This is a genomic window from Bartonella queenslandensis (assembly GCF_018155095.1).
Classification (GTDB): Bacteria; Pseudomonadota; Alphaproteobacteria; order Rhizobiales; family Rhizobiaceae; genus Bartonella; species Bartonella queenslandensis_B.
Window position 1 is genome coordinate 1 of the sequence record NZ_NAAI01000006.1, and the last position, 56740, is coordinate 56740.

General features: G+C 39.3%; 66 protein-coding genes, 1 tRNA gene and 4 pseudogenes (1 of these 71 cut by a window edge). 31 read left to right on the top strand and 40 right to left on the bottom strand.

All coding sequences use genetic code 11. The features are described from left to right. The 5 genes and pseudogenes from B5V81_RS05075 to B5V81_RS05090 form a co-directional block, all read left to right on the top strand. Positions 1–403 (top strand): hypothetical protein (locus tag B5V81_RS05075; RefSeq protein ID WP_212112405.1); only part of this gene is annotated, 403 nt, incomplete at its 5' end. A gap of 185 nt (positions 404–588) precedes the next feature. Beyond that, positions 589–912, top strand: coding sequence for a hypothetical protein (locus tag B5V81_RS05080; RefSeq protein WP_212112406.1), 324 nt, complete (start codon positions 589–591; stop codon positions 910–912). A gap of 251 nt (positions 913–1163) precedes the next feature. Then, entirely contained in the window at positions 1164–1256 is a 93-nt protein-coding gene (locus B5V81_RS08820; RefSeq protein ID WP_244979386.1) for an NAD(P)H-dependent oxidoreductase, read from the top strand. Between the two features lie 15 nt (positions 1257–1271). Beyond that, positions 1272–1727 (top strand): annotated as a pseudogene (locus tag B5V81_RS05085) (NADPH-dependent FMN reductase); the annotation flags it as partial. Positions 1728–1745: 18 nt separating this feature from the next. Further along, a complete protein-coding gene (locus tag B5V81_RS05090) occupies positions 1746–2261 on the top strand; it encodes a Rossmann-fold NAD(P)-binding domain-containing protein (RefSeq protein WP_212112407.1) in 516 nt (171 codons plus the stop codon). Between the two features lie 48 nt (positions 2262–2309). Here B5V81_RS05090 and B5V81_RS05095 read toward each other — a convergent pair whose 3' ends face one another. The 10 genes from B5V81_RS05095 to B5V81_RS05140 form a co-directional block, all read right to left on the bottom strand. After that, a complete protein-coding gene (locus B5V81_RS05095; protein ID WP_212112408.1) occupies positions 2310–2465 on the bottom strand; it encodes a hypothetical protein in 156 nt (51 codons plus the stop codon). Between the two features lie 655 nt (positions 2466–3120). Next, positions 3121–3690: a hypothetical protein gene (locus B5V81_RS05100; protein ID WP_212112409.1), complete on the bottom strand. Its 570-nt coding sequence runs from the start codon at positions 3688–3690 to the stop codon at positions 3121–3123. Positions 3691–3714: 24 nt separating this feature from the next. After that, positions 3715–4074, bottom strand: a complete 360-nt coding sequence (locus tag B5V81_RS05105) for a hypothetical protein (protein WP_212112410.1) — start codon at positions 4072–4074, stop codon at positions 3715–3717. Positions 4075–4160: 86 nt separating this feature from the next. Continuing rightward, positions 4161–5306 carry a DUF6990 domain-containing protein gene (locus B5V81_RS05110; RefSeq protein ID WP_212112411.1) on the bottom strand — a complete coding sequence of 382 codons (1146 nt, stop codon included), beginning with the start codon at positions 5304–5306 and terminating at the stop codon, positions 4161–4163. Positions 5307–5319: 13 nt separating this feature from the next. Beyond that, on the bottom strand, positions 5320–5682 hold the full coding sequence (locus B5V81_RS05115) for a hypothetical protein (RefSeq protein ID WP_212112412.1): 363 nt from the start codon (positions 5680–5682) through the stop codon (positions 5320–5322). Between the two features lie 240 nt (positions 5683–5922). Then, complete coding sequence (locus tag B5V81_RS05120; protein ID WP_212112413.1) at positions 5923–6264, bottom strand: hypothetical protein; 342 nt, start codon at positions 6262–6264, stop codon at positions 5923–5925. Between the two features lie 373 nt (positions 6265–6637). Beyond that, positions 6638–6955 carry a hypothetical protein gene (locus B5V81_RS05125; protein WP_212112414.1) on the bottom strand — a complete coding sequence of 106 codons (318 nt, stop codon included), beginning with the start codon at positions 6953–6955 and terminating at the stop codon, positions 6638–6640. 198 nt (positions 6956–7153) lie between these two features. Then, the gene (locus tag B5V81_RS05130) at positions 7154–7723 is read right to left on the bottom strand and encodes a hypothetical protein (RefSeq protein ID WP_212112415.1); all 570 of its coding nucleotides are present in this window, start codon (positions 7721–7723) and stop codon (positions 7154–7156) included. A 57-nt stretch (positions 7724–7780) separates the two neighbouring features. Further along, on the bottom strand, positions 7781–8170 hold the full coding sequence (locus B5V81_RS05135; RefSeq protein WP_244979389.1) for a hypothetical protein: 390 nt from the start codon (positions 8168–8170) through the stop codon (positions 7781–7783). Between the two features lie 170 nt (positions 8171–8340). Further along, positions 8341–8850 (bottom strand): hypothetical protein, encoded by a 510-nt coding sequence (locus B5V81_RS05140; RefSeq protein WP_212112417.1) that lies wholly within the window; start codon positions 8848–8850, stop codon positions 8341–8343. A gap of 1367 nt (positions 8851–10217) precedes the next feature. Here B5V81_RS05140 and B5V81_RS05145 point away from each other — a divergent pair. Next, positions 10218–10787: a hypothetical protein gene (locus B5V81_RS05145; protein WP_212112418.1), complete on the top strand. Its 570-nt coding sequence runs from the start codon at positions 10218–10220 to the stop codon at positions 10785–10787. A gap of 553 nt (positions 10788–11340) precedes the next feature. On the opposite strand, the gene B5V81_RS05150 is transcribed toward B5V81_RS05145, so the two are convergent. After that, positions 11341–11514: a hypothetical protein gene (locus B5V81_RS05150; RefSeq protein WP_212112419.1), complete on the bottom strand. Its 174-nt coding sequence runs from the start codon at positions 11512–11514 to the stop codon at positions 11341–11343. Between the two features lie 1381 nt (positions 11515–12895). On the opposite strand from B5V81_RS05150, the gene B5V81_RS05155 reads away from it, so the two are divergent. From B5V81_RS05155 to B5V81_RS05185, 8 genes are all read left to right on the top strand, one after another. After that, entirely contained in the window at positions 12896–13876 is a 981-nt protein-coding gene (locus B5V81_RS05155; RefSeq protein ID WP_212112420.1) for a YopJ/AvrA family T3SS effector serine/threonine acetyltransferase, read from the top strand. A 369-nt stretch (positions 13877–14245) separates the two neighbouring features. Beyond that, positions 14246–15178 carry a YopJ/AvrA family T3SS effector serine/threonine acetyltransferase gene (locus tag B5V81_RS05160; RefSeq protein ID WP_212112421.1) on the top strand — a complete coding sequence of 311 codons (933 nt, stop codon included), beginning with the start codon at positions 14246–14248 and terminating at the stop codon, positions 15176–15178. A gap of 289 nt (positions 15179–15467) precedes the next feature. After that, a complete protein-coding gene (locus tag B5V81_RS05165; RefSeq protein WP_212112422.1) occupies positions 15468–15653 on the top strand; it encodes a hypothetical protein in 186 nt (61 codons plus the stop codon). A 49-nt stretch (positions 15654–15702) separates the two neighbouring features. Next, entirely contained in the window at positions 15703–16116 is a 414-nt protein-coding gene (locus tag B5V81_RS05170) for a hypothetical protein (protein WP_212112423.1), read from the top strand. Positions 16117–16191: 75 nt separating this feature from the next. Beyond that, complete coding sequence (bgtA, locus tag B5V81_RS05175) at positions 16192–16854, top strand: gene transfer agent endolysin BgtA (RefSeq protein ID WP_212112424.1); 663 nt, start codon at positions 16192–16194, stop codon at positions 16852–16854. Further along, positions 16851–17087 (top strand): hypothetical protein, encoded by a 237-nt coding sequence (locus B5V81_RS05180; RefSeq protein WP_212112425.1) that lies wholly within the window; start codon positions 16851–16853, stop codon positions 17085–17087. The genes bgtA and B5V81_RS05180 overlap by 4 nt, the downstream gene beginning before the upstream one ends. After that, positions 17011–17223, top strand: a complete 213-nt coding sequence (locus B5V81_RS08825; protein ID WP_244979390.1) for a hypothetical protein — start codon at positions 17011–17013, stop codon at positions 17221–17223. The genes B5V81_RS05180 and B5V81_RS08825 overlap by 77 nt, the downstream gene beginning before the upstream one ends. After that, complete coding sequence (locus B5V81_RS05185; RefSeq protein ID WP_212112426.1) at positions 17216–17428, top strand: hypothetical protein; 213 nt, start codon at positions 17216–17218, stop codon at positions 17426–17428. Before B5V81_RS08825 ends, B5V81_RS05185 begins: the two co-directional genes overlap by 8 nt. A 393-nt stretch (positions 17429–17821) precedes the next feature. Here B5V81_RS05185 and B5V81_RS09040 read toward each other — a convergent pair whose 3' ends face one another. Then, the gene (locus B5V81_RS09040) at positions 17822–17950 is read right to left on the bottom strand and encodes a hypothetical protein (protein WP_280528002.1); all 129 of its coding nucleotides are present in this window, start codon (positions 17948–17950) and stop codon (positions 17822–17824) included. A gap of 403 nt (positions 17951–18353) precedes the next feature. On the opposite strand from B5V81_RS09040, the gene B5V81_RS05190 reads away from it, so the two are divergent. Beyond that, the gene (locus tag B5V81_RS05190) at positions 18354–18494 is read left to right on the top strand and encodes a hypothetical protein (protein ID WP_212112427.1); all 141 of its coding nucleotides are present in this window, start codon (positions 18354–18356) and stop codon (positions 18492–18494) included. Here the strand turns inward: B5V81_RS05190 and B5V81_RS05195 are convergent. From B5V81_RS05195 to groES, 4 genes are all read right to left on the bottom strand, one after another. Continuing rightward, entirely contained in the window at positions 18484–18654 is a 171-nt protein-coding gene (locus B5V81_RS05195; RefSeq protein ID WP_212112428.1) for a hypothetical protein, read from the bottom strand. The two genes, B5V81_RS05190 and B5V81_RS05195, sit on opposite strands and share 11 nt — an antisense overlap. Further along, entirely contained in the window at positions 18654–18824 is a 171-nt protein-coding gene (locus B5V81_RS05200; protein WP_212112429.1) for a hypothetical protein, read from the bottom strand. The genes B5V81_RS05195 and B5V81_RS05200 overlap by 1 nt, the downstream gene beginning before the upstream one ends. A 388-nt stretch (positions 18825–19212) precedes the next feature. Beyond that, positions 19213–20856: a chaperonin GroEL gene (gene groL, locus B5V81_RS05205; protein ID WP_039758355.1), complete on the bottom strand. Its 1644-nt coding sequence runs from the start codon at positions 20854–20856 to the stop codon at positions 19213–19215. Between the two features lie 60 nt (positions 20857–20916). After that, a complete protein-coding gene (gene groES, locus B5V81_RS05210) occupies positions 20917–21213 on the bottom strand; it encodes a co-chaperone GroES (protein ID WP_005774667.1) in 297 nt (98 codons plus the stop codon). Positions 21214–21443: 230 nt separating this feature from the next. Here groES and fumC point away from each other — a divergent pair, with 230 nt between their 5' ends. The 5 genes and pseudogenes from fumC to B5V81_RS05235 all read left to right on the top strand — a co-directional run. After that, on the top strand, positions 21444–22832 hold the full coding sequence (gene fumC, locus B5V81_RS05215; protein ID WP_212112430.1) for a class II fumarate hydratase: 1389 nt from the start codon (positions 21444–21446) through the stop codon (positions 22830–22832). Positions 22833–22986: 154 nt separating this feature from the next. Beyond that, positions 22987–23115, top strand: a pseudogene (locus B5V81_RS05220) (hypothetical protein); the annotation flags it as partial. A gap of 141 nt (positions 23116–23256) precedes the next feature. Further along, positions 23257–23397, top strand: a pseudogene (locus B5V81_RS05225) (hypothetical protein); the annotation flags it as partial. Positions 23398–24631: 1234 nt separating this feature from the next. After that, positions 24632–25522, top strand: a complete 891-nt coding sequence (locus B5V81_RS05230; RefSeq protein WP_212112431.1) for an outer membrane protein — start codon at positions 24632–24634, stop codon at positions 25520–25522. A gap of 1360 nt (positions 25523–26882) precedes the next feature. Then, positions 26883–27159 (top strand): annotated as a pseudogene (locus tag B5V81_RS05235) (Arm DNA-binding domain-containing protein); the annotation flags it as partial. A gap of 332 nt (positions 27160–27491) precedes the next feature. Here B5V81_RS05235 and B5V81_RS05240 read toward each other — a convergent pair. Beyond that, positions 27492–27576: transfer RNA gene (locus B5V81_RS05240), tRNA-Leu, on the bottom strand. 194 nt (positions 27577–27770) lie between these two features. On the opposite strand from B5V81_RS05240, the gene B5V81_RS05245 reads away from it, so the two are divergent. From B5V81_RS05245 to dut, 6 genes are all read left to right on the top strand, one after another. Next, positions 27771–28376, top strand: a complete 606-nt coding sequence (locus tag B5V81_RS05245; protein WP_212112432.1) for a YqaA family protein — start codon at positions 27771–27773, stop codon at positions 28374–28376. A gap of 12 nt (positions 28377–28388) precedes the next feature. Further along, positions 28389–28958 (top strand): disulfide bond formation protein B, encoded by a 570-nt coding sequence (locus tag B5V81_RS05250; RefSeq protein WP_212112433.1) that lies wholly within the window; start codon positions 28389–28391, stop codon positions 28956–28958. A gap of 292 nt (positions 28959–29250) precedes the next feature. Continuing rightward, positions 29251–29394 (top strand): DUF4102 domain-containing protein, encoded by a 144-nt coding sequence (locus tag B5V81_RS05255; protein ID WP_212112602.1) that lies wholly within the window; start codon positions 29251–29253, stop codon positions 29392–29394. 375 nt (positions 29395–29769) lie between these two features. Beyond that, complete coding sequence (locus B5V81_RS05260) at positions 29770–30288, top strand: type II toxin-antitoxin system PemK/MazF family toxin (RefSeq protein ID WP_212112584.1); 519 nt, start codon at positions 29770–29772, stop codon at positions 30286–30288. Between the two features lie 1014 nt (positions 30289–31302). Continuing rightward, complete coding sequence (locus B5V81_RS05265; protein WP_212112434.1) at positions 31303–32112, top strand: VIT1/CCC1 transporter family protein; 810 nt, start codon at positions 31303–31305, stop codon at positions 32110–32112. A 372-nt stretch (positions 32113–32484) separates the two neighbouring features. After that, positions 32485–33024 (top strand): dUTP diphosphatase, encoded by a 540-nt coding sequence (dut, locus tag B5V81_RS05270; RefSeq protein ID WP_212112435.1) that lies wholly within the window; start codon positions 32485–32487, stop codon positions 33022–33024. A gap of 1008 nt (positions 33025–34032) precedes the next feature. Here the strand turns inward: dut and B5V81_RS05275 are convergent. Together B5V81_RS05275 and B5V81_RS05280 are read right to left on the bottom strand one after the other, a co-directional pair. Continuing rightward, positions 34033–34638: a biopolymer transporter ExbD gene (locus tag B5V81_RS05275; RefSeq protein ID WP_212112436.1), complete on the bottom strand. Its 606-nt coding sequence runs from the start codon at positions 34636–34638 to the stop codon at positions 34033–34035. Beyond that, entirely contained in the window at positions 34635–35510 is an 876-nt protein-coding gene (locus B5V81_RS05280) for a MotA/TolQ/ExbB proton channel family protein (protein WP_212112437.1), read from the bottom strand. Before B5V81_RS05280 ends, B5V81_RS05275 begins: the two co-directional genes overlap by 4 nt. A gap of 1003 nt (positions 35511–36513) precedes the next feature. Between B5V81_RS05280 and B5V81_RS05285 the strand changes: the two genes are divergently transcribed. Beyond that, positions 36514–36852 (top strand): ElaB/YgaM/YqjD family protein, encoded by a 339-nt coding sequence (locus B5V81_RS05285; RefSeq protein ID WP_212112438.1) that lies wholly within the window; start codon positions 36514–36516, stop codon positions 36850–36852. Positions 36853–36855: 3 nt separating this feature from the next. Continuing rightward, the gene (locus B5V81_RS05290) at positions 36856–37308 is read left to right on the top strand and encodes a hypothetical protein (protein ID WP_212112439.1); all 453 of its coding nucleotides are present in this window, start codon (positions 36856–36858) and stop codon (positions 37306–37308) included. A gap of 85 nt (positions 37309–37393) precedes the next feature. Here the strand turns inward: B5V81_RS05290 and B5V81_RS08830 are convergent, their stop codons facing one another. The 3 genes from B5V81_RS08830 to B5V81_RS08840 form a co-directional block, all read right to left on the bottom strand. Then, a complete protein-coding gene (locus B5V81_RS08830) occupies positions 37394–37804 on the bottom strand; it encodes a hypothetical protein (RefSeq protein WP_244979391.1) in 411 nt (136 codons plus the stop codon). Next, complete coding sequence (locus B5V81_RS08835; protein WP_244979392.1) at positions 37780–38421, bottom strand: helix-turn-helix domain-containing protein; 642 nt, start codon at positions 38419–38421, stop codon at positions 37780–37782. The genes B5V81_RS08830 and B5V81_RS08835 overlap by 25 nt, the downstream gene beginning before the upstream one ends. A 551-nt stretch (positions 38422–38972) precedes the next feature. Continuing rightward, on the bottom strand, positions 38973–39146 hold the full coding sequence (locus tag B5V81_RS08840; RefSeq protein ID WP_244979393.1) for a hypothetical protein: 174 nt from the start codon (positions 39144–39146) through the stop codon (positions 38973–38975). A 1142-nt stretch (positions 39147–40288) separates the two neighbouring features. Here B5V81_RS08840 and B5V81_RS05305 point away from each other — a divergent pair. Then, positions 40289–40453: a hypothetical protein gene (locus B5V81_RS05305; RefSeq protein ID WP_212112440.1), complete on the top strand. Its 165-nt coding sequence runs from the start codon at positions 40289–40291 to the stop codon at positions 40451–40453. A gap of 87 nt (positions 40454–40540) precedes the next feature. On the opposite strand, the gene B5V81_RS05310 is transcribed toward B5V81_RS05305, so the two are convergent. The 4 genes from B5V81_RS05310 to B5V81_RS05325 all read right to left on the bottom strand — a co-directional run bounded on the left by B5V81_RS05310 (position 40541) and on the right by B5V81_RS05325 (position 42248). Then, the gene (locus B5V81_RS05310) at positions 40541–41008 is read right to left on the bottom strand and encodes a hypothetical protein (protein ID WP_212112441.1); all 468 of its coding nucleotides are present in this window, start codon (positions 41006–41008) and stop codon (positions 40541–40543) included. A gap of 74 nt (positions 41009–41082) precedes the next feature. Then, a complete protein-coding gene (locus B5V81_RS05315) occupies positions 41083–41586 on the bottom strand; it encodes a hypothetical protein (RefSeq protein WP_342356085.1) in 504 nt (167 codons plus the stop codon). 37 nt (positions 41587–41623) lie between these two features. Continuing rightward, positions 41624–41929 carry a hypothetical protein gene (locus B5V81_RS05320; protein WP_212112443.1) on the bottom strand — a complete coding sequence of 102 codons (306 nt, stop codon included), beginning with the start codon at positions 41927–41929 and terminating at the stop codon, positions 41624–41626. 136 nt (positions 41930–42065) lie between these two features. Continuing rightward, positions 42066–42248, bottom strand: coding sequence for a recombinase family protein (locus tag B5V81_RS05325; RefSeq protein ID WP_439330051.1), 183 nt, complete (start codon positions 42246–42248; stop codon positions 42066–42068). A 136-nt stretch (positions 42249–42384) separates the two neighbouring features. Between B5V81_RS05325 and relB the strand changes: the two genes are divergently transcribed. Continuing rightward, positions 42385–42576: a type II toxin-antitoxin system RelB family antitoxin gene (relB, locus tag B5V81_RS05330; protein ID WP_212112444.1), complete on the top strand. Its 192-nt coding sequence runs from the start codon at positions 42385–42387 to the stop codon at positions 42574–42576. Continuing rightward, a complete protein-coding gene (locus B5V81_RS05335) occupies positions 42576–42863 on the top strand; it encodes a type II toxin-antitoxin system RelE/ParE family toxin (protein ID WP_212112445.1) in 288 nt (95 codons plus the stop codon). The genes relB and B5V81_RS05335 overlap by 1 nt, the downstream gene beginning before the upstream one ends. 641 nt (positions 42864–43504) lie before the next feature. On the opposite strand, the gene B5V81_RS09105 is transcribed toward B5V81_RS05335, so the two are convergent. From B5V81_RS09105 to B5V81_RS05405, 14 genes are all read right to left on the bottom strand, one after another. Beyond that, positions 43505–44479, bottom strand: a complete 975-nt coding sequence (locus B5V81_RS09105; RefSeq protein WP_212112446.1) for a 3-oxoacyl-[acyl-carrier-protein] synthase III C-terminal domain-containing protein — start codon at positions 44477–44479, stop codon at positions 43505–43507. Positions 44480–44529: 50 nt separating this feature from the next. After that, positions 44530–44769 (bottom strand): phosphopantetheine-binding protein, encoded by a 240-nt coding sequence (locus B5V81_RS05345; RefSeq protein ID WP_212112447.1) that lies wholly within the window; start codon positions 44767–44769, stop codon positions 44530–44532. Next, entirely contained in the window at positions 44759–46243 is a 1485-nt protein-coding gene (locus tag B5V81_RS05350; RefSeq protein ID WP_212112448.1) for an AMP-binding protein, read from the bottom strand. The genes B5V81_RS05345 and B5V81_RS05350 overlap by 11 nt, the downstream gene beginning before the upstream one ends. 70 nt (positions 46244–46313) lie before the next feature. Then, positions 46314–47315, bottom strand: coding sequence for an acyl-CoA dehydrogenase family protein (locus tag B5V81_RS05355; protein ID WP_212112449.1), 1002 nt, complete (start codon positions 47313–47315; stop codon positions 46314–46316). Positions 47316–47463: 148 nt separating this feature from the next. Then, positions 47464–48255, bottom strand: a complete 792-nt coding sequence (locus tag B5V81_RS05360; protein ID WP_212112450.1) for an SDR family NAD(P)-dependent oxidoreductase — start codon at positions 48253–48255, stop codon at positions 47464–47466. Positions 48256–48279: 24 nt separating this feature from the next. Further along, positions 48280–49680, bottom strand: coding sequence for an MFS transporter (locus B5V81_RS05365; protein ID WP_212112451.1), 1401 nt, complete (start codon positions 49678–49680; stop codon positions 48280–48282). A 15-nt stretch (positions 49681–49695) separates the two neighbouring features. Beyond that, a complete protein-coding gene (locus B5V81_RS05370; RefSeq protein ID WP_212112452.1) occupies positions 49696–50385 on the bottom strand; it encodes a class I SAM-dependent methyltransferase in 690 nt (229 codons plus the stop codon). Between the two features lie 57 nt (positions 50386–50442). Further along, on the bottom strand, positions 50443–51864 hold the full coding sequence (locus tag B5V81_RS05375; protein ID WP_212112453.1) for an aldehyde dehydrogenase family protein: 1422 nt from the start codon (positions 51862–51864) through the stop codon (positions 50443–50445). After that, positions 51864–52931 carry a hypothetical protein gene (locus tag B5V81_RS05380; RefSeq protein ID WP_212112454.1) on the bottom strand — a complete coding sequence of 356 codons (1068 nt, stop codon included), beginning with the start codon at positions 52929–52931 and terminating at the stop codon, positions 51864–51866. The genes B5V81_RS05375 and B5V81_RS05380 overlap by 1 nt, the downstream gene beginning before the upstream one ends. A 13-nt stretch (positions 52932–52944) precedes the next feature. Next, positions 52945–53472 (bottom strand): pyridoxine 5'-phosphate oxidase C-terminal domain-containing protein, encoded by a 528-nt coding sequence (locus tag B5V81_RS05385; protein ID WP_212112455.1) that lies wholly within the window; start codon positions 53470–53472, stop codon positions 52945–52947. Positions 53473–53614: 142 nt separating this feature from the next. Then, entirely contained in the window at positions 53615–54478 is an 864-nt protein-coding gene (locus B5V81_RS05390) for a PhzF family phenazine biosynthesis protein (RefSeq protein ID WP_212112456.1), read from the bottom strand. A gap of 2 nt (positions 54479–54480) precedes the next feature. After that, positions 54481–55017: an aminodeoxychorismate/anthranilate synthase component II gene (locus B5V81_RS05395; RefSeq protein ID WP_212112586.1), complete on the bottom strand. Its 537-nt coding sequence runs from the start codon at positions 55015–55017 to the stop codon at positions 54481–54483. Next, positions 54942–56387, bottom strand: a complete 1446-nt coding sequence (locus B5V81_RS05400; RefSeq protein ID WP_212112457.1) for a chorismate-binding protein — start codon at positions 56385–56387, stop codon at positions 54942–54944. Before B5V81_RS05400 ends, B5V81_RS05395 begins: the two co-directional genes overlap by 76 nt. Beyond that, positions 56380–56740, bottom strand: the 3' portion of a protein-coding gene (locus B5V81_RS05405; protein WP_212112458.1) for an isochorismatase family protein. 269 nt of this gene lie beyond the right edge of the window; the window shows 361 of its 630 coding nt (coding positions 270–630); its start codon lies off the right edge, out of view — the gene reads right to left on this strand; the stop codon is at positions 56380–56382. Before B5V81_RS05405 ends, B5V81_RS05400 begins: the two co-directional genes overlap by 8 nt.

A 56740-nucleotide genomic window follows, 5' to 3' on the forward strand; every position in this document is an offset into this window, starting at 1 on the left:
GATACAGCCTCACCCTCATAAGGCATGGTCCCAATCTCATAGAGGATGCACTCTGCCCTCAAAAGAGTGCATCCTCCCCCTCACGGGATACAGCCTCACCCTCATAAGGCATGTATCCAATCTCATAGAGGATGCACTCTGCCCTCTAAAAGAGTGCATCCTTCCCCTCAAGGGATACAGCCTCACCCTCATAAGGCATGGTCCCAATCTCATAGAGGATGCACTCTGCCTTCTAAAAGAGTGCATCCTTCCCCTCAAGGGTTTTACTCAACTTTCACCACAACGCATTTTAATTTTACTGAACCCTCATTCTTACAAATCTTCGCTCAATGGCATAAAAAGAAGTTTGTCAGCCGTTCTTTTCACCCATCTTACGGGATTCCACTTCCGGACAGAGCTTTAAAAAAATATCCATAAAATAGAATCTGACAGAATTGATTGAGGCAATTAATAGTAAAATTTTGTCAAAATGTAGACAAAGTTTATTCTTTTTTATGACTGTTGTATTTTTACTATAGTCAGTTAAATTGAATCTATATATGATACGTATCGATATTTATTTATAGAAATAAATATAGGAGAAAAACTATGAGTATCAGATATTTTTTCATAGCGGGGGCAATCACAAGTGGTTTAGCTCTCGCAATTCAAAAATCTGATGGTATAGTCAATAAACAGCCCTCTCCTATTGTTGCTCCTTATACTGTTGAAAAAACACATTTAGAGTTTTTTAAACAAGTAAAGAGCTCTTCGGATACATTGAATATACTGAGAATAAGCGGTAGAACTGCATCAGAACAAGCATCAATAAATGATATATATGAAAAAGGTATAAATTTATTAAACGCCTTCGCTAGTTTTTTAGGCTCACTTGTTATATATTTCATACAGCTCATTGCTGCTAGAATATAAGATACAAAAAGTTATTATAATAAAATTGTATACATTGCAAAATTAAATAAAAAGGCCCTTTTGAAACGGGGCCTTTTTTAGTTTTATTTTTATTGTGTTTTTTTATTTTTACTTGCCTCATATTAGCCCTTTAATAGCCTTATATTAGCCCTCAAGAACAGCACTTTGATTTAATTTTCTCCACATCTTAAATGATGAAAACTCTAAAATTTCAAGTTCTCATCTCCATATTGTGAAACAGGGAAAATCTTTTGAAGATAGCAATTATTTTGGGATCGGTGCGTCAACCTTCCTTAACAAAAACTTTAGCCCGTTATTTAGCAGATTGCTTAATGAAGCGTTAAGCATCACTTCATTGGGTTGATTTACGTGACACTCCCTTGCCAATAACAGATCCAGATTATCATCACCAAGTCGAAGCTAATCCAAGCGTCGCGGTAAAACAGTTTGTAAAAACCATCGCAGCCGCTGATGATATTATTCTCGCAAGTCCTCTTTCTCAAGGATCTTATTTAGGTGTTTTAAAAAATGTTCTTGTTAATTTATCCTATAATGCCTTTTTAAATAAACCTGTTGGGCTTATCTCGCATGGAAGTTCCGCCAAAAGATGTACACAACCGTGTGAGCATTTATTGCCGGAGGTGCGCACGCTTTATGGTTATGCACTTCAATGTCAAATTTCTTCTTCCAACGAAGATTTTTCCTCGAATGAGGAAGGTCGTACTTGGAAAATTATCAGTAAAGAGATACAAACACGTTGTGAACAGCTTGCTGATGAAATGTGCACATTTTTACAGAAAAGAGGTGGCATTTAAAGCCAAGGGGGAGGGGATATGCAAAAAAAAGATACGCAATATCGTTATTTAGTTGTAGGTGGTACGGGGATGCTTGCTCCTTTGTATCAATCACTAGAACCACAAGAGGTCATTATTGCTGCACGTTTTTTTTCTCATAAAACCCAGCTTGAGGCATTACAAAATAAACATCTGTGCGTCCCCTTGGATTATGATTGTGCGGCATCACAGGCACAATTTTTAGAAGCTGTGAAGCAATGGCATGGTCTAAAATATTGCGTATTATGGATTCATTCACCCGCGCATGCATTTTCTTGCGCATTAATTGAACAGTTGGCTCTTTTGCCTCACCCACCGTGTATTCTTCATATTTTTGGTTCCAACATTCATGATCAAATGATTGTTGAATGCGCACGTAAAAACAAGATTGATTTCATTTCCATTCAATTAGGACAAAAAGCAACATCAAAAGGTTTTCGATGGCTAACCCATCAGGAGATAAGCCAACAGGTATTGGATGCCATAAAAAATCATATGAAACAACACAGCTTGTAATTCAATCCTTGCTTTTGTTTTTTTTTGACAAACCACTCACCCTTATCTTTACATTTCTGCGTTTTTACGATTTTGTTTATTTACAGAAAGCTGTAGAAACGAGATAAACAGTCCAAGCCCATTGATCACCAACCTTTCCTCCAACTCCTCCACACCATTGCAACCGTTCCACCCCCGTGCCATGTCAAAACCTTTGTGCTTCATTCACGCCCTCTTTTCCCCACCGTCCTTCTCACAACCACCATGCTCTTGATCAAGCACACATCCTTGGCTTTACGTTTCCACGTTTTTATGATTTTGCTTATTTACAGAAAAGAGCAGAGATCAGATAACCATCCAAGCACATTGTCCAAACCTATTGATTGGTATTAGCCTCTTCAAACACAGGTCAACCTGAAATGAAAAGAAACAATATGCCCTCTGCATCTCACTATGACATGAAGGCATAAAGATTTGGACACGGCACGGGTGGAAAGATTACAATGGTGTGGGGGAGTTGGGGAAAAGGCTGGTGATCGATAATCTTGGAATGGTTATCTCGTTTCTACAGATTTCTGTAAATAAGCAAAATCGTAAAAGCGTGTAAACGTAAAGACAAGGGTGTGTACTTTATCAAGAGCATAGAGGTTGTGAGAAGAATGGTGGGGAAAAGAGGGCGTGAATGAAGGCTACACGCGCTTTTTCATTGCTGCTTTTAATTGCCGTGTAACCTTATAATACGAGATCAGACGCTTGATAAAAGAAATATACAGTGCCACAATGGGTATTGTTAAGAACAAATCAAAAATCCCCCCCAACAGAACCATTAAAACCACTGTGGATGCAGCCGCCATCCCGTAATGCATTTATTCTCTTCCTTTTATAAATTGATTGATTGGGGTGATTTACTCACCTCTTCCAATTGCTGAATCTTCTTGTTGAGCCGAGAGGTTAAAATTTCATGAAGGATGATAATAACAGGAACTGTTGCCAAAATACATGCCCATAAAAGAACAAAGAAAAAAAAGTAAGTGGTAATATAGACAAATCTCTTCTCATCTGCCACAAAATTCCCAACATTAAAAAAAATCACATAGGCATAAACTTTAAAAACCATCATGATGAGAGAGAGGCATGAGAAGATGACATAATCTTTATCTGAAAAAGCGAGCCATTTTTTAAATGAATAGAAACTTATTTTTGTATCCAGTGCTAAATTTTGCTGCACAATTTCTTTTAGGCTTTTTTTAGAGAAACAAAAATGCTGCGGCTGTTCCTTCATCAAGCGTCTTTGTTTTTTCACTCTGAAATAGAGCCTCAAACGCTTAATTAAACAATAATAAGGCGCCACGATAAGCATATTGATAAAAATGGCAAAAACCGTCACGAACTCGAGCAGAAAAAGTCCCAACGGCAGAAAAACAATAAAAAGCGCGACCTCATTCTTCATGGCGATCGCCCCATCGATTGATCTTTAGCGGCTTTGTTTTTTTTCCAGTTTTTGCCTTATTTTTCTCAATTTTCGCTCTTTAAAACTGCGCAGCCCCCAAAGGATCGGAAGAGGTGTGAGAAGACAAAACCAAATCAACACCGGTAAGAGAAAAATCAGAGAACCAATCCCCTCCCATCTTTCCCACTGCAACGGCTGTACAAAAGACTTTGCACCCGCAGGAACTTTTAAAGCCATCATGATAAGATATGCACAAAACATGATGGAAAAGGACTTTCCTATCATTTTACGCCTTTTCCCCCCTTTACGGCTTTCTTCTAAAGAGATCCTAAATTTCTTAAAAGAAAAGAAAGACTCTTCAAATGTTGCGTTTTTCTCCTGCATTGATCCCCTCTGTTTTTCTCATTTTTACGCGCCATTTTAATTTTAGTATTAAGCTTTCTTTAATGTATCTAAACTCTTTATTTTTCTCAATAATTTTTTTCCTCAATCCCAATTTTTACATCCATATATTCTAATTTTCCATCCTTCATGTAAAGAATATGGGGACGAGCATTTTTTCCATCAATCTCACAAACCGTGTCTTTTTCGTAAACAATATATCCTTGTTGCCTTAATTCTTGTCTTTTCTCCTCGATCAAATTTTCGTAAATAAAGCGCCTTCTATTGCATAAATCTGGATCTGTGGCTCTAAAATATTCATAACTCTCCACCTCTAGAGAATAGGTCTTTGCCGCCTGTTGAAGCAAATCGTAACTGGGTTGCTTTGTCTTTTCTACCGCCTTAGCGATCACCATCGCGTGTGCCAAGTGCTCTTCTTCGATGCTTGTTTCAAAGCCCAGCCTTTCACCTTCCATAAAGCTTTTGTGATAAGCGTGTAAAGTTTCAACATCTCCCAGCAAAGCTAGAGCGGCAAGATAGCGCAGCGAATAAGGCGTCAATTGAGGGACCACAATTTTATTTTCCCAAGGAAGAGTGCGATATTGAGTACGAAGCATGTTGCCAAGATCAACATCGCCCATTGCCTTTTCTAAAGCTGTCTCGAGCGCATGGCATAAACGCGTTGCGCTTACCTTTTCTTCAAAAATTTCTAATCCCTTCACATCAAAACTCAATTCCAGAGCAATCAAGCCTCCAGAATTATAAGGGTCGATCGTTTGGCAAGCCGCCGCATGAATACCTGAGACCACCGCAATTCCATAATCAAATTGTGGATACCCCTTCTCAGCATGATAAAGAAACTGTACTTCACGATCTGGTAAATAATAGGTCGCCAAATGATCGCCTTTTCCTTCAATTTCCACTTTCCATCCCAAACTCTTTAAAAGTGCCGTTGCACTGTCCATCGTTAGAATATCCTCATCAAAAAGAGAAAACGCGTTCAAAGCGTTGTCTTCAAATGATGGCTTCATCATCGGTGTTTTTCCACTGGGCTGCTCAAAAGCGATAGGATTTTCAAGCACGCGCTTTAATTCTTTTGTCACTTGGCAATACAGCCTCACCCGCTTGAAAGCAGAATAATACAATGCCCAAATAAACATCATAACCACAGCAGAAAGCAGCGTGAAGATTGTCACCCCCACACCCCATGAAAATACGACAATGATATCTCTCATTTTCCCCTCCCCTTCATGTGCTTTTTTGTCGATACGGAGCAGCTATCCGCTTCCAGATTGCCTGCTCCAACTGATCGATCTTTTTTTGCAACAAACGTGTAAAGATGATACGGACCACAAAGGCAACAGGAATGAACACAAAAATAAACCCTGTTATCAACTGCGCGACGAAAAAGAAAGAAACCAAAATAGTCACTTCCCACTCTGTCAGCTTCCACCCAAGCAGCAATGATCCCCAAAAAACCGTTCTAACAGCAGCAAAAATAAAAGTAATGCCAAAAATAACTTTATAATTTTTGCGTGTCAGATACGCTTCTTCAAGCGAAAAAGACCGTGGTTTCCTATCCAATGCTGCATTTTGTTCATCGCTCCTCATTTTTTGCCCCTCATTTGTCTAAAACTTTAAACCATTCGCATGAATCCAACCTTTTGTCTTTACAATAAATTCAATTCATCACGATCAATCGCCTGTTCAATCAATCACTTTGTCTTTTTCCATCTTTTATGCGAGAGAGCATCTTTTCCCTTGACTTTAAACATCACACCAATAGAAGCGTGCCTATAATGCATAAATATCAATATTCGTTTTGCCCTTCTCCCTCACGCGCTTATTTTGTTAATAAATGGTTTTTCTTTGCTGCCAGATTACTTGCTCCAACTGATCGATCTTTTTTTGCAACAAACGTGTAAAGATGATACGGACCAAAAAGCCAACAGGGATCAATAAAAAAAGAAGCGTTGATATAAAACCCAATATTAATGTGAGAATGAATAGGCTATAATTCCACCACCCTGTCAAATCCCACTCAAATAACAGTATAAGTGCTATCTTAAAAGCCTCAATCATAAAAGCAATGCAAAAGATGACTTTATAATTTTTGCTTGTCAGAAACGTTTCTTCAATCGAAAAAGACCGTGGTTTCCTGTCCAATGCTGCATTTTGTTCATCGCTCCTCATTTTTTCCCCCTCATTTGTCTAAAACTTTAAGCCATTTGTATGAATCGACACTTTTGTCCTTCCCAATAAATTCAATTCTCACGATCAATCGCTTGTTCAATCAATCGCTTGTCTTTTTTCATCTTTTATGAAGACAAAATCGGAGAAGCGTTTTTTATCAACTTCAAATAGCATGTTTTTATCTCTCACAATGCATCCCTGTTGTCTTAATGCCTGCTTTATCGCTTCAAGCTATTTTTGATAGAGATATCTTTCTATTATCTCAAGAACCCCAACTCTTTTCAAAACACAACACAAGCATTAAAAAAGCATAAAATGCAAAGAACCCCCATTCTCTCTTCAAGAACACGGCAAAGGCAAAAAGCTCCCCTCTTCACTTTTCCCCTTCATTTTCATGATAGAGGATCATCGGTACTTTTTTCTGTTCAACCTCTTCTTCCAATTGTCGGATCATTTTCTTCAATTGACGTGTTACAATAAAAAGCATCATAAAAACAATGGGTAAGAATAAAAAAGCACCGGCAAGAATCCATGCCAATGGCTCTAATATAGCCGCAGTAAAAAAGTCCTTCTTTCTCCATATCTTAACGAGAAGCGTTATAACTGTCGGAAGTGTCACCATAATGGTCGAAAGATAGAATATTCTTTTATAGTCTTGCCAAACAAGCGAAAGCTGTTTCTTATCAAACACGCTGCTGCTTTTCATTTTTGAGAGATCTGTTTTAAAGCGATATCACGTTCATTCAGCACGCATTTCAGTTCTTTTTTCACCTTACAATAGAGCCGCGCACGCTTGATAAACAGGTAATAAATGATAAAAATTGGCACCCATATTACAACATTTATGAGCATAAAGACTAGGAAAGAACAGGCTGCTAATGCTATCATACTACTCGTCATTTTGTTCCCCTTGCACATTCTGCATACGGATTGCCTGATCGCGTTGTTTTATGGCTACTTCCAATTGTTGAAGTGTTTCTCTCAATTTTCTCGTTAATTTTATGCACATGAGCCCAATGATCGGAAACAAGAGAAAAATTCCTAACCATATAAGCATGCGAATTCCTAAAAGCGGCGGCATTATAAAGTCAATCATATACCCCTTCCACCATACAAGATTTGCGATAGAGAAAGCAAATTGTAGAAGGTAAATAAGAATAAAGACAAAAAGAATTATTTTCCCTTCTTTTGCATAAAGAGGCAGAGATTCTTTAAAGTTCAGAAAGCACACTTTTGCATCAAGGGTCTTATGCGTGAGATTCTGCCTTTTCATTTCTCCCTGATCATTGCACAATTGTTGTATGGCTTGCTTTTGTTGCGTCGTCCTCTTTTTCAATTCTTGAGCAAGTTTAAAGGATAACCTCATATGCTTGATCAACAGGTAAGGAAGTCTGATCATGACCATAAACATTAAAATGGCAATAATCATGCCCCCTAAAAAAGCCCAATATTCTACCATAACGCTCCCTTTTTCCCCTTATCGTATTGATATGAAATCATCATTTTTATTCTCTACTCAAGCCAATGATTCTAATTTCTTCACTACTTTTTTCACGCCATAATGAAGGAGACTATGAAGAATTAAAATGACAGGCAAACTAAAAACACTCAATGCCAAAATAAACAATAACGGCAGCGCACCAATAAAAAACAAAGGCAATATATCACTGTGTGGAACAGCCGTATATCGTGTGATCAAAGATAAAAGAAACGTAACAAATGTGAAAAGCGCAACCGCAATAAAAGTTATATAAGATATTATTTTATAATCTTTTTTTGAAAGTTCTAAAGATTCTTTAAAAGAAAGAACACTGAACTGTGTTGCAGGAACTGTATTCTTCCCTCGACCCTCTGCCTGATAATGTCTTAAATTCTGCGCTGTTGCCTTTTTAAATTTCCTTCGCATCTTACATAACAATATTGCCCGTTTTATCAAAGAATAATAAAGCGCCAAGATAATCTTCACGGTAGAAAAGAGTATCATGGTCCATGCAGAATAAATAAAGATACTCACCCCTAAGGATATCAAGAATAGAATTATTAAAAAAGTCGTTAAAGAAGCGGTCATTCCTCCCCCTATCGTATTTTGTCGAGAGATTGGTTATCTAACCGTTGCTGCTCCGGCACTGTTTCCCACAGCAGCATCATTTCCTTCACATCCCGTTTCAATATGGCGTTAAAAATAGAAAAGAGTGGAAAGAACAGAATAAGAGCGCCAAAAATCACTTGCGGTACAAAACATAAAAAAGCCCAAACACTATTCCACCCTACGTTACGAAGATATTCAATCGCAGGATTGTTTTGAAAAGATCGTATTAAACTTTCCTGAAGTAATTTATCAAAACCTTGTTTCCCCATTTCTTGAAGCTGTTCTTTAGATATAACGTGGAAAAAATCCCACGGCTGCATATAGGTAATCGCGACAAAAAGCACCAACAAGAGGATAGCTAAGCAAAAAATGATGACATAATCTTTTGTTGAGAGAAGCATTCCTTTTTTAAAAGCAGCCGATTGATCCAACACGGACTGCGAGATAAAACCCTTCCCCTCATCGGTAGATTGCTGTTGTGATTGATCTTTGATCATACGGATTTCCCCCATGTCTAAAATGCCCACGCTTCAATACTTGATACCACGCAACCAGCGTGACGAATCCGCCTAACACTCTTTTTACCACGAAGCAAGCACTAATAATTTCTTTTAAGTGTTGTTTTTAATTCCTTGAATCCATGACAACAGACACTCTCTCATGCTTACAAGCCTGAATGCCCCTCTTCCCCCTTATCAATTACACGCCCCTAAAGGACGCCGTTTCACAAAAACCAAGAAACAACACCCCACTGAACACTCCACTGGCAAAAAAAAACAATCGATAATCTAAAATGCACCCACAGCCGCCTTAAAGTTTTGCAATTCTCATCTTTAAATTTCTTAAATTAAAGAAGATCTTCTTTTAAAATTACAAAGAACTGTCTCGTATCTCACAAGTCCCTCAGCTTTATAAAATCCTCTTTTATAAATCCCTCTTTTATCAAGGTATGTTCTTATAATTCTTCTTTGGGTCTTGCATCACGCCATTTAAACAATATCGCCCTTTTCATGCTCATCCTAAAAACCGCAACAGAAACTTTTACTCTCCATTAACTAAGGAGAGATAAAAGGAACTTTCTACCCCAAATCGCTTAATCCTTTACAGTTTATTTTGAGCCGATAAACGATATTTTATTTGAAAATAGAGGGCATCTTATGCTATAATAATGGGGGTGGAGAAGTTCTTTATATCATGCTCTTTTCCTTCAACATCCGGCAAAGTTTCTCTGTAAAGGGCTATTTTATAAGATAAGCGATATCATAACAGACGACGCACAAAGAATAAGATACGCTTAAACAGCGTGATAGAAATCAGATATTTTTATCCAGCGCTCCAAAGCATGCCCCCTCTAAGAAAATTCAATAATAAACCCCAATAATAAACTAATGTCTTTTTAAAGGAGAAATTGAAAAGTTTCCGCAAAAGCGCTCATAAGAAAAAAGCCAAACAATCTTATGAGAAAAGACAAAGGGGATAGCGATAGGATTTTATTTTTTCATTCACATGTGACAAAAATTTCTTTTTTTCCAGAGAGTTTGAGAGATCTGTAGCAAGTAAATCATCCGCTATCGATGCTAAAAGATAAGGATAAACATGATAGGGGAGAAATAACACTGATAGGATCAAGAAAAGAGGAGAAAACACCAGAGGATCTTTTCACTCCATACCGCTGCTGTTCTTTACAAAAGAGTGCGTATCGTTTCTTTTTTTGCTCTGCAACGGCTTATATCCCCCAAAATATTATCTTCCTCCAAATAATTTCCTCCTCCTCAGTATTTTCCCCCACTCTTTGCTTCAAGTGCTTTTTACAACACTGTCCCCCAACAACAGGCAGTTTCTTTTTCATTTAAATGGTAAGTTCATGAAAATAGGTAAAAAACGCGGTAGACCGAAAATAACAAGCAAACTGAGAGAGCCCAATGGCCGTATTTCACGAGCCAAAGGTCAGGGAAAATCTGCACCTCAATCAGCCATTGAAATGCGTGCAAAACATTTTGGGATAAGCCTCGAAGAAGCAAAAAATCCGCTTGTAGGAACTTATATTGGGCGTCTTTGTTTACTTGGCTATAAAGAGGATTCATCAGGCATCAGTAAAGAGCAATATGACACAGCGCAACAATACTTGCAAATCAGAAATGATTATTTATGTGCCAAAGGTTTACCAAACGGCTATTATGATGGCTTTAAGCACAGTGCCTCCGATGAGAAAGCCAAAAAGCAATGGATTGAAAGAGCCACACAACGCTATGAAGAGATGCAAGAAGCAATTAAAGAAGCACAATATCTTCATCGTCAACACAACTTTCATGCGGCATTACAATATCTTGTGAGTGAAGATCAACCACTGCCAACGCTTGTTGCTTCGTTGCGCATTATTCTTGATGCTCTTTATAAACATTTTGACTGTTCTCGCCAAAAGCGCATTCGCTAAAAACCCCTCCTCCCCCTCAAAAAAGCACAAAGATTCGACACCCCACGCTGGATTTTTCCTCCCCTCAATAGGATCTCTTGAGATCCACAAAAATCTTGCCCTTGTCATAGGGATTTTCAAACTTAAAATGCATGCGCAATAAACAAGCCTAAAAATAGTCCCCACCCCCTAAACCAATCCAAGAAACAGACACCCTCAAAGGACACTATTTCCGGCATAACACGAGCCACCTCTTCACACCTCTCTCTGTCGCAATAAACCACACGCCTCATACACTTTATGCTCCCAATGTTGATATCGCAACAACCTTACGATTTTAGACTATTCATTATCGATCTTTTAAGTTCTTTCTTGTACAATTCTATAGGTCAATAAAACTTCCACTCTTTCATAACAGATAAGACATGATTGTAATTCAACATACGTTTTAAATGAGAAAATTTTACGCTCTTGAGATCTCTCATTCAAAATGAATAAAGATAATCTATCATTATAAATCACTCTATTGATCTTGAAAACAACACCTTAACTTTTTTACAAAGAAGCAATGTTTTTAACCCCCAAAAATCTCTACCAACAATCCATCCCCTGTCCCCCTTATATCGACCACAATCCCCCATCCACGCGCCTTCTCCACACACCACACCACAAGCCTCAATCCCCCACACCATTGCAATGATCTCACCGTAATCCCCACCAACAGCTGCCAAATCTCAACATCTCCCAACCACACCGTTCCATCAATAAAGGACCACGAAGTTTAAAGCCACAATTTACCCTCCCCTTTGCCTTTCCTTTTTCAAAAGAAAAAACGTTCTTTGCCACCTCAAAGAAACTTCCCATGAAGACAAGCATATTTTACGGCACAATCAATGAATGCACTTTTTTCTATAGATTTGTTTCCGCGATAAAAAAGGAAAAATAATTGTTTTTCTGTTGACAGAATATGAAAAATCGTATTTAATGACAAATGCGGTAGAGGGGTTTTTGCGTTTAGATTTCATCATTAAATTTTTGTATTGCGATAGGCTGTTAGAGGGCATTGCGTATTATAAAGCGGTGTGTTTTGCAGCAATGTATGGAGTTATATGAAATTTTGCGGTTTGAGAAGATTGCGCTTTGACTGTTAAAGGGGGCAGAAGTTTACTGTCTGATGGTATTTTCTATCTTTTTTAAATCATTTTTCTTTTGCATCATCCAAACCCGTATTTTGAGATATTGAGAGAAAATAGTATCCCCGCCCCTCTCTAAAAAAACATCCCCAACAAAACCTCATTGCAATACATCACAACGTTTCAATACATCACAAAAAGAGTAAGCAATACACAAACAGCAATAAGATGAATACAGCTGTTTCTATTGATACACGACACATTTTAGCCTCACATCTCAAAGCCCCACATCTCTCAAAGCCCTCCACACTTCAAAGAATGAAGCTTTTAACCCACATCACTTTGTTAAGAAATGACAGTTCTTGGGCAGGCGTGCTTGGGATCTACAAACCTTTCCTCTTAAAATTTTCTCATGTTATTTGCTCAGAACTAAAAAGTGCGATACATAAGCCTAAAAATAACCACCACGCTTAAAAAAATACTAAAAATGTATCAAGGGAGGTTTTCCTGATATTACAACAACTCAAGGGATAGTATCGTACGGCATAACGATGTTTTAAAGCAGAGGTAGATAATTTGAGAGCAGATGATGAATATCTTTTTCCGGAAAAAATCAAAAGCATATTCTTAAAAAATAAGCATTGTTTTACACCCAACATCTATTGTGGATGATGTCATTGTTTCATCCGTAAAACTTTTGAAAAAAGGTTGTCATCGCTTTATTGAAATGAGCCATGCGATAGAAATAACTCAGAATATAAAGATAACATCGTCCCCCAAACTTCTTACAATTTTTCCAGATTTTACAGCTGTAAAAAATCTGCTCATTTTTAAAATTAAGAAAGTTTTTGGTTTTAAAAGTTCTCTTATAAAAAGACCAAAAGTACGATTTTTTCTTTAATTTTCAAGAGTCAAAGTCTTTCCTTTAAAACATTATTTGGTCAAAATGTAAGAAAATAATATGGCCTATCGATCATCAATACAAAGGTTGATATGATGAAACCACAAGATTCACAAGACGCCCTCCCTCATTCACCACAAATACCAGAAGGGGCAAGCACACCAGAACCAGAAGGGGCAAGCGCAACAGAACCAGAAGGAGCGCGTGCAGATGCAGCTTTCGAAAACCTTGCAACACATTTAGAGCAGCTCAATATCGAAAAAATAAATTATACCCCTTTCAATCGTGCGGAATTAAAAGATATCATCGCAGGTTTAGAACAGCATAATGCCGATGGAAGTTGGATCAAAAACTATTATGATATTTTAGATCTTTACATGATGCCAGCCTTGGTCGATCAAGCAAATCGTAAATATCCAGAGATGAATCTCAAACTAACCAGCCCCCCTAACGGCTTTGCTCTTGCACTCAAAGACACACTCGAGAACGGTATAAAATCTTCCAGATTTATTGTTAATGCACAAGATAGGGGCATCCATTTTGCGGTTGTTGATCATCAAACCATTGGCGATCAAATATCTTTGATCTTTTTTGAATCGACCTCACTGCGTGACACGCTTCCCGCATTACTGGCATTAAGGACGCGACAAGCTCTTGGATATTACCCATTTCCTCCTATTCATTTTGCCATGGTCGAAATGGATATTCAACGAAGCTCCTCTGAATGTGGAATGTTCAGCTTAGGCCTTGCCAAAAAACTTTATCTCGAATCTCAAAAATTAGAAAGGCTGCACAAAGATAATGTTAAAGGTGTCTTATGTGAACCAGACATGCCTTTACCGGCTGAAAAATTGGATCCGTATATTCCTGCTCGTTTATACAAACACCTGCAAGGAAGAAGACGCCTTATGGAATATTTACAATCCAATCCGGATGCTGAACATGAAAAAGTCAACAAAAAAGGTGAAACTCTTGTCGAGAGATTTGAGAAAAACTTGGTGAAAACGGAGACAAAAATGGCCTCTGTTTCGCAACACAGAAAAAGAGCAACGGAATACAAATCTCTGATGCTGTAATAAACATTTTAGCCATAGCTCTATTGCACATCCACAAAGAATGAAGTGATGTTGCTTTATGGTTAAGATTGTCTCAGCACATTGGTTTTCCTATTTGAAAGAAATCAAGAGGTAAGCGATGTGTCTTTTAAAGACAAAGCGTCATTATTCGATCAAAATCAGCCCATTTTAAAGCTCGTATGTTAAAATTTTGAAGAAACAAAAATCACACGAGAATTTTGAAAATACCCACCCCACTTTCTTATAAAAATAGCTCAAAGATGATTTTTTCCTTAATGTTCAAGAGACAAAGGCTTTTTTTCAAAACATTGTTTAGCCAAAATGTAAGCAAATAATCATCTACCGATTATCAATATGGAGGCTAATAATATGAAGCCACAAGATTCAAAAGACATCTCTCCTCGTTCATCACAAACACCCGAAGGGGCAAGCGCGGAAGAATCCTTAGAAGATCTTATTTCCCGTTTAATGCAGACTTCCGTCCCAAAAGAAGAAGAACATGTTGCACCTAGTTCCAAAGAATTAAAAGATATTATTACAGGCTTAGAAGATGATCTCGCCACGGATCGTTGGCTGAATGCTTATTATGAAGAGACCGATATTAGAGTGATGCCATCTCTCGTAGAAAAAGCCAACAGCAAATATCCGGACATGAATCTTAAATTGGCTCTTACAGCAGAAGAGTTTTCTCACGCACTCAAAGAAGTCGTTGAGAGCGACGCAAAATCTGCCCGATTTATCGTCAATTCGGGAAGCAAAATCCACTTTGCAGCCATTGATTATCAAAAATTTGATGACAAAATCTCTTTGATCATGCTTGAACCTACAACATTCCAGAATATCGCTGCTTGCAAATTAGGGATAAAAATAAATCAAACTCTTGAATGTCTTCAACTGCCTCCTTATTCTTTTACCATGGCGGAAATGGATATTCAACGAAGCCCTTCTGAATGTGGGATGTTCAGCTTAAACCTTGCCAAAAAGCTTCATCTTGAATCTGAGAAATTAGAAAGACTTCATAAGGATAATGTTAAGGGTGTATTATGTGAACCTAATGCATCTTTATCTGCTGAAAAATTAGATTCCTATCTTCCAACCACTTTTTACAAACATGCGCAAGGAAGAAGACGTCTTGACCAATATCTAAAAGCCAATCCAGGTGCTGAACATGAAAAAGTCAACAAAAAAGGTGAAACTTTAACCGAGAGATTTGAAAAAAACTTAAAGAAAGAAGGAGAAAAAACTGTTTCTGTTTCACAACACAGAAAAAGGATTACGGAATACAAATCTTTAGCAATGTAATTGACATTTTTTCTCTCTTCGCTCTTCAACAAAGAAAGCAGTGATATTGTTTTACAGCAGAGATTTCTCTAAGCAAGTTGTTTTTTGTGTTTGTAAAACAAAAATAGCAAACAACTCGCTTCTTAAAGACTCCTCCCTCTTAAAATTGTATCGAAATTCCAAAGCTCTTCTTCGCTCAAAGCTCTTTTAATAATGATCCTATTTGGGTATGCAGAACACTGAACCCATAAAATGCTTTTGTCTTTAGTAAAAGCCCTTTAATAAAATCCTACGTCTTGTTCTTTTGAGAGTGTCCGCTTTATCTCAAGCATCTCCATGCCGTATAACCAACATAACCGCAATAAACCGCGCTTATCGTGCATCAACCCAACACCTACCACACCCACAAGACTCCATCAAAAAAACCAACACAAACTATCGACCACAAGGGAAACACACAACCCCCCTTTCTCTTGCAACACAATTTACTGTTTAGCACCATTACTGTTTCGCACCACGGCTCCTTTTCTCAAAAGAGCAAAAGAATGATGACACGCACCGCAACCTTTATTGAGAAGTTTCACAAGATGCCAGCAATCAACAGCCACTTATACCCCCCAAACCACCGTCCCCATGATAACCACACCAGCCCCCGTCAACGACGATATCGGCAACACTCTCACCTCCCCTATACGATAGACACCATAGCCCCACCAGAGCTCTTACCACCAAACAACCGCAATAGACCACGCTTATCGTGCATCAACCCAACACCTGTCCCACCAACAGGACTCTACCAAAAAAACCAGTACAAGATCTCAAAGCCAAACCATCTACCAAAGGAAACACTCCCACAAACACCCCATTTTCTAAGGAAAACATCACCAACCATTATCCATTTAGCATCTCATAACCAATCTTTTGATTTCATCAAAGTTTCACGTCTCTTCTATTCTTGAAGCGTAAAAAAAATTCATTTTTAATCTGTCAACCAGCCTCACTTTAAAGTGGGGCTTTATTTTATGGAGAAGTAAATGAGAAAAATATCATCTGAAGGGCTTGCACTCATTAAACAATGGGAAGGCTTGCGTTTACATGCCTATAAAGATACCATCGGCGTGTGGACAATCGGCTATGGTCATACCAGCACGGCTGGCAAACCGTTTGTTCATAAGGGCATGATCATCACGGAAAAACAAGCCGAAGAAGTTCTTTATCAAGATTTAAGACAATTTGAGAATACCGTTGAAAAAAATGTGACGGTTTCCTTAACAGATGAACAATTCGCCGCACTCGTATCATTTTGTTATAATGTAGGGACAGCAGCTTTTTGCAAATCAACCCTGCTCAAGAAACTCAATAATGGCGAATATGAAGCTGTACCTTCTGAATTACAAAAGTGGACCAAAGCAGGAGGAAAACGTCTTTACGGTCTTGTCCACCGTCGTGCAGCAGAAGCGGGATTATGGGCAAAAGGCGCTTATGTTTCTCCCAATTATCAAACTGTGGAAACAAAAGAACCAATGGGTTTTTTCAAAGCAGAAGCACTAACACCCATTATAGGTTCTTTTTCTGGACTTGGAGGCTTATTGGCAGGCAATGGCCCCATCCAATGGGCATTAGCAAGCATTATGGTTTTAGCCGCCTGTGCTGGCATTTTCTTTGTGGTAAAACGCTTTCGGGAGCAACGTTTATGATGGGGTGGATGAAAAAAAATTTGACGATAACAGGAGCGGTTCTGACCGCTTTTTTTATCACTTTAGCAAAAGCTTTTACGCTTGGAAAAAAGATTGAACAGCAAAAGCAAACAGAAAAAACATTAAAGTCATCAACAACACGGCTAGAGGTGGAAAATGAAATTAATCAAAAAAGTGATGCTGATGTACGCGCTGGTCTTACTCACTGGTTGCGCAATAAAAACAATCAATGAGCCTTCATCTTGCATTGGTTGGCTGCCCATTTATTTAGATCAAAAAGATCTCAAGAATATCAGCTCAAATCTCGCCAGAGATATTTTAAAGCATAACAAACAAGGGGAAGGCTTGTGTGGGTGGAAACATGGCTAGAAAAAAAACAGAAAAACAAACAGAGCTTACAGAAAAGGAAAAAGAAATTCTCCAAGAAATCATCATGACTTATAAAAGTATAAAAGTGATGTCACGCTATACGAAGTGGGTTATATTCATCATTTTCCTCTTAGTGCTTGATTTTTCACGTATCTTGGATGCATTAGCAAATATTTTTACACAAAAATCGAATATTCAGTTCTAAAATAAACGATGAAACATGAGACGTGTTCAATTAAAAAAACATCCGTTATTAAAAATAACACGGAGATTTTATTGATGATTTTTCACGTCTCATGGACCTTACACGCTGCACAAACGCCATGATGAAATGAATTTTCAAGCATTATAGCGACATTAATTCTATCGGCATGAAAAGAGATTCAAAAAAAATCACGCGGACGAAACTTAAGCTGACACAAGAGAATAATCTTGGAAAACAAATATGCCAACGTGCATTTTTTAAATAACATATTGATATGTGAAGAATTTTATCTTCATCATCCATACCATTAAAACCATTCAAAGAGTTTTCTTTTAAATAAACGCATTAGTTAAGCAAACAAAGATCGTATTATGGGATACTCTCTTCCATCTTTTATGAAGCATAAAGGGGGGCTCCTATAAGTTCCATACGCTTCATAGGAGCATTATACCACGACATCAGCTCCATACCACACACCAGCCCATCCCCACGCACCAATCCCGCACCACGCACCAACTCCATCACGAAATAGGCTTGAAAGCACAAGGTCTCTTCTCTACTGCTTTCTGTAAATTTAGAAAATCGTAAAAGCGTGAATCTGTAAAACAAACCTTAAGAATGTGCACTTTAGCCCCCATACCACACACCAACCTCGCACCACGCAACACCCCCCGTACTACACACCACCCCCTATACGACAGACACCATACCTCTATCCTCAAAACAACCGCAATAAACCACGCTTATTGTGCATCAACCCACCCCCTGCCTCCACCAACAAAATTCTATCAAAAATACAAAACAAGATCTCAAAGCCAACATAAACCATCTACCAAGGAAAAACACCAGCACAAACAACCCACTTTCTCTTTCAACACAACTTACTTTTTCGCACCATAGCTCCTTTTCTCAAAAGAGCAAAAAAATGATGACACGCAAAGCAACCTTTATTGGAAAATTTTTACGAGACACCAGCAATGAACTGCCACTTCTCACCCCCCGTACCACACACCAACCTCGCATCACGCACCACCCCGTACCACGCACCAACTCCATCACGAAATAGACTTGAAAGCACAAGGTCTCTTCTCTACTGCTTTCTGTAAATTTGCAAAATCGTAAAAGCGTGAATCTGTAAAACAAACCTTAAGAATGTGCACTTTAAACCCCATACCACACACCAACCTCGCATCACGCACCACCCCGTACCCACGCACCAACTCCATCACGAAATAAGCTTGAAAGCACAATGTCTCTTCTCTACTGCTTTCTGTAAATTTGCAAAATCGTAAAAGCGTGAATCTGTAAAACAAACCATAAGAATATGCACTTTAAACCCCATACCACACACCAACCTCGCATCACGCACCACCCCGTACCCACGCACCAACTCCATCACGAAATAGGCTTGATAGCACAAGAGCTCTTCTCTACTTCTTTCTGTAAATTTGTAAAATCGTAAAAGCGTGAATCTGTAAAACAAACCATAAGAATATGCACTTTGCAAGAAAAATGACAGGTGTAGTAAGGAAAGCTGGGAAAAAGGCACAAATGAAAGGGATGAAATATGGCGTGCTGCTCGTGGAGACATCAAAGCTGTGATATATTGGGAGCTATAAGGATAGACGATTAGAGATGAAGGGGGATAGAACAAGGATAGAGGAAAGCTTCTTTTCCACGTGAAGGAAACCGCTTTCCAGAACAAGAACAAGAAGAAGAAAAGAAAGAGACAAAAAAAACGGGTCGAAAAGACCCGTTTCTTGATTATCTCTATGGAAAAGAGCTTAGAAATCCATTCCGCCCATTCCGCCCATTCCACCAGCCGGCATTGGAGGCATTGGAGCATCTTTCTTTGGCATTTCAGCAACCATTGCTTCTGTTGTGATCAGAAGACTTGCAATTGAAGCCGCATTCTGAAGAGCAGAACGCACCACCTTCACAGGATCAACAATTCCCAAAGCAATCAAATCACCAAATTCGCCCGTCGCGGTATTGTAACCAAATGTATCAGCATTATTTTCAAGCACTTTGCCCACAATAATCGCAGCTTCTTCACCAGCATTTGTTGCGATTTGGCGCGCTGGAGCTTGTAGAGCACGACGAACGATATTAATACCAGCTTCTTGGTCAGGATTACTTCCCTTAACGGTCAACGCACTTGCTGCACGCAACAATGCAGTACCACCACCAGCAACAATACCTTCTTCCACAGCAGCCCGCGTTGCATTCAACGCATCATCCACACGGTCTTTCTTTTCTTTCACTTCAACTTCAGTTGCACCACCCACACGGATAACAGCAACACCACCAGCGAGTTTAGCAAGTCTTTCTTGCAATTTTTCACGATCATAGTCAGAAGTTGTTTCTTCAATCTGAGCTTTAATCTGATTAACGCGTGCAGTAATTTCAGCCTTTTGTCCAGCACCATCAATAATTGTGGTGTTTTCTTTAGAAATATTCACTTTCTTAGCACGTCCAAGCATATCCAAAGTGACATTTTCAAGTTTAATGCCCACATCTTCAGAAATCACCTGTCCCGATGTCAAGATAGCGATATCTTCAAGCATTGCTTTACGACGATCACCAAACCCTGGTGCTTTTACAGCAGCAATTTTCAAACCACCACGCAACTTGTTGACCACGAGCGTTGCCAAAGCTTCACCTTCAACATCTTCAGCAATGATAAGAAGGGGTTTGCCAGACTGTACAACCGCTTCCAAAACAGGAAGTAAGGATTGCAAATTGGACAATTTCTTTTCGTGAATGAGAATGTAAGGATCATCAAGATCGGCAACCATTTTCTCAGCATTCGTGACAAAGTAAGGGGAAAGATAGCCACGGTCAAATTGCATTCCTTCCACGACTTCCAATTCGGTTTCAGCCGTTTTAGCTTCTTCCACAGTAATGACGCCTTCATTGCCGACTTTTTCCATGGCATCCGCGATCATTTTACCGATTTCAGCAGCACCATTGGCCGAAATGGTTCCAACTTGCGCAATTTCCGCTGAAGTTTGGATTTTTTTGGCTTTTTTGAAAAGATTAGCCACCACTTCATCCACAGCAGCATCAATTCCGCGTTTAAGATCCATAGGGTTCATGCCCGCAGCAACAGCTTTCACGCCTTCTTGTACGATAGCCTGTCCCAAAACAGTTGCCGTTGTTGTTCCATCCCCAGCAATATCATTGGTTTTAGAAGCAACTTCGCGCAACATTTGCGCACCCATATTTTCGAACTTATCTTCCAGTTCGATTTCCTTTGCAACGGATACACCATCTTTTGTGATACGTGGCGCACCGAATGATTTATCAATCACGACATTGCGCCCTTTAGGGCCGAGTGTCACCTTAACCGCATTAGCAAGGATGTCGACACCGCGCAACAAACGCTCACGGGCTTCACGGCCAAATTTGACTTCTTTAGCAGCCATTTAATTTCTCCTTGGAGTTTTTTCAAAATAGTACACAATGAAAAATTGAGCGTTCTTTAATTAGCCCATAATTCCCATAATGTCAGATTCTTTCATGATTAAGAGGTCTTCCCCATTAATCTTGACTTCAGTTCCAGACCATTTTCCAAACAAAATACGGTCTCCTGTTTTGACTTCTAAAGGCACGCGCTTTCCGTTATCATCGAGAGCGCCATTGCCCACAGCAATAACTTCACCTTCTTGTGGTTTTTCTTTTGCTGTATCTGGAATGATAATCCCACCAGCGGTTTTATTTTCAGATTCAACCCGACGAACAACGACACGGTCGTGAAGTGGACGGAATTGTATATTAGCCATGTTTTAAATCCTTAAAACTGAACACAATTGCATTAATCTTAGAAAGTTCTTGCTAGCACTCTTAAGTCACGAGTGCTAACACTATGCAAGATATAAAATCGGCTTTTCTCAATGTCAAGGATAGCCATAAAATAATTTCTCTATAAATGAGACTTCAACGACTTGCTTCTTCTTGCACTTTCGCGTTATTTAGCTTTTTTAAGAACCCGTGAACAAAAAAGGATCTTATCATGGTTGAAACACGTCAGGAAACGGATAGCTTTGGAACGATTTCGGTACGCCAAGATCGTTATTGGGGAGCACAAACTGAACGTTCTCTGCATAATTTTAATATTGGCACAGAAAAGCAGCCCCTTACGATCATTTACGCTTTAAGCCTTATCAAGAAAGCGGCTGCTCTTGTGAATATGGACAAAGGCAAACTTTCTCCCAAGATTGGAAAAGCGATTGTCACTGCTGCCGATGAAGTTCTCTCTGGCGCCTTCGATACACATTTTCCGCTTTCTGTTTGGCAAACAGGCTCAGGGACCCAAAGCAATATGAATGTCAACGAAGTGATTGCCAACCATGCCAGCATGCTTTTGGGAGGAAAACTGGGAAGCAAAAAGCCCGTTCATCCTAATGACCATGTCAATATGAGTCAATCATCCAACGATTCCTTTCCCACGGCGCTTCACATTGCCACCACGCTGCAAACGCGCCAACATCTTTTTCCTATTCTTGACGCCCTTATTACCACTTTCAAGAAAAAAGAAGAAGAATTTGCCGACATCATCAAAATCGGACGCACCCATACGCAAGATGCCACGCCCTTAACGCTTGCCCAAGAATTTTCAGGCTATCGAGTCGCCTTAGAAGCTAATCGTCATCGAATTGAAACAGCCCTTTCTGATGTTCAAATGCTTGCCCAAGGTGGAACAGCTGTTGGAACGGGTCTCAACGCCCCGAAAGGTTTTGACGTTGCCTTTGCGGAAACAATCAGCGCCCTCACAGGCATATCCTTTAAAACGGCGCACAATAAATTTGAAGCACTTGCCCATCATGGTGCTCTTGCGCATTTTCATGGCAGTTTGAATGCCTTAGCTGCTGATCTCTTTAAAATTGCTAATGACATTCGGTTTTTAGGCTCCGGTCCCCGTTCCGGCTTAGGGGAACTCACCCTGCCTGAAAATGAACCGGGCTCTTCTATTATGCCTGGCAAGGTTAACCCCACCCAGTGTGAAGCTATGACCATGGTTGCAGCCCAAGTCTTTGGCAATCATACCAGCGTAACCTTTGCTGCAAGCCAAGGGCATTTTGAACTCAACGTCTATAAACCTGTTATTGGCTATAACGTTTTACAATCCATTACCCTTCTTGGTGATTGCATGCGTTCTTTTGATCTGCATTGCATTCAAGGATTACGCGCCAATCGTGTTCATATTCACGCGCTCATGGAGCGTTCACTCATGTTAGTCACAGCACTTGCCCCAGAAATTGGCTATGAAAAAGCCGCTGAAATTGCCAAAGCAGCGCACAAAAATGATACAACGCTGCGCACTGAAGCCCTCAAAGCAGGCGTTTCTGGAGAAGATTATGACCGGCTGGTTGATCCCAAAAAGATGATCGCGCCCCAATAAAAAATCCGATCAAAGAAGATGCAAACTTCTTAAACCTTATCCATCAAACATAATCGGGGCACCCACGCCTCGATTATATTGGATGATGATCCCCCCCAGTGTTTATTTTAAACGCTCACTCCCATTCCAACTCTTATAATTTGGCTATGAAAAAGCCGCTGAAATTACCAAAGCAGCGCACAAAAATGATACAACGCTGCACACTGAAGCCCTCAAAGCAGGCGTTTCTGGAGAAGATTATGACCGGCCGGTTGATCCCAAAAAGATGATCCCGCCCCAATAAAAAATCCGATAAAGAAGATGCAAACTTCTTAAACCTTATCCATCAAATATAATCGGGGCACCCACACCTCGATTATATTGGATGATGATTCCCCCCAGTGTTTATTTTAAACGCTCACTCCCATTCCAACTCTTATAATTTGGCTATGAAAAAGCCGCTGAAATTACCAAAGCAGCGCACAAAAATGATACAACGCTGCACACTGAAGCCCTCAAAGCAGGCGTTTCTGGAGAAGATTATGACCGGCCGGTTGATCCCAAAAAGATGATCGCACCCCAATAAAAAATCTAATCTTGAATGAGAGTCCTAAATACCGATAAGATTCTCTCATTTTAAATCCCTTTATGTTGCATCACAAAATCACCTGCTTGCTTATCATAAGCAAGCTAAGTGTATGGCGTAAAATTGTATAAGACAAGGATTCAAAAATGCCTCTCATGAACCGTCTCAAGAACGAAGGGGGCTCACAATATTTTAGAGCACGTTAGAGCAATCCCCAAGCGTGTGCCAAGTGTATGATAGTGCCGACTTGCTCTTTTATGATCCATAAAGATGAGCGTGCTCAATAGAAAAACAACGGTTGGAACAAAATGCAACACCTCGCAAAGCTTTGACGTTGCTTTTACTCAAAACAATCAGCGCCCTCACAGAGATATATCCTTGACAGTGCGTAATCAATTTGAAGCATTTGAGTCACTTGCCCATCATGGTGCTCTTGCGCATTACTCCCAAAAGCCTAAATCCATGCGCTGTTCTCTTTAAAATGACCAATGACATTCGGTTTTTAGCTCCAAACTGAGACGAACGAGAAGAATAGTTTATCATTGTACATGAATAAGAAATCTTCATAGAAGAATGCTCTCCCACGCCTCTCTTTATTATTCTTTTTATTGCCCCTTGTTATTTTTCATGCTTCCCCCTGCTTATTTCTCATATCCCCCCTTCTCATATCTTATTGAATCAATCCAAACGATGCGTTTGGATTATCGCAAGCAAACGTAGCCTATCGATAAAAAGAATTGAAAAAGAAAATTGTTCTTCTTCTCACCTCCCCAAGGCTATCGCCATATAAAGACATTCGCCATACAAAAGCACTCACAATATTAAAAACGGGCCAAGCATATGAGGAAACACCATGAACTTTTTTAACACGAGGCACATCCATATTATATTAAGCATCAACATAATCACCATTATGGATGATATAGTTATAACTAAATAATAAAAGATATTTTACACAAAATGTTTCTTTTAATAATTTAAAAGATTATTTATTACGCCATAATGTTTTATAAAACACAGAGAATATTTAAGGAAATAAATCCCCAAAAAAATCATGAGAACTAAGAATTATATGGGAAATAAGCAAGACAAACATGTTTCAAAAAAGCTTAGCTCATGAAAAATTATAGATTTTTAGAGTGTTTTATTTTTCATAATGATAATTATATATAGATTTTTTTAACCAATTCATGCATAATAAGTTACGTTATTGAAATAAATTGGGGACGTTTTTATGAATAAAAAATGTTTAATTGCACTATCTCTTTTCACTTTTATGGCCACTTCAACAGCGCAAGCAGCCGATACGGTCATCTCTCAGCAATCAAAACCACATGTTTCAGCGCCAGGTGGTTTATCAGCGCGGATCTCGCCGGTTAATGTTCCAGTACCTTTTTCTTGGTCTGGTTTTTATTTTGGTGGACAAATTGGACATCTTTCCAGTAAAAGCACTTTAAATTACCCACCAGAAGCGCGAGACGGAAAATGGGCTTTGGTCGATAGAGATTTATCACCAGAACTAAAAGGATTTGTCGCCGGTTTTTATGCAGGTTCTAATATTGATTTAGGAAATAACCTTGTTGTCAGTTTTGATACGGATATGATCTGGTCGGGGAGGAAAAACACCCAAACAGACAATGGGAAAGAAATTCTCGATAAATTAGACTCTGTCAATGCTACCTTTCACGACGCTGGGATTCCTATTATAAAACCAGCCGCTCAGAATGAAACGATCCCCAACTATGGTGATATTATTGTCAGCAGTGTAACGTTGAAAGAAAAATGGGCTGGCGCTGCCCGCGCACGTATTGGTTTTGCTTCCCATCGCCTTATGCCTTATATTGCAGGGGGTGTTGCCTATACACAGATGCAATATATCTTATCACTTTTAACAAAATTGCAAGAAGATTCGACGGTATTTGCTTCTGGTGATGTATTCAATAAAACAAAAACAATGATTGGTTATACTGTGGGTGGTGGTTTTGACCTTGCCATGACCGATGACATTATCATGCGTACAGAATATCGTTATACAGATTTTTTTAAACAGAAATTTGCAAATGATGAACTTAAAATGAGCACCCAAACGCATAATTTTCGCCTTGGCGTCGCTTATAAATTCTAATATCTTTTAGAAAAAATGAAACATTAAAAAAGCCCTGTTAAAACAGGGTTTTTTTGTGATTCCACCCCTTAAAAAAACAAAAACTCTAAAAACCAGCACGCGACTATCAACAAAGGATCGTGAAAAAGTCCCACTTCTAGCAAGTTTCTATTCTCTCATTCTTTTAGAGGATACATTTGCAATAGCAAGAGCTTTACCATCACCCCATTGGTTCATTGGCGCTCTTATGAAATAAGGGGGAGCACTGATTTTTTTTTTAAGTAAATACGGATAATGTATATTAATTGCAGCGGATGATGATAGAGAAGATGATATGTGTTCATTTTTCAACCTCTTCTCCACGCCCTAAATAAAGCTTCTTCATTGATGAACAATCCGTTTTTTCAATGTTACTTCACCTCTCACCTTTATTTTTCTTAATAAGATCACTTTATAAACGAACAAGAATTGATTTTTTCGCTACATTTCAAAGAACAAAGATTTTAAACCCCATTTTACCCCCTACTTGCCCCCCCTAAAATCCGATATTGGTTTGTAAAGAAACGACAACTCTTGGGGCAGTTTTTTCTTGACTTCCCATTTCATAGGGCTTCACTTAACTTTTAAAACGCTATAGGCAAACCCTAACCTGAATATTCAATAGATACTGAAAAAAACACACTTGAATGTTTTAAAAAAAGCTCCCTTCTATCACCATACTTTTCAAGCGACGAGGTTTCAAACTGTTTTTATGCCAGAATGGAGCAAGGATATTACCGATTCTGTTTGTGTAATTTCTAAAACGAGAGAATTAATCTCATTTGGGGAGAATATGAAATTATAAAAACCCAAAAAACCATTTGTGAAACCCCTCTTCCATCCCACCTCTCTTCTTTCACTTCTACTTCAGCCATCAAAAGCCAAACACTGTCTTTTAACAAGCACTGTCTTTTAAAAAATAAAGATTACACATGGACCGCACGCTTTTGTTTTTTACCTGTTTGTGATCACACCCTTCATGTCATAGGAGACGCTCAAAACCAAACCACGCCTCCCTCAATACACTGGCTCATTCACGGGCTTATTCACGGGCTTATTCACGGGCTTATTTTTAAGCAACATTCAACCTGTAAACCCATTTCGCAACAGAAGCGATAAAGAATAAAATCTATTGTGCACCCTCTTTATACTTCATCAAAAAGCAGACAATATATTGATTTATATGGATAATTTAGCGTTATTCATATTGAGTTAGAATCCCGAATAACGTAAGATTCTCTCATTTCAAATCTGTTTATCATCAATCAATTAAAATCACTTGCTTGCACACCACAAGCGGGACTGGCGTATAGGTAAAAATTGTATAAGAAAGGATTAAAAAATGGCTCTTATGAACCGTCTTCATGCAAGATCTGTTGCAACACCCACAGGGCGGCAAATAGTGTGATGGCGCCGGTTTGTTACTCCATAAGCGTAAAAATGGAGGTGCTCAATGGCTTTATCATTATACCATTCATGGACGTCGTCGCGAAATGGGATTGGATACCTTAAGAAACGTTTCTTTAAAAAAAGCACGTGAATGTGCAAATCAATGGCGTTCTGTTTTACATGAAGGTCGTGCCCCCATTAAAGAGCGTGAGAAACAAAAACGTGAGTCAAAAAGCAAACACACCCCATCACACACTTTTCTCCCCTCATGATACCCTCACTCTTAATAAGATTCATAAAAAGGCATGCTTTTTTTATACAATTTTACACCACGCAAACGCCTCCTGCTTGCAATGCGCAAGAAACATGGGTTTAGTTGATTGACGATAAACAGATATGAAATTAAGAGAATCCTACGATATTCGAGGTCATTTATTCACGAGGAAAATTAAAGAGCGCTCTTTATACACCAATGTCTTATAAATCCTAGGGTTTTATAAATCCCAAGATTTTTAAATTAACGTGATGTGACACAACAGGATAAAGGGAAATACTCATGAAGTGGTGCGGGTGGTCGGACTCGAACCGACACTCCTTTCGGAACCAGATTTTGAGTCTGGCGCGTCTACCAGTTCCACCACACCCGCACTTGTGTTATAAAAGACAGACTTGTCGATTATTCCTCTGCACTATATGAAGAAGAACAGATTCGTCAACACCAGACTTCTTCTTTTTTAAGAATTCCCATCATTTTCTTCTCTGTTTTATGGAATATTTTCTTTATCGGGTTTATAGCAATCTTATTTGTAAAGTTTTTACCTCTTAAATTTATAAAAAACGCATGATATTAAACAAACTAAAGCTTTGGACGATTTCTTTAGCAAATCGGCGTACAGCACCACACTGGCTTGGTTTTATTGCCTTTATTGAAAGTTCTTTTTTTCCAATTCCCGTAGATGTTTTATATATCCCGCTGCTGCTTATCCGTAAAAAGCATGTTTATCGCTATGCTTTAATTGCAACGATCTGTTCCGTTTTAGGAGGCATTGCCGGTTGGTTTATCGGACATTTTGCCTATGACACCCTCGCCAAACCCATTTTAGAATTTTACGGTAAAGTTGAAAGTTTTGAATCTCTAAAAAACAGTGCAACCCTGCAATTTCTGATTATTTTACTGATAACATCAGGCTTTTTTCATCTTCCCCCCATCAAAATTGTCACAATTTTGGCTGGTGTCATGAGTATACGTCTTGAACTTTTCATTCTCGTTTGTATTTTTTCCAGAGGCGCTCGTTTTTATCTTCTCGCATGGCTGATTAAACATTTTGGACAAAAAACAATGAATTTTCTACGACAGCATTTCAAATGGATTGTCCTCATGGTGTGTGTTAGTCTCCTTTTAATTTATGGGATTTTTATTGCCTTTTTAAACCAGCAGCTTTTATAAGGAGCAACCCCAATGGCCTATGTTTTGTCTTCCCATTCGCTTTTAAAGAAACACCTTCATCTTGAACCCAGCAGAAAAGAACAAAGTTTATGGGCTTTTTTTCTCGCTTTTTGCTTGTCCGCTACCATAGGTATTGCCCTTGGCTTTGAACATCTTGGAGGATATCTTCCTTGCGATTTATGTCTTATCGAGCGTTTTCCCTATTACGGTGCCATACCCTTTTTGCTCTTAGCAGGTTTTGGGGCATGGTTTTTTCGCATGTCTTCTTGGATACAACTTTTATTTTTATGTGTTTTTGTCTTAATGAGCATCAGCCTTGTTTTAGCCATTTATCATGCAGGTGTTGAATATGGCTTTTGGACAGCTCCTCTCAGTTGTGGTTCAACCGCCGTACGCAAAGCCTCAGACGTTAACCAACTGCTTAACCAATTAAACAACATTCACCCTCCTTCTTGTTCTGAAGCACCCGTACGTTTTCTTTTTCTCTCATTTGCTGGTTGGAATGTCGTCTCAAGCCTATTTTTCACCCTTATAAGCCTCTATATTACTTCAAAAGGCATTCTTTCAGACCACAAAACATAACAATTCCTGTCTCCCACACACAGAGCATTGCTTGCTCTTAAAAACGCCTCATAGGGCATGGGGTCTCCACAAGCATACGACACGTTGATTTATAATGATAAATTATTCTTTTACAACTTAAATCATAACCCCGAATACTGTGAGATTTTCTCATTTCAAATCATCTCAGATATGAATCAATATCACTTTCTTACACGACATAAGCGCAGCTGATGTGGGGGTAAAAGTTGTACAAGAAAGAAATAAAAATGGCTTTTAATGAACGCTCTCAAGTGCCAAGGGCTATCGCAATATGGCAATTGGCAAAGTGTGTGATGATACTGGCTTGCTTCTCCATAAGCGTAAAAATGGAGGTGCTCAATGGCTTTATCGTTATACCATTCATCGTCGGCACCGTGAAATGGATGTGACGAGCGTTAAGACATGTTTCTTTTAAAAAGCCCGTGAATTGGCAGCTGGATAACGTTTTGTTTTGCCCCCATCACAAAACCTCCAGAGCACAAAAATTAACCCTTTAATACGGCAGCCTACAAACATCATCTCCTCATCAAACTTCCCTTTAACTTTTAAACAGATGAAACAATTTTTTGTTGTAAAATATCCCTGTATTTCTTTTTTCATACATTTGCAGATTTCATGTTGTTATCAATGTTTTCCTCTCCAAAGGGAAGCAAAACAAAAAAAGCAACGAATATTTGTATTTTATTGTTTTGCTTCTCTATACGCATAAGCAATATTTTGATAGAAGCAGGCGTAGAAAAGCGATGAGATAAAATGAGTGAGGGGACCAATAAATATTGAATGGTCAACCATGCCTGAGGATAAAAATACAGCACCTCCCTTGCTCACTCCTTTAGATATCTGTCACCTTGAAGCACCGCATATTGGGATGGAACATGATCATGCCGCATGGCGAGAGCATGAGAAATTGGGAGATTTAAATGCTCCTTACAAAAAACCCCCTCATATAAAACCTCGGCTTAAATCGGCACCTCGCATTAGACAAGTTTTTTGGTGTGATTTTCCTCATGATTCGATCTTACCGGAATTCTGGAAAAAACGTCCTGTTTTAGTGCTCTCTAAGAATGCAAAACTCTACGGTAATGTTACGGTTTTGCCATTTTCGACAAAATCGCAACCGAATAATCCTGCGGCTTATCCCCTACAATCTCCAATAGAACATAAAAAAGCATGGATTATCTGCAATTATGTGACAACAGTTTCGGTAAGCCGTCTTAGTTGTTCACGGAGCATTCCAAGGTTATCGGAAGAAGAATTTCATAAAGTTGTTTCTCTTATGCTTAAACATTTACCTCGTTTACACCATTGACTTTTTCAAAAAATAAGCGTATATAGATAAGCATATACGGCATCAGCAATGGTGGCCGCTTCCCCGTAAGGGGAGATAGGAACGAAGGAGTGGGAAACCGCTCCTTTCGTCATTGAGGTTCTCCCTTTGACTTAAGATATCCAACAATATCATAATCATCCTCACGCAAAAAAAGCAATAACAGACTGAAACAATGAAGAAGCTTATCCGATAGTAAGCAATGCATTGATTTATAATAATAAATCACTGTTTTGCATATTGAATGAGAGTCCCGAATAACGTAAGATTCTCTCATTTTAAATCTGTGTATGTTGAATCAATCACAACCATTCCTTTGCACGTCATAAGTGGATGAACCATGGGGGTAAAAACTGTGTAAGAAAGGATTAAAAATGGCTTTTAATGAACGCTCTCAAGTGCTAACGGCTGTCGCAACACTGGGAGCAAAGATATATGATGATCCGGCTTGCTCTTTTATGCAGCTTGAAAGTAAGAAAACTCAATGGAGTTTATATTATTGTATGAAGACTTGACCGTTCTACTCTTCTATATTCTTCACATATACTCTTCACGGACGCCCTTATGAAATAGGGTTTTGTCTCTTGAAAAAAGTCTCTTTTAAAGAATGATCTCAAATTCCAACGGTTATGATCGTCTTTTAAAGGCGTCAAATAAATAATACCGCAATCTTCGTTCCATATATTTTCAAGCTTCAATACATTGAGAAGACTCCATTGAAAACGCCCCTTTAGAAAAATAAAGCATATTTTCTCTCAATTCTTTCACGCGCCCCCTCTCGACTCCACTTTATAAATACCCCTACTTGATAAATCTTCCCACCTGATAAATGTTCTTGTACTTCCTTTATTTGCCAGCTTTATTTTCATGGCATCCCAACACTCTTTGTTTTGCAGCGCAACCTTTTTGCAATTTTTCAGTTTTTAACTTTTAGGTTGACTTTCCGTTTATTTTTCTTATTGTTTAGAATTATTCTAAAGTGCAAAGGAACAGAGAATGTTGAAATCGTTTTTTTCATTTGTACAGCGTAAAGCTCTGTTCTTTCGTTCAACACACAAACTAATGCTTCAAGCGCTCAAAGCAAAAGAGCAACATGCCGCGCTTTATTTAAAATATGCAAAAGCTCTAGAGCCTTATTCCTCTAGAGAAGCCGCGGTTTTTACCGCCATGGGGCTTCAAGAGCTTGAAAATTATAAGCAACTTTTGTGTCTTTCTTGCCATAATCGTGCCCACACTGCTAATGAACTGTGTGAGCAAACTTCTTTTGTAAAAAGCAAGGGGGGTCAACCTTCGCAGAAAAAAACAGCGGCAAATCAGCCCCTAAAAAAGCCCACGAAAGCACAAAAACAAACACTTTTGACATGGATTCAACCGGGTCTTGCAGGATTAATGGATGGCTCTGTCTCCACCCTTGCCCCCATTTTTGCCGCAGCTTTTGCCACAGGAGAAACGCATCAAACCTTTTTGATAGGGCTCTCAGCTTCTATTGGTGCGGGGCTTTCAATGGGTTTCACAGAAGCAGCCCATGATGATGGAAAATTATCAGGGCGTGGTTCACCATTGAAAAGAGGTCTTGCCAGCGGCATTATGACAACATTAGGGGGGTTAGGTCATACGCTTCCCTATTTGATCCACTCTTTTTACCTTGCAACAGTGATTGCCTGTATTATTGTTTTTTTCGAACTAGGCGCCATTGTTTGGATTCAGAACAAATACATGTCGACCCCTTTTTGGCGCGCCTCTTTACAGGTCATCATTGGGGGCGCTCTGGTTTTTGCCACTGGGATTCTTATCGGGAGTATTTAAAAAAACGCATACCCCATAATTTCGATCTCTCATGGATTGTCCCTTTTAGCGAAACATCAAATCATCATTGGCAATGCCCTTATTAAAAGTGCTCTTATGGTGCCTTAATATTTTTACCTGTAGAGAAATCTTACCTATAATAAATCATTGAGATCTCAAATACACGTTCTCCTTCATAGGCATAAGCCATCATTGATAATGCCATTTCTGAAAATTGCATTGGAAGTGCTTTGGAAGCTTATGAATCAACAAGAGATGATAAGCAAGCTCTGGGGACAACCTGTATCAAAAACCTTTATCGACTTGTTTTATGGATATCTTTTGTTAAAGTGCTCTTTTTTCTAGAACACATATTTCGGAAATACCTTGATCATGACGCATACTGAAACCAACGCCCCTCTCAACAACCAAGAAAATGGTGTTTCTTCTCACGCTTCACACCCTGTGACTTTATTTGTTCAACGTCTTGCACACGGACAAGGTTTAGAACTTCCTCACTACGCGACAGCGGGTTCTGCCGGTCTTGATCTCCGTGCAGCCCTTGGAGAAGAAGAAACTCTCGTTCTTGCGCCAGGGCAGCGAGCCCTTATTCCAACGGGCCTCATTTTTCATTTATCACCAGGGTATGAAGCACAAATACGTCCACGCTCTGGCTTAGCCTTAAAGCACGGCATCACGTGTCTCAACACCCCAGGAACGATTGATAGTGATTACCGTGGTGAAGTCAAAGTCCTTCTCATTAATTGTGGTCAGGAAGACTTTTCCATTCAACGGGGAATGCGTATTGCCCAAACAGTTATCGCCCCCGTATCCCAAGTCAATGTTTGCGCCATTGAACCAGAGCAAAAAGACAACCAAAACCATAACGAAAGCCGTGGAACAGGCGGTTTTGGTTCAACAGGGCATACTTAAATAGCTCTGAAAAATTTGCTTTTAAAGGAACACGGGCTCATTCACACGACTCTTTCACTTCTGGGATCCTTGATTTTTTTTGAGAGTCTTTGGGCTTTAAAGCGTAGGAGCATGCATAACGCCCATTGACGCCCAAGACTCCTTCGCTAGACATACCCCTAAAAAAGCTTGAGAGCAGCATCTTTTTTTCCTATCTCTTCTAAAAGCTTCACAATCCCGTTACTTTATCAATTCAGTGTCTTGCGTTTGAAACAATGCAACGTCCTTATATGGCTGTTTCTGCTGATCTTGATGACATACAGCCCTTGGAGAAGAAGGAACTCTCGTTCTTGCGCCAGAGCAGCGTGCCCTTATTCCAACACATCTTTCATTGATCACTTGGAGCTTTAAAACTTTTAAAGTACACATCCTTCTAGGCTTCTCATTCAGCCTCCTCCCTTCACATGCCACAACACCCTTCACATGCCACAACACCCTTGAAACGCCTCAATACCCTTGAAACGCCTCAATACCCCTGAAACGCCTCAATACCCCTGAAACGCCTCAATACCCCTGAAACGCCTCAATACCCCTGAAACGATTGACGATGATGATCCGGAAGACGCATCATCTTGATTGATAAGAATAATTCATTTCCTTGTAAAATAAGAGATCCAAATGTCATGAGATTTTCTCATTGCAAATCTGTTTGCCCCCATCAAAGCCAAGTCTCTTATCCGTAACAAGCGCTGCTGACCATGTAGATAAAAACTGAAAAAATGCTTCTTATGCCCCCCATGAGCCAAAGACTGTCACAACCTTGCACAATACATTGATTTATAATGATAATTCACTGTATTGTCTGATGAATAAGAGTACCTAATACCGTAAGATTTTCTCATTCCAAGCCCATTTATATTGAATCAACCCAAACCATTCGCTTGCACATCATAAGCAGAATGCCATCATTAATTTCACTCTATGACTGTGATAAAATTGCTTTATTTTCTTCAAAAAAGGCTTTTTTTATCACGGGTCCAAAGCTGTTCCAGAAGTTGCAGAAATATGAGGGTTTAAGGCATCGCTCGTTGTTTCTGCCTGCTGCCCCACCATGTTAGCGTCCGCTCTCTCAATAACACCGTCTGCCACACTAGGTCCCTCTGTCCCATCAGCTGTTTTATGATTAATCACACCTCTTGCATCAAGATTGGGAGAACTTTGCAATCCGACAAGACCGATTTTACGATATCCAGCCATACGTATTTGGTTTAACAAATCAATGACAATGCCATAATCAATTTCACTATCCGCTTTAATTAAAATTTTTGTCTCTAAATTTTGCTTAGTTTCCCTTAACAAAGTTTCTCTCAAAGCTGCTTGTTTTATAAGATGATCGGCAATGTAAAGAGAATGATCTTTTTGCAAAGTGACATACAAAGGCTCATCGGGTTGAACCGCAGAAGGTTCTTGCGTTATAGAAGGAAGCTGAACAGGAATAACAGATGTTGCCAGTGGTGCAGCAACCATAAAAACAATCAGCAACACCAACACAACATCAATAAAAGGCGTTACATTGATTTCGCTGTGCAACCCGCTTTCATCAGTATCCCAATCATCATTAAAGCTTGCTTTCATTTTGTATGACTTTTCTGTTGTTTTTGTCGATCAAGTTCACGGCTCAAGAGCCTTTCAAGAGCAGCAGCGATATCCCCTAAATCACTGCGATAGCCATTCAAAGCACGCATAAGACTATTATACATAACAACGGCGGGAATAGCTACAAAAAGCCCCATAGCCGTTGCGAATAAGGCTTCAGCAATTCCAGGAGCAACCACATCAAGCCGCGTTGTTTGAGATTGAGCAATTCCAATAAAAGAATTCATAATTCCCCAAACCGTTGCAAAAAGCCCCACAAAGGGTGCAATGGCACCAATGGTTGCAAGAACAGCGTTGCCATACGCAACACGCCGTGTCGCAGCCAGCAAGCAGCGCGACAAAAGTGAATGAACTCTTTCTTTTAAACCTTCATGAACATCGCGGATATAACCATCGCGAGAAGTACCTTCATATTGATCGTTTTCTTCATAAAAGAGAATATCTTCAAGTGTTTGTGCACTTTTTCTTGTATGAGCTCTCTCACCAAAGCTTTCACTTGTCCCTTCAGAAGTAACAAAATGAACCTGTTGTGTAGAAAGATAGACTTCCTTAAGAACCTCTTTGAGAAAAAACACCCCAGCTCCTTTGCTTTCTTTCAAGCTTGCTGCCAAACGCGTAAGAGTCTGAGCATTAAGAACCAATTGTAGTTCATGACGCACGCGTCGTTTTGCCAAAGTAATCTCAATAATTTTTACAAAAGCAATTGTCCAAGACATCAAAGAAGCAAGCAATAAAAGAATGATAACAGCTTTCACCACCCAATCAGCAGCCATAAACATAGAAAAAGGAGAAAAATCATGCGCTGTCAATACAGCAGAATGACTCTCTAAAGGGACAGTTTCAGATTCCATTTCTCTCTCACACTCTTGTGGTCTTAATCTTTTTGACGCAGCATACCATCCCGCCGCACAGCATCACTGTTCCGCAATGCACCTTTCCTTCAACGTCACTTTCACATTTCTCTTAAGAAAGAAAACTTGATAAATCAAGTATAGTTTTCTTCACTCAATTCTCTTTTATTCTAGGAAATTCATTCAAAAAAAATTTTATAATCCTTCAAAAAATTTATCTACCCCAACCGATTTACACCATAAATTTGGCAAAATGATAGACTTGTAAGAAATATCCCATATAATATTTTAATTTTTAAAAATAACACATTGATTTATAATAATAATTTATCATAACGGCTCTTGAATAAACCCAACAACACAGCTCCTTATACGGAATAATTTGTATGAAATAAGCAGCAAAGATGAAGTATTTTAAGAAAAGATATTGATCTTTTAAAAACTCAATTCTTTAAACTTCTCTTCTCACAATTAAACATATACCATACATCTTTAAAAAAGGACGATCGCACTCTTTTAAACAGATAAAGAATACAATGAGGCGTGTTCATTTGGCCCCTCCAATGCATAAGAGAAAAAGAACAAGCAATATTATTTTTCTTCTCTGCTTCAAAAATATAACAATAGTATAATTTCTCTTGTAAAATTTTTCCTGCAAAATCGCCAAAACCATATTTTTTGATTTGTCACAAGTCTTTAAAAAACCAGTTTCAACATACTTAACAAAACCGCCCCACGAGAAACTGAAGAATTAAGTTAATTTCAACAACGAGGGTCCTTTACCGACAAAATCCAATCTTATAAGCCCAATTACATCTTATAGACGAAATTATAGGTGAAATTTATTTTATCAAAAATAATTTTAAATTCGACAAAATGAAGGGAACCCCAAAAAGCTTTGAGCGTTACCCAAGCAGTAAAAATTTTCACTCCAATGCAAATGATTACGATGAACACACCAACAAAATATCAACACAGATATACAAGAGAGGGAAAAAACATCATGGCCAATAATAAAACAACACAAAAGAATAAAACAACCGCAGAAAAGGACCTACAAAATGAGCTCCAAGGACAGTTAGAAACGTTACGCCATGAAATTTCAGATATGACCTCAGCACTGACAGATCTTGGTGCCAAAAAATTCAATGCCGCCAAAGATAAAGCAGAAAAGCTGTACCACTCCGCGAAAGAGAGCAGTGAAGACATCATGTCTCAGGCAAAAGATAAAATCAGTGAACTTGAACAAACCATGAATCAATGCGTTCGCAAAAATCCTGGTAAAAGTGTTTTGTTTGCGGCAGGTGTTGGTTTTATTCTTTCTCAATTATTGCGTCGTTAAACAATGCATAAATTTATCGCACCTCTTTTAAACCATCTTGTCGGTGGAGGACTTAAAAGCAGAGTCAAGCAAGTGCGCCTTCAAGCCATTTGCTGTGGGTTTATTGGTATTTCATTTTTTATGGCTTTGCTTTTTTTATGTGTTATCGGTTTTCTTTCGTTATGTACTGTTGTAAAGCCTCTTACCGCCGCCAGTATCATGTTTTTAATTTGGCTTTTTCTTGGGTTCTTAAGTCTTATTATCAATCGGGTTCTTAAGGCTTATCAACGCTATGACCAACAAAAAAAGACCGCAGAACAACGCCACAAATTGATGACAGATGCAACCGTTTCCAGCCTTACCGTTCTCAGTCAACATCTTCCTTTTGCCAAATTGAGTGTCCCCATTCTCGGACTAGCAACTTATTTTCTGTGGAAAAAAGATAAAAAAGACCGCTTTTCAGATGAAAATATGTGAGACTATGACTCTAATCCCCCCCAAGTGCTTTCTTTTATTGTAAAAGAAAGCACTTTTTGGTCATTTTTTTAATTTCTTCAAGGGCTTAAGAAGAAATTCCCTTCATTTTGGCTAAAAATTCCATAGAGCCTATCAAATCCCTTTCGGATTGCAATCCATGTTTCATGAACATAGTAACATTAGGCAAAGCTTGTGCTAAAAGTTCTGGTTTGATTTGAAGCGATTTACTGTTTTTTGAAGGTAATGTATTTTCAGTTTTGCCTTTTTCTATTTTTTCATAAGCTATTTTTGTCTTTTCGATTTTCTCTATATTTTGATTATTTTCGTTAGAGTTTAAACATTCACTTTCGTTACAGTTACTAATTAGATTAGAGGTTGTATATTCTATATGCATTTCGTCAGCAAAATGCCTGTATTTTGTTTTTGATGTTTTTTGCTTAAAAAAGCCCTCTAAAATCCACTGAAAAAGATCTATTGCCTTATGCAATTTTTCCACTGAAGCTTTGACTGGGCGACCAATAATATGAATAATTTTTTGCATTCTAGAAAAAAGCAAGGATGTAAATGGAGTAGATTCAATTGATGCGTAAGAAGCTTTAATTTGTCGCACCAACCCCTAAAAAAATGCAAAACATCCTTTTGTTTGCTCTTAGCCTCTAGAACTTCATTAATTTTTTGTTTAAGTTCGTCGTATCGAGCAACAAGAATACGTAAATCAATCCCACAAGCTGTTATAATTCCATGACTACGGCTTCGCGATGAATAGCGTTTAAAATTACCAGAATCCCGCATGACAATAAGACCACAATCATAAAGACGTGAAAGCAATATACTCACGCGTGATTCACTACGGCAAATTTCATTACCAAGACAGTAATTGCTTTTAAAAACGATAGGAACTCCACCTTTTTCAAATGAAGACGTCGAAGCTGTATTCAATAAAGGCAAGAGAAGTTTTGCTTCTGTCTCTCGTATAAAACCAGCCATCTCTAATTTTCTAGCCAGTCCAATTAATTGCCCCCGACTCACGGAACCAATTTCAGCAGTTTCAGCTAATTTTCTATATTCTATATGATGTTCACTTAACTTTCTTCCAGAAATTTTATTAACCATAATTGTTGCAACCTCTCTATAAGAGGCAAAAAAATGTAAAAAACACCCTTTTTCTACAAAATTTCTCTTGCAGAATGCATCACGATAAATTAAATTAGAAGAAATTTTTAGGATTTAATTCACCGTATAGGTATTTTAGAAACCCTTCTGTTGTCGCAGTTGGGTTTTTATTTTTCTGTCATTGTGTTTTCCCTCTATTTGAGTAGACTCACGACATTACACAATAAGTCAAAGTGCAACTGTACTGAAAAGAATAAAAATTTTAACATAGTTAAAATTAGGTTTCCGTATCTCTATTTTTCAATCCAGTATCGTTTGTGAAAAGAACACGCATGCCGTAAAAACAAAATTTGGATTGATAAGATACCAAGCTCTATGTTTTTGTTTAGCAATAATACCAGCTTTTTCTAACTCAGCTACACCACATAAAAAGGTTGTTTATGATAATGCCAGTTTCTTATCTTGAGACGCAAGAAACATTTTCAAAACAGCTTTATCCAAAACTACTGTATCAGTGCAAATTAATCTGCTCCGGAGTATCCAAACCAAAACTAAAAAACTTTTATTCCTGCTGCTTTGAGCTCAAACATGAGCGCAACATTAATAATGATCTTCTCTTCTGAGTCCTTATTGCCATCCATGAAAGGACACTGATCGTACCTAACGGTTTGCTTTCTTGGTTTAGTTGATATACTAACGGTCATTTGTGCTAACTTAATTGCCATATATAAAAAAGTTTTCTTTGATATAAGAAATGATTATTCGGTTATTGCCAAATTTATTTTTATATTTTTATGAAAAAAAATATTTCCGTAGGCAGATGGATATTCAAATGAAAGAAATTAAGTTGCGACAGAAATGGTATTCTCCATATAAAAATCCTTTCCTCAATGAACTTGAAATTTGTACTGGTAATCAGGTTATTAAACACATATTATCAAGCAAAAACTGATAAATCCAGATACTGACGAAATAATTGATCTACCTACAATTCACGTAATTGAGAAAGAAGATGAAAAAAATTTCATAAAGGTATTTACTGCCGAGATTCAAGCAATCTTTGATCTATCTCGCACTGAGTATAGGGCTCTTGTCTTAGCTTTGCAAACATATCATACCAATAAAGGAAACCATGACGGGAGCCTCACTCTTGTCTAGTATGAGGGAGGAGTTAATGAACAAAAACTGGATATAACCGATAGAACATTTTATAGTGGTTAAAAAAACTCACAAACAAAGGGATTTTAAAACTAAACTCACCTAATCAATATTGGGTTAATCCAATTCTATTATTCAAAGGAGATAAAATAGAACTATCTTCTACCAAATCAGATATTTCATCTAATGAATATCAAACAGATCTCGAAGATTTTACAAAAATATGACTTGTATCGCTTATCATTATATGCATATATCGCTTATCATTATATGCATATTGTGAGACTTAATCAATCATAATATTAGAGGGGGGATATTGATGACAACAATACAGATAGGTAAAAAGGGATTGTTCCTTTTTCTTTTATGGCTTCGTGCTCCATTAAGATTAATACTAAGCGTTATAACAATTATAGGGTTTGTAGGATTTACTATAATTCCTATTATGGCATTATTAATAGGTTGGTCAATATCATTAACCTATCCTATGATTCTGTTGTTTATGACAAGTTTTGGATCTTTTCTTCTCATGTTTTATTATGAGAGACTTATAAGATATTTACAATAATTATTAACGCATTCTTGCATTCACAATACTCATTAAAAAACGAGCAATCATGATCACTGAACATGTATTTTGATACAATAAAGAACTACTTTGTGTATTGGACAATACTATTAATACCTATGATATTTAAAGAGGGATAAAATGCAAAAACTGATTTTAATATGTATGGCTATATTAACTATAGGATTAAGCCTTACGGGCTGTGGTAAAAGTGAAGAGGAAAAACGTCAAGCACAACAAGAAGAACAAGCTAAAAAGTTTTTTGAGACAAAATCGCCAGATACAGATCGGGGACATGCATTTTAAAAAAACGCCCTATGACAATAAAATATGAGTACGAACTCTAACTAAAGAAGTTACTATCTCTTTCTTAAAAAGAAAACCATAGCTTCTTTAGTTTTTATCTATTGTAGATTCTGCTCCAGAAATTGTATTTTCAGAAATATTATCTGTTTTAAATTCACCGGACTGAGCTTTATTACCAGTATAAAATTGGATATCGTTATATTCTAGTGGTGTAGGTGGAGAATTAAGACTAAGATCTGTTTTAAATTCACCGGACTGAAATTTATTACCACTATAAAATTGGATATCGTTATATTCTGGTGGTGTAGGTGGAGAATTAAGACTAAGGTCTGTTTTAAATTCACCGGACTGAGATTTATTACCAGTATAAAATTGGATATCGTTATATTCTGGTGGTGTAGGTGGAGAATTAAGACTAAGGTCTGTTTTAAATTCACCGGACTGAGATTTATTACCAGTATAAAATTGGATATCGTTATATTCCGGTGGTGTCGGTGGAGAATTAAGACTAAGATTTGCTGCATTTTCCATTCCTGGAATACAAAAAGAAGCCATATGTCCAGCACCTTTTAAAGTCATATCAGCAAAATCTCTCATGTTTGGAAAATAAGAATCTTACGCCTGTTTTCTTAAAGAGAATGGCCTTTATCGCGTGAAAGATCTATACCAATAGCTTTAGCTTGCATTTTTTCATAAAGTTTTCGCATTACCTTCATATTATCTCTTCGCACATCAATGATTGATTTTTCAACTGATGTTAAACGAGCTTTGTCAAGATTTCCCAAACGCGTATAGTGAGATGCCATTGCTTGTCGTGCTTCGTCATAAGGCAAACCACCTTTCCGATTTTTGGATAAACTATAAGCCTCATTTATCACCTTATATTGGACAGGATCACCAACAAGCACAACATGCTTTTTAACAACATCTATTTCAGTCAATGCCGTTTTAAGGCTATTTGACATTGCCTTACTATTGGAATACCGAAACAAGTCACTTTTTATTATGCTACGCTCCATATCAAGAAGCGATGATAAATCCCCCCTCTTTCCAACGTTACGAATATGTGTACACAAATTATTTCGTATATCACATAATCTCTTAGAGGCTAATGTATCATTGATTTTTTTCACATAGCCTTCTTCGCGAGACAAAATCCGTTCTAATTCTTTAGAAATAATGACCTCCTATCATAACGCCTTTGTCTAACCAATCTGGACCATATTCCTCATCCGCATTCTTTGTAGAAAATCCCATATCACGTATAAATTGCGCTCCATTTTGAGATCTAAGAAATAAGAGTGTGTGAGCTGGTAAATCAGCCATTGCTAACCACTCCCATGCTGCTTTGTCATCACCAGCATGATCTGCTGCTTCTGATTCAGCAAGGTAGATACAGTCTTGATCTAAACCGCCTACTCGTAATTCCTCACGTTCAGCATCAGTCATATAACTTTTTGGTAATTTCTTTTCCATAGAAAACTCCTTGTATATATTATTATATTTAAATACTAATCTAATGGTTGAATCTGATCAATCAAAATACTTATGGCTCCTTTATATAAGCCTACTTTTTCAGCCTGAAATAAGTAGAACGAGAAACATCTGTTTTTTACTTGATTATTTTGAATGGCACTCCTTGTTTAATCAATGATCTCACCAGTTCTGTTTTTGGATGAGGTTTTCGTCCAAATTTCACAATATCTGCTTTCATAGCAGCATTTCGTCCTTCATTGGTACGCTCCAAAATACGTGCACATTCAGCTTCTGCTACAGCAGCTAAAATTTGAGACATATTAACTTACTATTTGTCCTAAAATCCAAACTTCTACCACAGGACGGATAAAAACAACTGTTCTTAATGAGTTGAAATTGACAACACAACTAAGAGTAATTACATTTAATAGAGAGAATAAAAAGGGAAGACTACCATGAAGACTATTCTTTCTCCGCTAATTTCAGAATTTGAAACCGTGGAAGAGGAAACGAATTATACCGCGTGGTTGCGTGAAAAGTTAAGAGTTAGCCTTGCAAATCCTCATCCTGCTATCTCACACGACGAAGCTATGGCTGAAATGGATAATATAATAGACCAAATTGAAGCTGAAAAAAAGAAGTCCTAATGTTACTCACTATCTGGTTAGCTTGTGCTCGCGATAATTTAAATAAAATTTTAACTTACATTGTTTATGAAAGTGCGCCTGTTGCACAACAAATGAAGAAGCTTTTAGGAGATTCTGCACTACCATTAGCTAAACATCCATACTTATACCGCCAAAATGAGAGAGTGCCGAGATTACAAGAAATTTTAGCACATCAAAATTATCTTATATTGTACAGAGTAACTGAAAAACAAATAGAAATCACCTCTGTAGTACATGTTTGCCGTGAATTTTCAATCCCAACCTGACTTTTAAAAAGTTATTGCCTATCAAACGCTAAGAGACTATTTTTATACTGATATATCAACAAAAAAAGGAAGTGTAACAATTGGATGACCTTGACAAGCAGATAAAATAATATCTTTTGCTACCATGACATTGAAATTATAACCAGGACGAAGTGACCTGTTGTTAACAGCTAAGTTTTCTCCTATAATTGGTTCTTCTTTTGGTATCTGAGAAATTCTCAAAATCACTAGTGAACGTGATTAAATTTTTTCTTAAAGATCCATCTCTCCAATTTCCAACATCAACAGTTATCGAAAACTTAGAACAACTAAGCCAATAAACTCAAAAAAATCCGCGAAATTGAACAACAACTAGGCGCGATGTAAATCAAACAAATAACGCCAAAAAATACCTGTATACTCAGTAGCAATGAGAAAAAATAGAGATTAAGGAGAAGTGAGATAGGCAGGCAAAAAGCTGCCCGCTGACAGAACCATAATACCGATTTCTAGACCTTACCACTAAGGATATGATTTATCTGTTTACTAGGTCTTTGAAGTGCTACCCTCAAATCACTTAACACGGTACCCCAACCTGCTTCTGCTGGGCGCGTATGACAATCTAATTTTATTTTTTCTTACTCTAAATATTCCAATGCTGATTATAGCTCACCTTCGTATCTAAAAAGAGCAGCTCCCCATTTCAATCCGGTAGATATAGTACTCATTACAACCTCATCGCCTAATTGGATTACGCCGCGTTCTGTCAGAATCTGAAGCGATAGTAAAGGATCGACGCAACCAACATGTCCTAACTCTGCCAATAGGCTAAGGTTACTTTTTTCAATGGGTATATCGGTGCGCAGACACAATTTTTCAATGCTCTGTATGCCTTCAAGGGTATGGAGTAAAAAGGGTATGCCATGCCGTTTATTACTTTTTGCTATAATATTCCGAATAATATTCACGCTATTTTCTATACGTAGATTCAAAAAGGCTATTAAATCTGCTGAAGAAAAACGATAGTTTTCCATCATCCTTTCACGCCCCAACTTATCATATCGGCTATCTCGCTCTTTAGGTAATAGCGGCAAAAATCCCCCACCATATTCAATGCGCATCATATCAACGTAGCGACAGTCAGAAATATCCTCCACAGCGATATATCTAAATCCACCCTGCCCTTTTCCTCGAACAGAGTTTCCGACCACTGCAACCACTGCACCATCACTCAATACGGCATTCATCAAACCAAAACGGTCTTGGTGTTTATCACTGATGCGCTGAGCCAGCACCACTAACCCCTTTTTTCCTACAGCCAATTCAGCTGCAAGTAAAGCAGCTTGCCTCCAAACTGTAACGGCGCTACCGCATCCTTCGATTAAATTAACTGTACGAATCCATTGACAATGTAATTCGCTCCCTACCTGACAGGCAAAATCAATACCAATAAAATCAGGTATACCAGAAAATCCAGCAACAATAAATCCTATATCTTTTTCTTGAATATTGGCTTTTTCTAGAGCTTTTCGTGCAGCAAATGCAGCCATTTCTCTTACGCTCTGCCGACTAGTCCAGAAATAGTTATAACCCGCTCGTTTTAGTGCGTCTATTTGCAAGCCATTGGGATGCGTCACATGATTTAGGCTCGCTCTTTGCAATAAGGTATGTTCTATGCTTAAAATTTTCATTCTGCATCTAACTGTTTAAAAAAAGAAAGTTTAACCTCGCCGATCTGCTTACTGAGTAACTGCGCTAAATCAATTTTTATTCCATTACATCTTTGCAGCTTTTCAACTATTGCCATTGCCAAAAGCGAGTTTCCCCCTAGCTCAATGAAATTATCACTCAGTCTGACATCGTTTTCTTTCAATAAGTTTTTTATTTCTGCCACTAATGGCGATAATTCAACTTCATCATGCGTCATAGTACCTCCTTTTTATTTCTTCACGATCAGTTTTACCGCGAGAACTCATTGGCCACTCGCTTTGCGGAATAATTATATAACGGGAAGGGCGTAGCCACGGCGATAGTTTTATGCTAGCGCTTCTCAGCTCGCGCGTAGTCAAAGTAATACCACTCATTACGTTTACGCAAGCTATAAGCATTGCTGGTCCTTCTGCTTTCTCTTCCAGCCAAACTACCGCTTCACAAACGCCAAAAATAGATTGTAAAAATTTCTCAATCTCTAGCGGATCAACACGAAAACCATTAATTTTGTAATACCCTCCGCTGCGCCTCATAAAATGCCAAATACCATTATCATCGCATCGGCAAATATCTCCGGTTAAATACCCTGAATCTAAAGGCTTTAATCCATCATATCCTAAAAATACTTGAACTCCTTCTAATTTCAGATTACCGGTTTGCTCCGTTATTTTATCTTCAAGAGAAAAGCTCATATCCGAAAAAGGTTTTCCAATTGGCACCGTATCGTAAACAAAGTCTTTATTACTTATAAACCAAGCAGAACAAAAAACTGTTGCTTCTGAAGGACCATAAGTATTTATCAGTTGCACTTTGCATTCGTCTAGAATATCAAAAAAGGGGAGTATAGTGTTAGTGGTCAACTTTTCTCCACAAAGTACTATTTTTTGTAGCATCAGCTCATTAAACTGCTGCAAGGTTCTGTAAACGAACAAATAGCGAAATTCTGAAGGTGTTACTGATAATAGATGTACTTGGCATTTTTTTAATATCGTCCACGCTAAAGTTGGATCACGTTTTGCCTTTTCATTAATCACTACGAGACAACCACCGTGACTAAGTGTCCCAAACAATTCCCAGATAGAAAAATCAAAAGAGAGATCATGAAACCATGACCAAGTTAGTCCTGTAGGAATTGCCAGCTCTTTGTGGCAGTTTTGCAAAAATGCGTTTAACTGCTCCACGTGAATCGGCACCAGCTTAGGATCGCCGGTGGTACCGGAGGTACGAACACAATAGACTTCGTCAGCAGAAATATCACAACTTTCATTCTCAGGAATTAACCATAATTGCCACACACCGACCTTAACGCTTTGTAGCTCACTAAACTCTGTCAAATCAGAACAGATACCTATACACCTGCTGCGAATTGTAAATTGATACTTTTGGTTAGCTGACATGGTAGCCGGCACCGATATAAAGGAAATTCCAGATAGTAAACAGGCTAGTACCATTACATAGAGCTCGCTAGAACGGCAGCTATCTAAAGCTAAACGCTGTCCAGCACCCAACCCAACTTCTTTAAATTGCTTTACAATTTGCCAAGCGCTATCAAACATTTGCTTATATGTTAACTGGTTATAGCCATCCCATACTGCTAATGAATCTGGGCTATCACTTAAGATGCGGATCAAAACTGGATTGAGAAATGCTAACTTTGTTTTGACCCTGCTGTTCTTTGCTTGTCGTATCATTATTCTTCTCTCACTTTTGCATATTATTTCAGCTAACTAACTATCATCGTACAGCTCCTCAGTATGCGTATTAAAACATCCGTGTCAAAGAAGCAGGATCATCTCCTAAGGCCATCAGCCCAACCAATTCTTCAGGCACCAATTTGGCGAAGCCGCCGTGTCGAGCTCCTACGTTTATATCCCGCCAGATTTTTTCTAGCGGGTTACCTTTTTCAAAAGATGAAGAGCCGCGTAACCATAATAAATCTTGTACTATATCGACGCAACCACGCATAATTTGTGTTGCTCGCCCACGTATTGCAACCCGCTCACCCACTGTCAACGTTCGCCCCTCATACGCCGCTGTATCAATAACACTAGCATTGTATTCTGCAGCTCGTATATGTAGATCGAGTACAGAACAAAGGCGTCCTATCTCATAACGCGCCGGTCCAGAGGAGTACATAGAGCTGTAAGTACTACCAGTTATAGGCACACCAAACTCCTCTAATACCAATGCTAAAGCACTCTCTGTTGCTCCTAACAATGTAGCTGGAAGACAATTCATCAGTACACCAGTGAAGTAGCGCACATAAGAGAGGCCACTGCTAGGATAGGATGCGGTAAGACCAGCTAACACGGGGTCATATGGCGTAACAAAAGAATCTGGAATATGGATATTCTCCGCCTGTATAGTTACGCTTTGAGTAGCAATCAGCCCTATAGATCTCCACTCATCCACTACTTTTAGCTGATGAGAGGGTACTAGAACGACTTGGACATTTTCCTCTATAGTTTCAGCCAAGCAAAAAAAATACGAAGAATAAGGATATCCAGAGGCATATTTCCATATACCACTCAACAACCATCCATCCCCTGAAGAGGAGCGCTGCAAGCTACCTGGACGCCCTAAGACCATAGCTATCATGGAATTTACGTTCATATCAGTACAGACCGCATCTGATAGACAAAAATTGGCGCGCATTAACCAAGCAGAATTAGCTACACTAACCAGCCAACCCAGTGATGCATCAGTTTTTCCCAGTTCACGGCATACGACTACTAATTCACTTATCGTGCCTGCGGGTTGCAAACTACTTTCATCGAGAATACGTAATAAAGCGGATTTTTGTAGTGCTTCAACTGCACCGGATACCTGTTGATCTTGCTGCTTCTTTTCAGCCCAACTAGACAATAAGACGGCAATCGGTTCATGCCAGCACTGAAAACATTTTTTTGGTTTAATCAAAAGCAGTCCTCCACATATGAATTTTTTCTTGTATTTGCGTACAGAGAAAATCAACAAATACTGATGAAGTAGCGAGCATTACCGGCATCGTAGGGGTATCAAACATTTTCCAAAAAAAAGGGAGACTGGCTTGTGGTTCCTCAATGTTAAAACCGCACATCGCTCGTTTGCTTAGAGTTTCACAGTTGTAGGCTGCGGAAATTGCCTGACGTTGAGCAGAAGTTGTGGCCCAGCCTGTACGGTAAGGGCCCGGCTGTATAATTCCAACTTGTATGGCTGTGTCGTCCAATTCTAAGCGTAACGTTTGCCCCATCGCTTCAATTGCATATTTACTCATCTGATACGCTCCTAGTAATGGCCAACACGCCAAACCACTCATACTAGAAACCAAAAGAATACGTGCTTCTGTCAATTGCCGCATCAGCGGCAACATTGGTTTAATTATATTCAATGTTCCTTCTACATTTGTGGCAAACTGCTGTCGCAGATGTTCTGTAGAGAGATCCTCTAGGGTTCCAAATTGGGCATATCCGGCGGCCGCAACTATTCGACTGGGGGTTCCTACTTTTTGTGCCAATTTTGGTAATATAACCGCCAAATATTGCTCATCACGCACATCTGCGACGCAAGGGATAAAGTTACCTTTGTAGAGATTTTCCATCTCTCGTGCAACCTTAAAAGAACGGGTAACACCAATCACGCGCCCCTCCCGCTCACGAATAATTGCGTCCGTCCAACAACGCCCTAAACCGCTTGAACAACCACTAATAAGCCAAGTATTCATTATTTCTATTCTCCAATAACGAATTTAGATAATTTTCTGACTGCGTGAGAGCCACGCCCCCAAACTTAAGCAGAAGGCTATAAGCATGAAGCAACAAAATGCTGCAAAAGCTACCGCGGATGATGTTAGATTTAGTGCCAAACTTTCCGTAGAAATACGATAAAATCTGACCAAATGATCAAACAACAGGGCAACTATCACGCTACCTAGTGCACTCATCACTTGACGTATCACATTAAAGAACGCCGCGGCTCGCCCAACAGTAGTGAAAGAAGCGCGCCCAAAGGCGATATTTGCCAACGGTGCGAAAGCTAGACCAGTACCAATCCCCGCCAGCAACATGCCCGCTATTATAATGATAAATCCACTATTTACGCTAAAGCTAACAAACCCGGCACTACCGATAATTAACGTGGCAAGGGCAAAACAACCCATTCCTACACGGACGATGATTTCCGGTACGATTTTGTCTGAAAAGTAGCCAGCAAACGGTCCCACAATCGCATTAACTAAAGCTATAGTAATCATAGCAAAGCTAATTTCTACTGGACCAAACAACATCCGCAGTTCAAATAAAAATGCCAACGGCAAATAAAAGGCTGTTAAACTAAATCCAAGTAACCCAGATATAAGACAGGCACGAAGAAAAGGACGATCCCGCCAAAGATCTGGAGATAGCAAGTAGTGTGTATCGTATTTCAAATCATACCGGATAATCAAAACCATTACTAAGATACCTAACAGAAAAAAAATGCTACCTACCAGTGCTGCAGCGCCACCATTGCTCAAAAACTCTAAGCCCAACACGATTGCAATCAAAGCGAGTCCCGATAACCCACTAATCACAAGCTCTATTGTTTTAGCCCCATTTCCCGTAACAGTAGGCAAACAGCTAAAAGCAAGTAAAAGCGCTAGTAACGCGATGGGAATATTAATCCACATCACCCAACGCCAGTCTGCAACTTGTAAAATAGCCTGTGTGATGACCGGTCCAGTCGCTGTGGCAATTCCGGCTACTGCTCCCCAAATACCCAAAGCAGCGCCCCGCCCACCTTTGGCAAAAAGGATAGAAATAAATGCCATACTTTGCGGCGCTAATAATCCAGCCCCAATTCCCATGATAGCTCGTCCGGCTATCACATGTAATAACGTCTGTCCCAAACCACTAATTAATGCACCTATTGCTAAAATCACCAAAGCGCTGCTAAGTACTACACGGCGATTAAATGCATCACCTACTCGGCCGCCTAAAAGTAAAAAACCGGCGTAGATAATTAAATAAGCGTTATTTATCCAAGCAGCGCTCCCCGGCGAAACCTCATATTTTCTAATTATTGTGGTATAAATAAGTGGCACTGTTGTGGTATCCATCATCACAACAAAAAAACCAAGACAGAGACCAAAGAATGCAACTTTTTTTTTCAAAACAAAATTTCCTATTTATTGGGATAAAACCTGTAACACCACATGCCAGCATGGTAAGCGAGTAAAACCAGCATTATCAGTTAATATAATTAGATTTTTCCTTTCACAAAAATCCGTAATAGCATCTGCATTACCTTTATATTCCACTCTCGATACGGAATTAATACTCCACCCTGTAGCTTCCGCATTGTAACAAATTTCTGAAAGTTGAATTGCGAGTGGTAACGGCATGCCATATTTTGCAGGAGCAAAAGTGATTATATGCAAGCGTGTTTCATTGTGAGAAAGTCTTCTCATCTCTTGCAGATAGGGAATACGTGTATTAAAAGGAATAGCATGATATAGAGCTGAATCAAGAATTAGATCAAAAGATTCATCCAGTTTTGTAGCACATACATCCCTTACGAGAAAGCGAATATCACCTTTCATGCTCTTTTTGCAGCACATAATTGCAACAGCTGCACTATCAATTGCTGTAACTTGAAAACCTCTCTGCGCTGCAGCTTCAGCATTATGCCCGAGTCCACATCCTACATCAAGTAACTTACCCGATTCTGCTTGGTCTAATATAGTGCAAACCACAGGCTGTGCGTGACCTATATCCCACGGCACCGATTTTATCTCGGCACTTGTTAGCAGACTTTTTCCTTTGTATACACCTTGAAAATCAGCTTGCTCGTACTCATTGTTATTGATTTTGTTCATTGTATTACATCGCCTTAGCTATCTTTATATGATTCAAAGTAAATAAATGGAAGCAAATTAGGTTATTCCTGTGCTAATAGCATCCGGCGCTCTAACGCGATGCCCACGTGTTATCATTAGAAATTCAGCTAAATATCCATCATGAGGAACTTGCGGATGCATCCACACCGTAGGTATCTGACCGATATAAAGGTTGCTTACGGTAGGTATCTTTCTTATACGCTCAATTAATTGTATATCACCCGATGCAACTGTTATCACGAGAGCTGGAGCAAGCGTATTAAGATCGTCGCTTCGATTAAAAGAAGCAAACGTTACTGCGGGAACAGGTAGTTCCAACTGCATTAACGAGTCAGTCATTGATGGCGCCAGCATCACAAGGGGCGTGACCTGATATGTGTTGTCGGCCGCATTAAAAACTTGTGGCTCTTCTATTAAAAACTGGGCATATTTTTCTGACTGCGCCCGCCACCAGCTGAAACGTTGAGAAGACAAACGCGTCAACCAAATGTTGCGCTGTATTTCATCTCGTAATTTCCATGAACACCAGTGGTAGAACGCCTGCGCGAAGCTTTCGGCGTCACCCTCTACCAAGATGCTACTGGCACAAACACAGGCTGCACCGCCTAACCCAACTACCGATTCAAAAACAAGTTGCAAAGCATCTTCCTGTCGATAGTCAGCGCCGATAATAATTTTTGAACGCCCAGGGCCTTGTACCAATACATCGTTGCGAAAAGAAAAGTGTGTCACAGTAGTATCGCCACCATACAGCAGACTGAGATCTGCACTTTCCGTCATGGCATCCACTACCTCGTGATCACAAGGCAATAACGCTACATATTGCTTTAGCCCAGCAGCAACCATAGCTGCAACCAGCCGCTGTGCGGTTAGCGGCTCACGTTCCGACGGTCGTAGAACTACGCGATATCCTAACGCTACAGCTTGTGGCCAGAGCGCATGCACACCAGTGCCATTACCGGGTGTAACTACTGCTAAGACATCTCCACGTCGTACACTCTGTGCACAGCCCAAACTCAACGCCTCAGCATCAGTTTCCCTTGATACGCCACGGGATATGCCTAACCAAGCAAATGCTAACGCCTGAGAAGTAGCCTCTGCTATTTTAGTGCTAGCATTTTCGATTACTTGCTGTGGCAGCCCCGTTAATGCGCTCACTTGTGTGTTATACTCTGCTAGCGTTAGCCCGCAAAGAGTGGACTCCGTAAAAAGCTCGCCTGCCCGCCTCAATGCCTCTTCGCGAGCAACCTCACTAAGTTCTGGAGCATGACGCAAGTGCGTTATCAAGTAGTGTGCGAAGGCTGCTGGTGCTTGCACCAGCATTGCCACAGGTTTTTCCGCGATATCATAGATAACCTTACGTTGGCCAAAAATTTGATTGCGTAATGGCGTAATAGCCTTAATTATGGGAAGAACATTCTCACCAGAATAATGTTTTTTTTGAACAGCATCAGACATCAATAAATGCCCTCAATCACGGGTCGTCCCTCGCTTATTAATTGCGGTTTAATATCTGCCAGTCGGTCACCTACATATCCCGATACTCCAGGTAACCTGATGGCAGTGTCCCGTTCCACCACCCGAGGATAAAAAGCATATGGTGACAAATGAGTAACAATCACAGTTCCTCGCTCACCGTACTCTACTAGTTGCCGCGTATAACTATCTACTACCTCATAATGAATGAAAGGAGAAAAACTATCATAGATAATATGCTCACTCTCAAGTGTAATAAGTAGAGAACGCGAAACGGCTAACGCAGAAGTGCTGCCGTAGCTCGCGCTGAACTCACATTTAGGTAGAATTTCGCTAGCAATAAACTTCACTTCATCCAGATTCAATTCTGTCCCACCCAGAGTGATTTGGGCTAGTGAATGCTTCATTTGCATTACCACATCTTGTTGCTTTAATAGTTCACGAAGTATGGGAAGCGTGGTCACAAGAAAACGTATGTCCTGAGTAAATAACGTATTCTGCACTTGCTGTGCTAGATGTTGAGTATAACGCCGCACGCCAATTGTATCTCCTTCGCTAAGCAATCTTTTTACCCACCGAGGATCAATATCAATAGAAAAAAACAAACCGCCCAGTTGTTCGGCCCGTTCTCTATTAATTGCACCAACTATATGTGGTCCAGTAGGAATAGCAGCAAGCGTATTACCTGTAGGACGTTCTAGACGATGCTGATAACCAGATGTACGCCAAGTGATCAGTGCTTTGATCCACTCATCATAAGCAACTACATATTTTGGAGTACCAGTAGTGCCTCCACTTTCATAAACACGGGGTACAAAATGTTGGGGTATACCGCGGGGTATCAATTGTGAAACTGGGACGTGGCGCAATTGACCTGAGATATCAGTAAACAATTTAAGATCATTCAGCGTATTGACAGCAGAGAGAGGATCAAAATTTAAACTCCCCCGCATATCTAACCAAAAATCACAACCAGTTTCTGGCGAAAAGTGCCAACGCATCAAGATCTGCACAAATTTGTTGCTGTCCCCAGTGGCAACTGTTTGCATAAGAGTTTCTATATCAGGGCTGTAATTTTTCATATTTCCATCCATCATCCGTGCGTGTATAAAATAGTCGTTTATGAATACGCGAAGCCGCAGCAGACCAGAACTCATAGCTGTTAAAAGTAATTTCCCATACCACAAAACGCTCCGGGCGAGGTAGTTTCCCTGTATTTTGCAATTCAAGGATACTGGTTAACATAGCATGAAAATCGTGGAGTGGTTTACTCTGATGAGAAACAATTGAGACAGGATCATAGGCTGCGCTTCGGCTTTGCCATATCTGCTCGGCAACATGATCAGGCAACAGCGCAACATCACCAGTCAAGCTGACTTGGCGCCCTAGTTCACGCCAATAAATGTGGCAAGAAGCGGTTTTAGTGGCACAAAAATCTAAACTTTTACGGCTACAAATATGCGTGGCACACCACATTTTCTCGCCATCTAAGTGTACAGGAAAAATTGTACGCATGGACACTATACCACTATTGTTATGGCTAGCAACTGTCCAAGCATCTGGTTCACGAATCTTCTTTTCGTGAGCCAACTGTAACCAGCTGGTTAAGATGTTATATGGCGCAGCAGGTGGGTTCTCATACTGAAGAAAAGGTAAATCTATCATGCCGCTCAGAGATTCAAGTCTATTCATTTTTATTCCTTCAATTAGACAATAGGAATTATTTAATACGTCAGTTACAACTTCCTTGTAGCCAAGCGCAGCAATCTGAAAACAATTTTACTTGGCCAGATAGCTCAACATGACTTATTTTTTCGCCTTCTTCCTTAATCTCGCCATACATCACACAACGACGGTTTAGCAAAATTCCTTGTTCAATTATTAAACGTTCATTAGTTTTTAGTTGTCCACATTTTAGTAAATGTAAAGCTATTGGACCAACAACAGATCCAGTTCCTGCATCTTCTTTTACTCCATAAGCTGGTGAAAACATGCGATTTTCTACTCGAGTTCCATCCCATGTAAAACAATTCACGGCTAGATTCTCTAATTCGGCTAACATCTCATGGTTAGGACGTAGAGTATGCAATGTCGTAACACAGTCTACGGAAATAAGCACATGTCTAGCGCCTGCATCATACATTACCACCGGTAATACACTGTGCTTTAGTCCGAGAGCTTTCAGAAGGTATTTTTCTGCGCTAAAAGGTATTTTTTTGGCAATCGGAACGTCAATTTTAACCGTACTTAAGGTGGTACTTTGATGTTCCACAGACACTTTCACTGCTCCGATATCGGTATGGAAAATAAATGCTTTAAGCCCGTAACGGCGAGAAAATGCACTGGCGGTGCCCATCAACGGATGCCCAGCAAAAGGCAACTCATTAACCGGTGTAAAAATACGCACGCGGGCCTCTCCTTTATGAGCCTTTTTACTAATAAATGTACTTTCAGATAATTGTAGCTGACGCGCCAAACCCTGCATCACTGACTCCGAAAATGTTTCAGACTCATAAAAAACAGCTACTGGATTTCCTTCTAAAGGCGAACTGGTGAAAGCATTTAATACGCTATACTCAATAGATGATTTTCCCATTACTATACCACTTCTGAATAGTTTTTTTGTAAAAGAGGGGTTACAAAACTATCCAGAATCCTTGGCCCATCAATAGTTAGTATGGATTCTATATGAAACTGAACAGACGCGAATGTTGGAGCTCGTAGTGCATGCACTTGGTCCCTTCCTCTCTCACTATAAAGAGTAATTCCTTGTTGCTGCAAAGCAAACACTTCCTGAGCATTAGCTTCAGCACAGAAAGTGTTATAAAAGCCTACGGTTTCCTCATGCTCATCAAGCATTATAGTTTTTTGAACTCCTTGGTTTGGAGGAGAAAGACGGATAATAGGCAAACCAAATTCCAAACAAAGCAACTGATGACTAAGGCAAACTGCAAAGAATGGTTGCTGAATTGTCTTCATATGTATAATGGCTTCGCGCATAGCGTTAACACGTTTGTCATCACTGTCGAGCGGATTACCAGGGCCAGGACCTGCAACAATTAAGTCCCATCCTTGCAGATTGACCCTGCTCTGGACCTTTTCAACATGAGCAAAGCCCCCAGTGCGCTGAACAATGTTTGAAGCATGGCAGTAAAAGTGTCATTGCCATCAAGAATCAAGATCTTTTTGTGTGCAAAGGGGTACTGACGTTGGTAACGTTGTTGCGGATTAGCAAGCCAAAACTGCGAAATGTTGTTATTTCGACGGACTAGAACAGGCTGAATAAGTCGATGATTGTTTAAATCTTCGCTAATTGGGACAACTTCCGTTTTTTTATCCGCAAGCAGGGTAGAATCTTGAGTAAGCGCGGTGTAGAGTGCTTGCGCCTTAATTCGTGTCTCTTCCGCTTCCTTTTCCGGCTCGGAGTCTCGCACTATGGTTGCACCCACGCCAATCTCTACTTTACCATCTGCAGATATTTCCGCAGTACGTATGCAAATCGCAGAATCTAATTTAGAGGACTCAAGCGAATTATCAACCAAAGCCACCACACCGCTATAATATCGACGCCCTTCCGGTTCATAACGCGCAATTACTTCGCAAGCTTGCTGAACAGGGCTACCGGTAACCGTTGGTGCAGGTAATGTTTCGCGCAAGACATCTAGCACACTAAAACATGTTCTACCCCGCAGAAAGTATTCGGTATGAATAATTTGACTCAACTGCTTAAGATGCAAATCGCTAACTTGTGCTCCGAGTGCGCATAACTTCGACATCACTTTTAATTCTTCATCAACTACCATATGGAGCTCATTGATTTCCTTTAAATTATTAAGAAACTGGCGAAGTTGATCAATCATTAAACCTTGTTTCGGATATTTGAATGTGCCGCTGATCGGATTCATGCAAACTTCACCATCCCGAAGCGAAACCTGTAGCTCTGGTGAGGCGCCAACAAAAGCCTGCTCTCCAGTACTAATCAGAAAACACCAGTACGCCGATACTTCGGTTTGTAAAAGCCGTCGATATAGACTAAAAAGTTGAGCAGAGTGGTAGTCAACCAGCCTAGTGTGCAATTTACGGTGAAGCACAAAATTAGAACCTAAACCTTCACCAATTTCGTGAGTAACTAGATTTTTAACTCGCTGACCGAACTGAATATCGTCAAGGTTAAAATGTGTGTCTCGAACTATGATTGGTGTGTTCGGCAATAGATTGAGTGCCTGTGGTAATGGCACCCATTGGCGACTAATAACAGGCATATTAAGAATGGGAGTTTTATCGTCTACTGCCTGATAACCACGTCGTGCCACCTGACAAAATGGCACTAGAATTAGTTTTTCATGACTGTCAGTAAATTTAGTGGAAAGTGCCTCCTGCAGGGAATGTGTTTCCCCTCTCAATAACTGTAGCACTTCAAGTTTCTCGGTTGACACATCTGGGCGATATAGTAAGGCAAAAGGCTGTTCAGGTTGCGCCACAATTTTTGCTAACAAATCACTCATATTTTGTTACCTCGTTAACTGAAAGCACTCGAGCGCAGTTGTTTGCCAGGTAATCTATAGTTTGTTGATGACCAACAAGAGAAAAATCAGCAACCGCATCTGCAATCACAAATGGTTTAATATCTCGAGTAAAAGCCTCAACTGCAGTGGCAAAAATTCCCACCGAAGCATAAATTCCCGTAATTATCAGAGAATTACACTGACGTTCTTCCAATCTCTCAGCTAAAGAAGATTTATAAAACGCGCTATAACGCCACTTGGTTAATAGTGTATCCTCTGGACAAGGCGCAAGCTCAGCAATAATCTTGCGATCTTCTTCTGTGGTACGCATGCCTGGCCCCCATAGATCATTA

Coding starts and splice junctions, on each gene's coding strand:
- B5V81_RS05190 (WP_212112427.1), top strand. CDS start 18,354: ATGATGACACGCAAAGCAACCTTTATTGGAAAATTTTTACGAGACACC.
- B5V81_RS05255 (WP_212112602.1), top strand. CDS start 29,251: ATGGCAATTGGCAAAGTGTGTGATGATACTGGCTTGCTTCTCCATAAG.
- B5V81_RS05335 (WP_212112445.1), top strand. CDS start 42,576: ATGTTACTCACTATCTGGTTAGCTTGTGCTCGCGATAATTTAAATAAA.
- B5V81_RS05345 (WP_212112447.1), bottom strand. CDS start 44,769: ATGACGCATGATGAAGTTGAATTATCGCCATTAGTGGCAGAAATAAAA.
- groES (WP_005774667.1), bottom strand. CDS start 21,213: ATGGCTAATATACAATTCCGTCCACTTCACGACCGTGTCGTTGTTCGT.
- B5V81_RS05280 (WP_212112437.1), bottom strand. CDS start 35,510: ATGGAATCTGAAACTGTCCCTTTAGAGAGTCATTCTGCTGTATTGACA.
- B5V81_RS05265 (WP_212112434.1), top strand. CDS start 31,303: ATGTTGAAATCGTTTTTTTCATTTGTACAGCGTAAAGCTCTGTTCTTT.
- B5V81_RS05380 (WP_212112454.1), bottom strand. CDS start 52,931: ATGCAAACAGTTGCCACTGGGGACAGCAACAAATTTGTGCAGATCTTG.
- B5V81_RS05200 (WP_212112429.1), bottom strand. CDS start 18,824: ATGGAGTTGGTGCGTGGGTACGGGGTGGTGCGTGATGCGAGGTTGGTG.
- B5V81_RS05195 (WP_212112428.1), bottom strand. CDS start 18,654: ATGGAGTTGGTGCGTGGGTACGGGGTGGTGCGTGATGCGAGGTTGGTG.
- B5V81_RS05130 (WP_212112415.1), bottom strand. CDS start 7,723: ATGGTAGAATATTGGGCTTTTTTAGGGGGCATGATTATTGCCATTTTA.
- B5V81_RS05160 (WP_212112421.1), top strand. CDS start 14,246: ATGAAGCCACAAGATTCAAAAGACATCTCTCCTCGTTCATCACAAACA.
- B5V81_RS05180 (WP_212112425.1), top strand. CDS start 16,851: ATGATGGGGTGGATGAAAAAAAATTTGACGATAACAGGAGCGGTTCTG.
- relB (WP_212112444.1), top strand. CDS start 42,385: ATGAAGACTATTCTTTCTCCGCTAATTTCAGAATTTGAAACCGTGGAA.
- B5V81_RS05320 (WP_212112443.1), bottom strand. CDS start 41,929: ATGGAAAAGAAATTACCAAAAAGTTATATGACTGATGCTGAACGTGAG.
- B5V81_RS05185 (WP_212112426.1), top strand. CDS start 17,216: ATGGCTAGAAAAAAAACAGAAAAACAAACAGAGCTTACAGAAAAGGAA.
- B5V81_RS05080 (WP_212112406.1), top strand. CDS start 589: ATGAGTATCAGATATTTTTTCATAGCGGGGGCAATCACAAGTGGTTTA.
- B5V81_RS08825 (WP_244979390.1), top strand. CDS start 17,011: ATGAAATTAATCAAAAAAGTGATGCTGATGTACGCGCTGGTCTTACTC.
- B5V81_RS05110 (WP_212112411.1), bottom strand. CDS start 5,306: ATGAGAGATATCATTGTCGTATTTTCATGGGGTGTGGGGGTGACAATC.
- B5V81_RS05310 (WP_212112441.1), bottom strand. CDS start 41,008: ATGGCTTCTTTTTGTATTCCAGGAATGGAAAATGCAGCAAATCTTAGT.
- B5V81_RS05325 (WP_439330051.1), bottom strand. CDS start 42,248: ATGTCTCAAATTTTAGCTGCTGTAGCAGAAGCTGAATGTGCACGTATT.
- B5V81_RS05260 (WP_212112584.1), top strand. CDS start 29,770: ATGCCTGAGGATAAAAATACAGCACCTCCCTTGCTCACTCCTTTAGAT.
- B5V81_RS08835 (WP_244979392.1), bottom strand. CDS start 38,421: ATGGTTAATAAAATTTCTGGAAGAAAGTTAAGTGAACATCATATAGAA.
- B5V81_RS05120 (WP_212112413.1), bottom strand. CDS start 6,264: ATGAGGAGCGATGAACAAAATGCAGCATTGGACAGGAAACCACGGTCT.
- B5V81_RS05105 (WP_212112410.1), bottom strand. CDS start 4,074: ATGCAGGAGAAAAACGCAACATTTGAAGAGTCTTTCTTTTCTTTTAAG.
- B5V81_RS05145 (WP_212112418.1), top strand. CDS start 10,218: ATGAAAATAGGTAAAAAACGCGGTAGACCGAAAATAACAAGCAAACTG.
- B5V81_RS05100 (WP_212112409.1), bottom strand. CDS start 3,690: ATGAAGAATGAGGTCGCGCTTTTTATTGTTTTTCTGCCGTTGGGACTT.
- B5V81_RS05115 (WP_212112412.1), bottom strand. CDS start 5,682: ATGAGGAGCGATGAACAAAATGCAGCATTGGATAGGAAACCACGGTCT.
- B5V81_RS09040 (WP_280528002.1), bottom strand. CDS start 17,950: ATGGAGTTGGTGCGTGGTGCGGGATTGGTGCGTGGGGATGGGCTGGTG.
- B5V81_RS05095 (WP_212112408.1), bottom strand. CDS start 2,465: ATGAAGCACAAAGGTTTTGACATGGCACGGGGGTGGAACGGTTGCAAT.
- B5V81_RS05275 (WP_212112436.1), bottom strand. CDS start 34,638: ATGAAAGCAAGCTTTAATGATGATTGGGATACTGATGAAAGCGGGTTG.
- B5V81_RS05140 (WP_212112417.1), bottom strand. CDS start 8,850: ATGATCAAAGATCAATCACAACAGCAATCTACCGATGAGGGGAAGGGT.
- B5V81_RS05350 (WP_212112448.1), bottom strand. CDS start 46,243: ATGATACGACAAGCAAAGAACAGCAGGGTCAAAACAAAGTTAGCATTT.
- B5V81_RS05390 (WP_212112456.1), bottom strand. CDS start 54,478: ATGGGAAAATCATCTATTGAGTATAGCGTATTAAATGCTTTCACCAGT.
- bgtA (WP_212112424.1), top strand. CDS start 16,192: ATGAGAAAAATATCATCTGAAGGGCTTGCACTCATTAAACAATGGGAA.
- B5V81_RS05360 (WP_212112450.1), bottom strand. CDS start 48,255: ATGAATACTTGGCTTATTAGTGGTTGTTCAAGCGGTTTAGGGCGTTGT.
- B5V81_RS05250 (WP_212112433.1), top strand. CDS start 28,389: ATGGCCTATGTTTTGTCTTCCCATTCGCTTTTAAAGAAACACCTTCAT.
- B5V81_RS05290 (WP_212112439.1), top strand. CDS start 36,856: ATGCATAAATTTATCGCACCTCTTTTAAACCATCTTGTCGGTGGAGGA.
- B5V81_RS05400 (WP_212112457.1), bottom strand. CDS start 56,387: ATGAGTGATTTGTTAGCAAAAATTGTGGCGCAACCTGAACAGCCTTTT.
- B5V81_RS05370 (WP_212112452.1), bottom strand. CDS start 50,385: ATGAACAAAATCAATAACAATGAGTACGAGCAAGCTGATTTTCAAGGT.
- B5V81_RS05375 (WP_212112453.1), bottom strand. CDS start 51,864: ATGTCTGATGCTGTTCAAAAAAAACATTATTCTGGTGAGAATGTTCTT.
- B5V81_RS05090 (WP_212112407.1), top strand. CDS start 1,746: ATGCAAAAAAAAGATACGCAATATCGTTATTTAGTTGTAGGTGGTACG.
- B5V81_RS05170 (WP_212112423.1), top strand. CDS start 15,703: ATGATGACACGCACCGCAACCTTTATTGAGAAGTTTCACAAGATGCCA.
- groL (WP_039758355.1), bottom strand. CDS start 20,856: ATGGCTGCTAAAGAAGTCAAATTTGGCCGTGAAGCCCGTGAGCGTTTG.
- B5V81_RS05245 (WP_212112432.1), top strand. CDS start 27,771: ATGATATTAAACAAACTAAAGCTTTGGACGATTTCTTTAGCAAATCGG.
- B5V81_RS05135 (WP_244979389.1), bottom strand. CDS start 8,170: ATGCGAAGGAAATTTAAAAAGGCAACAGCGCAGAATTTAAGACATTAT.
- B5V81_RS05285 (WP_212112438.1), top strand. CDS start 36,514: ATGGCCAATAATAAAACAACACAAAAGAATAAAACAACCGCAGAAAAG.
- B5V81_RS05155 (WP_212112420.1), top strand. CDS start 12,896: ATGAAACCACAAGATTCACAAGACGCCCTCCCTCATTCACCACAAATA.
- fumC (WP_212112430.1), top strand. CDS start 21,444: ATGGTTGAAACACGTCAGGAAACGGATAGCTTTGGAACGATTTCGGTA.
- B5V81_RS08840 (WP_244979393.1), bottom strand. CDS start 39,146: ATGGCAATTAAGTTAGCACAAATGACCGTTAGTATATCAACTAAACCA.
- dut (WP_212112435.1), top strand. CDS start 32,485: ATGACGCATACTGAAACCAACGCCCCTCTCAACAACCAAGAAAATGGT.
- B5V81_RS05305 (WP_212112440.1), top strand. CDS start 40,289: ATGCAAAAACTGATTTTAATATGTATGGCTATATTAACTATAGGATTA.
- B5V81_RS05230 (WP_212112431.1), top strand. CDS start 24,632: ATGAATAAAAAATGTTTAATTGCACTATCTCTTTTCACTTTTATGGCC.